We start from the raw sequence: 57,671 nt of genomic DNA, 5'->3' as shown, positions 1-57,671 counted from the left end.
CAGACTTTAGTAAATATTAAGAATTATAAGGCTCTTTTCTTTATTAAACAGAAAAGACGTATTTTTATACTTCAGATAATCAATAATTTTAAACCAATAAAAAGATGAAGATTGTAGGTCTCAATTTGGATATCATCTGGAAAAATAAAGCTGAAAATTTTAAAATAATAGAACGTGAGCTTCAAAATTTTGAAGCAGATTTGTTTTTGCTACCTGAGATGTTTTCCACAGGCTTCTGTATGGATGCTTCTGAAGTTTCTGACAGAAGTGAAGAATCTCTTGAGTTTTTAAAAAAGATCTCGAAAGAAAAGAATGCAGCATTTTGTGGAAGTGCTCCGGTAGAGGAAAGGGGTAATTTTTATAACAGAATGTACTTTGTACAACCAAGTGGCGAAGTTACATTTTATGATAAGAGACATTTGTTTTCCTTTTCAGGAGAAGATAAAGTATATACCCCGGGTAATAATAGGGTCATCGTAGAGTATAAGGGGGTAAGATTTTTACTTCAGGTTTGTTATGATCTTAGATTCCCTGTATTTGCAAGAAATAATGATGATTATGATGCCATTTTATACGTAGCGAATTGGCCTGAAAAGAGAGTGGAAGCTTGGGAGCATCTTTTAAAAGCAAGAGCCATTGAAAATCTTTCTTTTGTGTTTGGACTTAATAGAATAGGAACAGATGGAAATAATCTATTCTATAAAGAAAGTTCTCATTGTTTCTTTGCTGATGGAAAAGAAATTTCAAATAAAAATGGAAATATTGTTTCAGCAGAACTGGATATGAATGAACTGAAGGATTTCAGAACTCATTTCCAGTTTTTAAATGACCGCGATCATTTTTCAATGGACATATAAAAAATAAGGCTGAGTTTACATGAACTCAGCCTTATTTTTAGTCTTAAATATATTGTTGCAGAAGCTGCGTTAATGTATTCACATCATGCACTCCGCTTTCTTTCCAAAGAAGTTCTCCATTTTTGAAAACAGCTAAAGTAGGTACTCCTCTTACTCCGTATTGTGCTGCGATAGCGGGGTATTGGTCTACATCTACTTTGATGATTCTGGCCCCTTCGCCTATATTTTCTTTTACCGTGTTTAAAACCGAAGACTGAACTTTACAAGGCTGGCACCACGTGGCAAAAAAGTCAATAAGTACCGGTCTTTCGGAATTGATGATTTCCTGAAATTTTTGTGACATAGTTTGAGTTTATTAGTTTACTTTTTATCTGCTTCGTCCTGGAGGCCTTTTACATTTTTCCAACTCGTTCCATCATAGGCTTCCACTCCGTTTTTCTTTAAAATTTCCATGGCTTGATCTGCCTGCAATCCTTTATTACAGAAAACAACCACTTTTTTCCCCTTCAGGGTTTCAAGTTTGTTATGAATATCTGCTAATGGAATGTTAATCGCATTTTTAGCCGTTCCGGCAGCGTATTGTTCAGGAATTCTTACATCCACTAATGTTACATCTGAACTCGTTACCACTTCCTTAATGTTAGACTTGGGAGCTTCTGTGGAATGGGTTGTTTTACAGCTGCTTAACGCTAGAAGAGAAGTTAATGCTATGCCAAAAAAACTAACTTTCATGATGTTATGATGTTTTGGATTGACATACAAAGTCCGTTGTCGGAATTTTTTCTGTTTTTTTAATACCATTAAATCCTCCTTCTATTTCAGTGAAGTTTCTGATTCCGTGTGAATTAAGGATGCTTGCAGCAATCATACTTCTGTATCCTCCAGCGCAGTGTAGGAAGAAATGTTCAGAGTCATCAAGATTACGGGCCCAATCACTGATAGAGTCCAAAGGTCGGTTGTATGCATTGTCAATATGTTCTGCAGAATATTCTGTCAATTTTCTAACGTCAATTACTTTTGCCTCTGCTGTGAACTGATCTGCAAACTGATCTGGAGTGATTCTTTTCACCTCATCAATTTCTTTCCCTGCATTCTTCCAGGCTTCAAAACCTCCATTCAGGTAACCCACCACATTGTCAAAACCTACTCGGCTTAATCTGATGATAACTTCTTCTTCTGTTCCCTCATCTGCTATCAATAGTAAAGGATGCTTTACATCTATGATTAAAGTTCCTACCCAAGGAGCAAAGTCGCCTTTTAATCCGATATTCACAGAATTAGGAACAAAACCTTTATGGAAATCTGCGGCTCCTCTTGTATCAAGAATCAAAGCTCCGGTTTCTTCTGCCATTGCTTCAAAATCTTCAGGGGAAACAGGCTGCAATCCCTTATCCATCACTACATCCAGACTTTCATAACCACCTTTGTTCATGGCTACGTTCATTCCAAAATATTTTGGAGGTGCAGTAAGCCCGTCAAGTACTTCTCTGATGAAAGAAGCCTTATCCGGTTGGTTGAGTGCATAGTTTGTTCTTTTTTGATTTCCCAGAATATCTACTGTTTCTTTCTGCATATTTTTTCCACATGCAGAACCTGCTCCGTGAGCCGGGTAAACAGTGATACTGTCATCTAAAGGTATAATTTTGTTTTGAAGACTGTCATACAGAATTCCTGCAAGATCTTCCTGAGTAAGGTTAGTAGCCTTCTGGGCAAGATCCGGTCTTCCTACGTCTCCTAAAAACAGAGTATCCCCTGTAAAGATGGCTGTTTCCTTCCCATTTTCATCAATTAAAAGATAAGTAGTACTCTCCATCGTATGTCCGGGAGTATGAAGTACCTTTATTTTTATTTTTCCAATCTCAAAAACCTGATTGTCTTCAGCAATAATGGCTTCAAATTCAGGAGCTGCCGTAGGCCCGTATACAATCGGAGCATCGGTTTTTTCACTTAAATCCAAGTGTCCTGACACAAAATCAGCATGGAAGTGGGTTTCAAAAATATATTTTAAAGTGACATTGTCTTTTTCCAGACGATCCAGATACGGTTTTACCTCCCTTAAAGGATCAATAATGGCAGCTTCATTTTCTGATACAATATAATAGGCTCCCTGAGCCAGACAGCCCGTATATATTTGTTCAATTTTCATTGGGTATTTTTTTAATAGTTAAAGATACAAAGTATTAGATGAATTCTAAATCAAATGTTAAATTCAATTGATAGTTTCTTTCAATACTTATGTTAAACAAATGTTTAATGTACTGTATTTTTCAGCAAAAAGGATGCCTTACATAAGGTTAATTAACAAATGCTGTTTTTTATCATGTTCTTTCTGTAAACGAAGCAAATAAAACGTTTATTTACTCTAGTCTATAAAATATTTTATAAAACATTTCATTGGTGTTTTCCGAAATATCTTTGTCTATTTTAAATTGTATATAATCATCTTTTCTGGCAGCGCCCCCTTCATAGTTGATGATTCCATCATATTTGTAATAAATATGATCTTTGATTCTTCCATTATCAACAATTCTGGCCATTTCACTAAAGTATTTTTTAGTATCATCATGCATAGTCCAGTCCTTCTCGTGAGCTTTGTAGAATTCTACCATTTTTTCAATGGCATACATTTCGGATTCAATTTTCATATCATTGAAGCCTGTTAAAAGCTCTTTCTTTTCTAAATTTTTACCCAGCCATTCTATTTTAGCATGGGCGGCTGCAAGTACTGCATGAGTCATCATAGAATCTCTTTTAACAACAGAAGAGAGAACGATATCGGGCTTCTTATCAATAGGAAGATGCTTTTTAGAAGCAATATCTAAAATTCCAAAGTAGTTTTCTATTTTATCTTTTAATTCTGCTAATTGATCTTTAGTCATATGATCACTTGACATAAGGGTTCTGAAACTCCAGCCTCCGCATTCATAAATAGAAAGAAGTGAGCTTTTATCTATATATTTTACTCCTTTAAAAAAGTCAAGAGTTTCCATTGGCCGATCAAATACTGAATAAATATAATTGACTTTTATACTATCATTGGATATGCTTCCAAATGAAGGTTTTATATCCATACCTTTATTGGAGATTTGATGAAAAATATAATCATACGAAGAAAATGAATCTCTGATCATTTGATTATCAACTGCTTCTTTGGGATGAATATACAACGTGAAGGTTGTCTTGTTTTTTTTGTCTAGCTTTTGCCCATATCTTACAGCTATATTCTTGTCTTGTAGGTCATAGGAATATATAGATTCTCTTTGAAAGCCGGACCATAACATAGGAAAAACAACAGAAGTAGAAGGGTGGGTAAAGTCTTCTTTTGTTAACAAAGCTGTAGGTTTCTTCCGTTTTTGGGCAAACCCCATTGCGAATAGAACAGAAAATAGGATGAATAAACTTTTTTTTAATAGAGTCATAGGTAAGTATGGCATTATTTTTAGGGGCTAAGGTAAAACATTTATTAAAGCAAAAAACAAAAACAAGGTGGTTTAATAGAGCTTTAATGACTGGATATTTTACAAAAACCATTATATTTATAAGTTTAAAAAAAGCAATCAAATGGCAGACAAAGCACAATTTATTGAAGAATTAAATGCTAGATACACTCCAAAAGGAGAACATATTATATTAGGAAAAGGAATGCTGGACGGAGAAGTGGTTCAGGAAGTGAACGTAACCATTCCTTTAAAAACGATTAACCGTCATGGTCTTATTGCCGGAGCAACGGGAACAGGAAAGACCAAGACTTTACAGGTATTTGCAGAGCAGCTTTCCCATCAGGGAATTCCATCACTTGTGCTGGATATCAAAGGTGACTTTTCCGGAATTGCAGAAGCAGGTCAGATGAATTCAATCATTGAAGAAAGATATGCAAAAACTCAACTTCCTTATACACCACAAGGATTTCCGGTAGAATTGATGAGTATTTCCGGAGGAAAAGGCATAAAACTAAGAGCTACCGTAACAGAATTCGGTCCTGTTTTATTAAGTAAAATTCTTGAGCTTAATGATACTCAGCAAAGTATCATGTCTATTGTCTTTAAATATTGTGATGATAAGGGACTTCCTTTGATTGATCTTAAAGATTTGAAAAAAGTTCTTCAGTATGTAACGGATAATGCTCAGGGCAAAGCTGAACTTGCTGCCAATTATGGATCAATAGCACCAGCTTCGTTGGGAGCTATTTTAAGATCTATTGTTGCTTTAGAACAACAGGGTGCAGGAGATTTCTTTGGAGAACTGAGTTTTGATGTGCAGGATTTACTGGAAACCAGAGATGGGAAAGGAGTTGTTAATATCTTAAGAGTATCAGACATTCAGAATAAGCCACAGCTTTTTTCTACTTTCATGCTTTCTCTTTTTGCCGAAATCTATATGACTTTCCCTGAAGAAGGAGATAGCGGAAAACCGAAATTGGTGCTGTTTATAGATGAAGCACACTTACTTTTTGATGAAGCTTCAAAAACGCTTCTTTCGCAGATTGAAACGATGGTGAAACTTATTCGTTCAAAAGGAGTGGGAATTTATTTTATTACCCAGATTCCTGGTGATGTGCCGGAAAGCGTTTTATCTCAATTAGGATTAAAAATACAACATGCCCTGAGAGGGTTTACAGCAAAAGATAAAAAGGAAATTTCCAAAGCTGTTGAAAATTATCCAACTACAGAATTCTATAACGCTTCCAATCTGATTCAGAATTTAGGAATCGGTGAAGCATTTGTAACTGCTTTGGATGAGAAAGGGATTCCAACACCGTTGGTTCATACTTATCTTATTTCTCCTGAGTCAAGAATGGATGTTCTGAGTGAGGCTGAAATTACAGAATTAACATCCAGTTCAGCCATGGTAGCTAAATATGAACAGGCAATGGATAGAGAGTCTGCTTATGAAATGTTAACCAACAGAATGGAGCAGGCAGCTCAGAACCCAACAGCTAATCAAAGAACAAAACCGGTAAAAGAAGAGCCGGGAATGTTTGAACAGGTGTTGCAAAGCCAGGCAGGAAGAACTTTTACCAACACACTGATGAGAGAAGGCGCAAAAGCTATTCTCGGTATGTTTGGTCTTGGAGGCAGAAGAAGATAATCTGAGCGTAATAAATAGTAACCTGCTATATTTTACTATATTTTTTGTTATTTTAGCAGGTTATCTTTACTGATGGGAAAAGAATATCGAATAAAAGAGTTAGAGTTTTTAATAATAAACACAGCAGTTAACGGGAAAATCAATGTATTCAATTATAGACATAGAAAGTAATGGTGCAGGTTATAGAAATGAATGCATTATAGATATTGCCATCTACAGATATGATGGTCAGAAAATTACAGATCAATTTATATCCCTTGTCAATCCGGAAGGAGATATTACTCCTTTTGTACAGAAACTGACCAGTATCACACCAAAGATGGTGAAAACTGCTCCTAAGTTTCATGAAATAGCCAAAAGAGTTATTGAAATTACCCAAAATACAACATTGGTAGGGCATAATATTGATTTCGATTACAGAATGCTTCGCCAATCGTTTAAAAGGCTGGGTTATGATTTTAACATCAATACTTTAGATACAATTCCTTTAGCTAAAAAATTGATTCCTGATGAAGTAAGTTATTCGTTGGGTAAATTGGTGAAATCACTGGGGATTCCTCTGACTAATCACCACAGAGCCGACGGAGACGCCAGAGCAACGCTGGAGCTGTTTAAACTTTTAGTATCAAAAGATACTGAGAACGAGATTATCCAGAAACAACACGAAGAAACCAATGCAAAAACCTATATCAATAAGATCAAGCAACTTACACAGGATCTTCCGAACGATAAAGGATTTGTATATTTTCAGGATGAGGCTGGAAGGATTATCTTCTCAGATTACGCTCAGGATATCAATAAGTTTTCAAAAAAAGTATTCAACTCCAAGTCAAAAAAATGGGAGCACGTTCAAAAAGGTACTGAACAGATTAATTTTGAGCTTACCGGAACAGATATTATTGCTAAACTGACCCTGAATTCCAAAAATAGTAAGAAAAAAGAAGTACTGCCATTCGGGCTTTATTTCAGAAACAATAAGTATGTTGTTGAAAAAAACAAACTGAATAAAACTGAAAAACCGATCCTGAAATTCAGATCATTTACTCAAGGGACAAAAGCGGTTCAGTTTATCGGTGCTCAGGAAGAATACAATGATGTAGCGGTATTGAAACAGAAAATAGAGTTCAGAAAAAGAAATGAACTTTGGCTGGGTACCGGAAGAAAATTAGGAGAGAAATTATTTTTAATTATTGAAAACGGAAAGGTAATGTCCTTTGGTTTTTATGAACTGTTTACACAGATACAGACCCTAAGTAAACTTGCCAAATTAAAAATAGATCTTCCGCTGTCTTCAACAGATTTGAACAATGAACTGCAGTTGGCACTTCTGCGTGGTGATTTTGAGACGTTGCCTCTGCCTAAATAATTAAAAATTTAGACCTTAAATTTTGATTAGAAAGAAGATACTTTTCAAATCAATTTTCTCAGAATAAAAAATAAATAGTATTTTTGCAAAAAATAAATAGAAGCAATGCAAATTTTTAAACAAATAAAAACTGGAAAAAAGGGAGCTATTAAGTTCTCTAAGGTTTGGAATATTTGAAAGACTTGTCTTGCATAAAAAATAATCAATGTGGCAGGCTCTTTTTCTAAGAATCTGCCTTTTTTTATGTTAAAATGAAATTATGAATTCACAAGAATTATTAAAGATTGCCAATGAGTTTGGCACACCAGTGTACGTTTACGATGCTGAATCCATCAAAGTTCAATACGAAAAACTTACATCTTCTTTTTCAAAACATACTAAGTTCTTCTATGCAGCGAAGGCGTTGACAAACATCAATATCCTTAAGTATGTCAAGAAGCTGGGTGCATCTTTGGATTGTGTATCTATTAACGAAGTCAAATTAGGATTAAAGGCAGGATTTCCAAAAGAAAAAATATTATTTACTCCCAACTGTGTTGACCTAGCTGAAATAGAGGAAGCAATGGCATTCGGAGTTCATATTAACATTGATAACATTTCTATTCTTGAGCAATTCGGGAACAAATACGGAAATTCTTATCCTATTTTTGTTAGAATCAACCCACACATCTTTGCCGGCGGAAACTATAAAATTTCAACAGGTCACATCGACAGCAAGTTTGGAATTTCTATTCACCAGCTTCGTCATATTGAAAGAGTGATGAAGAGTACCAATCTTAATGTTGAAGGGCTTCACATGCACACAGGAAGTGAGATTAAAGATCCTGAGGTTTTCCTTCAGGCTTTGGATATCATGCTTGAACTTTCTGAGCATTTCCCTAACTTGAAATATCTGGATATGGGAAGTGGTTTCAAAATTCCTTATCAGGATAGTGAAGAAGAAACTGATGTTAAAACATTAGGGAGAAAAGTTGAAAAAGTTTTAGGTGAGTTTGCAAAAACAACAGGTAGAAAATTCGAATTATGGTTTGAACCAGGAAAATTCTTAGTAGGAAAAAGCGGATATCTATTAGTAAAAGCTAACGTAATCAAACAAACTACAGCTACAGTTTTTGTTGGGGTAAATTCAGGATTTAACCACCTGATCCGTCCAATGTTCTACGATTCTTACCACGCCATTGAAAACCTATCCAACCCAAAAGGAGCAGAAAGAATTTATACCGTTGTAGGAAACATTTGTGAGACGGATACTTTTGCATGGGACAGAAAATTACACGAAGTAAGAGAAGGTGATATCCTTGCATTCCACAATGCAGGAGCTTACGGTTTCGAAATGAGTTCAAACTTCAACTCAAGATTAAAGCCTGCTGAGGTTTTATTCCTTGATGGAAAAGCTCATCTGATCCGTAAAAGAGATGAATTTGAAGACTTATTAAGAAACCAGATTGAAGTGGTTATCTAATCAATAGAAAATAATATATGAACGGCTGTCCCTTGGGATGGCCGTTTTTATTTTTAATACAGTTTATAACTTTTAAACTTAAAAATAAGATATAGTTTTTTTATACAAAGATTGTAATGTTTTGTACTGATCTGTTTTTGGATCATAAAGTAATTCCCCTTTGATAAGTGAAACGGTTTTGCTTTCTATTTTAAATCAACCATTTTTAAATAACCTAGCGAACTCAGCGTTAAAATCTGGAACATGATGAAAAATTTACGAGTTTTTTAATACTGTATCTCCTTCAGTTCTGCTATTAATTAGCTAAATTTGATAGGCTTAGAATATATATTCTAAGTGTGATAAAGAAAAACAACCACCAAATCTATAAATTATGGCTAAAAATATAGCAGAGCAAATTGTTGAAATGCTCGAAAATGCTAATGTGAAAAGAATTTATGCAGTAACAGGAGACAGCCTCAATCACCTAAATGTTGCGGTGAAGAAAAGCAGTATTCAATGGATACATGTGCGGCATGAAGAAGTAGGAGCTTATGCCGCCGCTGCAGAAGCCGAGCTTGATGGTTTTGCGGTATGTGCAGGAAGCTGTGGCCCGGGGCACGTTCATTTGATTAATGGAGTATACGAAGCGCACAAATCCCATGTTCCAATGTTGGTGATTGCTTCTACAATTCCCAGCGACGAAATGGGAATGGATTACTTTCAGGAGACCAATACCATAAAGTTATTTGATGATTGCAGTTATTATAATCAAATGATTACACGTCCTGAGCAGGTACAGAGAACCATTCAAACAGCTATTCAGCATGCTATTTCCAAAAAAGGAGTAGCAGTGATAGGTCTTCCGGGGGATGTTTCAGAACTTGATGCACAGGAAGGAACAACTTCCACCCAGATTTTTAAAACCAATCCTGTAATAAGACCATCAGATGATGAATTGAATAGTCTTGCCATACTTATCAATGAGAGTAAAAAAGTAACCCTTTACTGTGGGATAGGAGCTGCTGAAGCCAGTGCTGAGGTTATAAAGTTATCTCATTTATTAAAAGCTCCTGTGGGCTATTCATTCCGGGGAAAAATGGCCATTCAGCCTAATAACTCTAATGAGATCGGGCTTACTGGTTTACTAGGTTTTCCTTCTGCCTATCATGCGATGCACGAAGCCGATCTTGTCATCCTTCTGGGGACCGATTTTCCTTATCAGAAATTTATGCCTGTAAAAAATAAAATTGTTCAGGTTGATGAAAGCCCCGAAAGGCTGGGAAGAAGGGCAAAGCTTGAGTTAGGTCTTACAGGAGACGTTAAACATACCATTATGGCCTTACTTCCCTTGCTGAAAGAAAAAACAGATGTTGACTTTCTCAATGAGCAGCTGGCCTTTTATGATAAAGTAAAAGAAAATCAACTGGAATATGTGAAGGATTCAGGAAAAGAAGATGCTATTCAGCCGGAGTATGTTGCCCATACGTTGGATCGGCTAGCTAAAAAAGATGCAATTTTTACAGTAGATACCGGAATGTGCTGCGTTTGGGGAGCAAGATTTATTACAGGAACCGGAGAACGAAAGATGTTGGGATCCTTTAACCACGGATCAATGGCCAACGCCATGCCTATGGCTATTGGGGCTTCTTTATCACATCCGGATAAGCAGATCATTGCAATGTGTGGGGATGGTGGCTTATCCATGCTGTTAGGAGATATGGCAACCATTTTCCAGTATAAGCTTCCTGTAAAGCTGATTGTGTTCAATAACAGAACTCTGGGAATGGTAAAACTGGAAATGGAAGTTGGCGGAATGCCGGATAACGAAACAGATATGATTAACCCGGATTTTGCATTAGTTGCCCAGGCAATGGGATATCCCGGGAAAAATGTACATCAACCTGAAGAGGTAGAAAATGCCATTAAAGAATGTCTGGAGTATAACGGACCTTATCTTCTCAATATCTTTACCAATCCTAATGCATTGGCTCTTCCTCCAAAAATTGAACTGGATCAGGTGCTGGGAATGACCAAATCTATGGCTCAGTTGATGCTGGGTGGAAAAATGGATGAGGTGCTTGAAACCGTTAAAAGTAATTATAAACACATCAAAGGCCTTTTATAGAAGTTGTTTTCGGTGTTTCAATACCTAAATGAGAAACCTATTTTAGAAAACTTCATACATTGTGTGAAGTTTTTCTTTTTGGTAAGGCTTCTAAATATTTACCTTTGTTTATTAATTTAATGAACAGATCAAGCTATGAGAACGATACTTTTATTTTTTGCCTTATTTTTTGCAAACTTTTCTTTTGCACAGGAGCTTGAAGATAGAGATGATTCCTTTATTGTAGAAAATAATAAAAATCTTTTTAAAATAGATATTAAAGAACCTTTTCTACAAGTCGCTGTAAAATGTAACGATTTTAAACCTGCAGCTTTTGAAGGAGGAGCTTCAGCATACAAAGATATTTTAAGCAAATACATGTATACTTACCTGAATGCAGATTTTTATACACTGAGCGGAGACTTTACATTTACTTTAATAATGGATGAATCAGGAAAGGTGATAGATGCTGTAGGAGCTCCAAAAGTATTACACAGTGAAGCTTTTTTTGATGATATGCAGTATGTAGTGAGAAGAATCAAAAGAAATTGGAAACCTGCAACCTGCAATGGACAACCAGTAAAATCTGAGATGAAAGTAAAAATGAATTTCTCTTCATTATCAATAGATATGTAAAGCCGGCATACTGATTAACTATATAATAACCATGAAAAAATACATTGTAATTCTGTTCCTGTTCTTTGGGTTTATAGGATATTCTCAACAGTCACAATCTCCAAAAGAAGATGTTCCGACTTCACAAAATGCAGAATTCCCGGGTGGTGATGATGCTTTTACTAAAGAATTCTTACAAATGATACATTCATACATTGATTTGAGAAAATATGCAGTAAACGGAAAATTTGTTTTTGTCTTTGATGTGAATACAAATGGTAAAGTAGAAAACCTTGATGTATTGCCCAAAGTGAAGAATAGCGAGATGTTTATTGATGACATGAAGTTTGCAATTAAAAAAGTAAAGAAGAAATGGAAACCCGCAATGAAGGATGGACAGCCTGTAGTTTCTAAGAAGATCATCAAAATCAACTTTACATCAGATCATTTTGATCACGGAGATTAATACTTATCTGATAGGAGGAAATGATGCCTCTTCACGAGTTTAACAGATCATAATAATCCTCCTGCCATTCTGTCACAATATTTTGTATCTTTGCAGACTCATCTGTTCGTAGTTTAAAATTCACGGAAAGAATACCTGTGTTTTAACCCCGAACCTTAAATTGATTATCGTGCAGGAAAAATATATAGACGAAACAAAACAGGGCGAAGCATTTGCTATTGCCGAAAGACCCGAGAATTCTAAAAAACTGTTTTTAGAAAGCTATGGTTGTCAGATGAACTTCTCAGATTCTGAAATTGTTGCTTCTATCCTTAATGAACAAGGATATAATACAACAATGAAGGTTGAAGAAGCTGATTTGATCCTGTTAAACACTTGTTCTATCCGTGAGAAAGCAGAGCAGACGGTAAGAATGCGTCTTTCCCAGTTCAAAAATCTTAAGAAAGAAAAACCGAACATGACGGTAGGTGTTTTGGGGTGCATGGCCGAAAGATTGAAAACCAAATTCTTAGAAGAAGAACAATTGGTGGATCTTGTCGTAGGACCAGACGCCTATAGAGATTTACCCAATTTATTAAAGGAAACAGACGATGGTAGAGATGCCATCAACGTAATTCTTTCCAAAGAAGAAACCTATGCAGATATCAATCCGGTTCGTTTAGGAGGAAACGGAGTTACAGCTTTTGTTACTATAACGAGAGGGTGTGATAATATGTGTACATTCTGCGTAGTGCCATTTACCAGAGGAAGAGAAAGAAGCCGTGATCCACATTCTATTATCGATGAATGCAAAGACCTTGCGAATAGCGGTTATAAAGAAATTACTCTTTTAGGACAGAACGTAGACTCTTACCTATGGTATGGTGGTGGTCCTAAAAAAGACTTTGCCAAAGCATCTGAAATGCAGAAAGCAACAGCCGTTAATTTTGCTCAGTTATTAGATTTGGTTGCCAAAGCAGTTCCGGAAATGAGGATCAGATTCTCTACATCAAACCCTCAGGATATGAGCCTTGATGTATTCCGAATGATGGCGAAGCACGATAACATCTGTAAATACGTACACCTTCCTGTTCAGAGTGGAAGCAACAACATGCTTGAAGCAATGAACAGACAGCATACCCGTGAAGAATATCTTGAACTGATTAGAAAAGCGAAAGAAATTGTTCCGGAAGTAGCGTTTTCTCAAGATATGATCGTTGGATTCTGTAATGAAACAGAAGAAGATCACCAGGATACACTAAGCCTGATGAAAGAAGTGGAATATGATTACGGTTATATGTTCGCTTATTCAGAAAGACCGGGAACTCCTGCTCACAAAAAAATGGAAGATAACATTCCGGCTGAGGTGAAGCAGAGACGTCTTGCTGAGGTGATTGCGCTTCAGGGAGAGCTTTCCAGAATGAGAATGGAGTCTTATGTAGGAAGAGTTCATCAGATCTTGATTGAAGGAACTTCCAAAAAGAATGAAAACCAATGGAAAGGAAGAAACTCTCAGAATGCAGTTTGTGTCTTCGATAAACTTGAAGGGCAGCAAATAGGTGACATTGTGGATGTTTTTGTATATGATAATACCCAAGGCACACTTTTAGGGAAAATCACAGAATAAATTTAAGTTTTGAAGACGGTTTATCTTTTTACTCTATTTTCCTTTGTCCTGTTTTCGTGTCAGACAGAGAGAAATATGAGTAAATATCCGGATACCGTAGGTGATATAGCTTTTGATGAAAAACTGGATGAAGCAGGCTTTAAGAAATGCGGCGCAGGAAAAGACAGGCCTTTCAGTTTTCAATATTATCACGGACCAAAGATGTTCGATTATAAAGGAGAAAAAATTGCTGTCGTCCAAAAACTTAAAAAAGAAAATATATATTCAGAAAAGAAGGTCAATGGTTATATTACCGTTAGATTTTTAGTAAATTGTGAAGGAAAAGCAGGACTGTTCAGGCTAAAGCACATGGATTCGGATTTGAAGGATATTGCTTTAGATGAAGAATTGGAAGACAAGCTGTTGAAATTCACAAAATCATTAAATGGCTGGATGCCGAAAGAGATAGAAGGTTTAAAAGTAGATTACTATCAGTATTTAACCTATAAAATTGAAGATGGAAAAGTTTCAGAGGTATTACCTTAGCTTTTTGTTACTAATAGTGTACACCAATACTATTGCACAGGTCAACTGTAATGCAATAGAGGGTGAGGACTGCAAAAAAGCCTGTGAACTTTACAATAAAGCTTCGGATTTACAAGGCTCCCGGGAATCACAGGAAGGCTTTGATGAAGCGATAGAACTTTGCCCGGATTTCTCCAATGTTTATATGGAGAAAGCAGTACCTTATCTCAAAAACGGAGATTTTGTAACCTGGAAAATCCTGATTGATAAAGCGGTTGCCTTAGATCCTAAAATGCATCTTGGGTACAGAGGCTGGTGCAAATTTCAGTTTTTAGGAGACTATAAGGGAGCTATTCAGGACTTAGAAGAGTTCCGTAAATATTATCCTGAAGATCTTGGAAGATCTTTAAACGGAGATTATCATTTGGATGTAGTGAAAGCTATGTCCTACAGTGCTTTAGGGCAGAAGGAAAAAGCAGCTGGAATTATTGAACATCTGCTGGCCACAAGAGGATATGTAAAAGGCATGTTCGATCATTATCAGCTTGGCGTTACTTATTTTGAGCTGGGTAAATATGATAAAGCCCTTGAGAATTTTGAAAAACAAAGCAAAGAATACAACTTTGCCGAGAATATATACTTTAAAAGTAAAGTTTCTAAAATTAGAAACAAAGATTATTTGGATTTGAAAATGTTAGCCTTAAAAACGTACGATGAAGGAAAGACAATGAAAGATGTCTATACTCATCATTTTAACAAAGTCTACAGACAGCAGATGGAAGAGCTGTAGAATAGTAACATTCAATCAATAATCAAAAATTTACTTATGAGCAACGAGTTACAAAACATAAAAAACCGCTTCGGAATTATCGGGAACTTTCCGGCACTCAACAGGGCTCTGGAAAAATCGATACAGGTTGCCCCTACAGACATTTCCGTCCTTGTTATCGGAGAAAGTGGAGTAGGGAAAGAATTTATTCCGAAGATCATCCATTCAGAATCCAGAAGAAAACATCAGCCTTATATCGTAGTCAATTGTGGAGCTATTCCTGAAGGAACCATAGACTCAGAATTATTTGGGCACGAAAAAGGAGCTTTTACAGGAGCTACCGCCACCAGAAAAGGATATTTTGAAGTAGCAGATGGCGGAACAATCTTCCTGGATGAGGTAGGAGAGCTTCCTTTACAGACACAGGTTCGTCTTTTAAGAGTACTGGAGAGTGGTGAATTTATGAAAGTAGGATCTTCACAGGTACAAAAAACCAATGTAAGAATTGTAGCAGCTACTAACGTTAACATGATGAAGGCCATTCATGATGGAAGATTCCGTGAAGATCTGTATTACCGTTTAAATACCGTTCAGATTGATATGCCTCCTTTAAGAGAAAGAAAAGGAGATATCCATTTGCTGTTCAGGAAATTTGCAATAGATTTCGCAGAAAAATACAGAATGCCTGAGCTGGAATTGGAGCAAAGTGCTGTTCATTATATAGAAAATTATGCTTTCCCAGGTAACATCCGCCAATTAAGGAATCTTGTTGAGCAGATGACTGTTGTGGAAAGAAACAGAAATATCACTGCAGAAAAGCTTGCAGAATATATTCCGATGGAAACCCACCTTCCAATGGTGGTAAATAATCAGAATACCCCAAAACCAAATGATTTCGGAAGCGAAAGAGAAATCATGTATAAGATTCTCTTCGATATGAGAAACGATATTAATGATTTAAAATCCTTAACTTCGGAATTAATAAAGAACAGAGGAACAGCAGATCTAAGCAATCATGAGAAAAATCTGATTAACAGAATTTATACTCCTGAAACTCAACCACAGCTAAACTCAAACTCTTTACTGTATTTTGAGAATAATGATGCGCCGGCAGTACAGACACCTACCATTATTTCAAGCCCGGATGACAGCTACGAAGATATTGAAGATATTGAAGTAGAAGAAAACAGACCGGAGTCACTTTCTCTTCAGAATAACGAAAAGGATTTGATTATCAAAGCACTGGAAAAGCATAAAGGAAGAAGGAACAGAGCTGCAGATGAACTTGGAATTTCACAGAGAACTTTATATAGAAAAATAAAACAGTATAATCTGGAAGATTAGTAAAGCACAATAAGTATGAATGTAAATTTAAAACCTAAGCCGATTAATTTTAAATTCGGGGAGTATATTAACAGAGGTTTCGAATTCTTAAAAAAAGATTTCGGAAATATTTTTGCTGCATTTTTAGTGTGCATTATCATGTCAATCATCCCTTTTTGTGGAATGCTGGCAATGGGGAACATGTATAAATATCTTCAAAAATTGAATAGAAATCAACCTGCAAGTCCCGGAGATATTTTCGACTTTAAAGACTTTATGCCTTATTTTATTTTACAGCTCATTATTTTTGGAGCCGTGTTAATTATTTACATTCCGCTGATTATTGTATTGGCATTAACGGGAGCATTATCTGGTAGTGATGATCCTAATCCAATGGCAGCGTTTTTTATGTTTCCCTATATACTTGCAGTAATGATAGCGATCTATTACTTTGCATTAAAAGCTTTCTACATTACTCCTTTAATCAGCCTTAAAGGAATTAAGGATTTAAAAACTGCCTGGAATATTTCAAAGGTAATGACCAAAGGAAATCTTATATCAATTCTTCTTTTCTCATTTGTAATAGGCCTTTTAGCTCAGATTGGTGTTCTTGCTTGTGGGATCGGAATTTTTCTTACCATTCCCTTTGTGTATACTGCTAATTATTTTGCTTACGAAGATGCTATTCAACAAATTGAATTTGATGAAATCACTGAAATTGGATCTAAAAATGAATTTTAAAATTAATAATATCAGTCCGAAACAGCCATTGCGAATGATGGTACTCTTTGCTTTGCTGGGAGTATTAAACTCATGCTATAGCTTTACAGGATCATCTCTTACAGACGAAAAAACAGTTCAGATCAATGAGTTCCCGAACAATGCATCTCTTGTAAACCCAACATTGTCCCAACAGTTTTCAACAGATATTCAGAACAGGTTTGTACAGAGAACCACTCTGAAAGGAACAAAAACAAATCCTGATATTCTGATAGAAGGAGAAATTTCAGATTATGCCATTACGCCTACTACCATCAGCTCCAATACGCAGACAAACCCTGCCGGGGGAGTGGTACAACAGGCTCAGAATAAACTTACAATTACTGTAAAAGTACATTATGAAAATAAAGTACACCCGGACTCAAGTTTTGACAGAACGTATTCGGATGAAGCTGCTTTTAACAGTAACTTATCACAGAATGAGATCGAAAATTCTCAGGTGAAGATTGTGACAGAAAGAATTATTAATAAGATTTTTAACGACATTGTAGCGAATTGGTAAGATGAATCCCAGAGTTTTAGAATTAATAAAAAATCCGAAAAATATTCAGTCAGAAGACCTTGGCCTTTTGAAAGAAGAGATTCATGCATTTCCCTATATTCAAAATATCAGGGCACTTCATCTGTATGGAGTACACTTGTATGAAAAGGAAAACTATCAGAAAGAACTTTCCATAACAGCGGCTTATACCACTGATAAAAAAATTCTTTATCAACTAATAAACGGGAAAATTCAGCAGGAAGTAAAAGCGGTAGTAACAGAAGATAAACCATCTGCAATTACTGCTGATAAGCCTGTCAAATACAATTATAATGTTAAAGGTTTCCCGATAAAAAGAGAAGAATCTGCTCCAGCTCCTGAAAAAGAAGAGGCAGAAGAAAAGGAAACATGCATATTACAAACAGCACAGGAAGTTAAACATCTCTATGTAAATGGAGAACGCAATAGAATTCTGTTTGAAGGCGAAGAGAACTTCCTGAATGAAGAAAATACTGAAACGATAGATCTTGAATCTACATTAGAGTCAGGAACACTTGTAACCCAAAAATCAGAACCGGAAACACCAGCGAAAGTTCAAGAAGAAGCAGAAGAAACTATTATTAATGAAGATCAGATTGCTTCAGAAGCGGTAGAAGAAAAAGTTGAAGAAGAGGAAACCCTAAGTTTTGAAGAGACCGAAGCTTTATTACCGGAAACAGAAGTGGAAGAAAATACAGTGGAAGTTCCAATAGAAGGTGTTGAAGCTATTTCTGATGAAGAAGTTCCTGTTTCAGAAATTAAGGAAGAGACAGACCTGAATTGTGCGGAAACAGAATCTTTATTACCAGGAGCAGTTGTTGAAGAAAGCATTGTTGATGTTCCAACAGAAGATGCTGAAGCTATTGCTGACGAAGAAGTTCCTGTTGCTGAAGTTGAAGAAGAAATCATAAAAAAACCGGATGCAGAATTAAGTTTCCATGGAACGGAAGCCTTCTTGCCTGATGTTAAAATTCAGGCCAATAACGACAAGATTATTGAAACAGTTGAAGCTCCTGTACTCAATGTAAATAAGCATGAGGATGAAATACGACGACTGATCGAGGAGGTTGAGAAGAAAATGAAGGAGACTAAATCTGTTCCGCAAGAAGAACAGATAGAGCCGGAAGTAGCTGAAGACCATGAGATAAGCTTTGCAGAGACTCAGAGTTTCCATTTCTGGTCAACCGATCAGGAAAGCTCAGAAGAACCGGAGGAGGTAAAAGAAGAGGAGGTACAGGCAGAGGTGGCTGAGCATATAGAGCCGGAAGTAGAAGTTACAAAAGAAGTAGTTGTAGAAGAAACCGTTCCTGAAGTTCAGGCAGCATGGAAGCCTATGAGCCTTGAATCTAATGTGCCAGATTCTTTAATTAATAAACCGACAGAAACCGTTGCTCCTGTAGTAAATATTCCTGAAGCAGTGGAAATGCCTTCTACCGAGTCAAAAGCTGAAAATATAGAGGTTGTTGAAGAGTCTGAAACAATAACGGAACTTCCTGTTGAAGAGATTTCTGTAGAAAAAGTAGAAGAACAACCTGAAACTACTGAAGAAATAGAGGAAACTCCTGAAGCTGCTTCTCAGAAGGATGGAGAAGTTCCGGTAATGAATGTTTCATTTTTTGGTACAGATATTTCGAGTTTGAAAGTTGGAGAATCAAAGGAAACCAAAGAAGAGCTTATAAAAGAAGAACCAATGAAGGAAGCGGCAGTAGAAAGTAGTCCCCAGTCTCCAATCAACAGCAACGTTCCAGGATTTATCAATACATGGCAGAGCTGGCTGAAAATCGGTAGAACAGACGAGGTTGAAAAAGAGAAAGAGGAGGTCAAAGAAAAAGCGATTGAAGCCTTTATTGAAAACAATCCTAGGATCAGTCAGTTGAGAGATGAAAGCACCTATGTTGTCAAAGAAAAGAATGATGATATTTCCCACCTGATGACTGAAACACTGGCCAATCTTTATTTTGAACAGAAACTATATGCTAAAGCAATTAAAGCATTTGGAATACTGATTAAAAAACATCCGGAAAAGAAAGAATATTTCGAAACCAGAATTAAAGAAATCAAAGATTTTAGAAGTAAAAACTAAAATATAATATAAAAGGTACAGCTCTATGAGACTGTACCTTTTGTTTTTTATTCAGTTGAAGGTGTTTTTTTACCCCTTAGCTTCCTCCATGCTTTTCGTCCGTATACAACTACCACAATCAATAAGATAACTGCCAGAATAGCTGCAATAATAGGAGCCACCATTGCAAGTACAGTCATAATGCCGGCTCCTGCCGTCTCAGTAGTTCCCACTACAGAGTTCCCCAATCCTCCCGTGGTCGCAGTAGAAGCTGCCCGTATTCCTGCAAAACCGGAACTTATGGTAGCAGCCGTTCCTCCCCCGGCAATTAAAGCCAGTGCCCATTGTGGAAAGGTTCCTAATTCAGCGAACTGGCTGGCAAATAAGATAGAACCCGCTACAGTCGCCATAGGAACAGAAACGGTATCCAATAAATGATCTACGAATGGAATATAGTATGCTAAAATTTCAACAATCGTTGCGATTCCTGTAGTGATGAGTGCAGGCAAGCCCGCCAGCCAATCAAAACTTTCACTCATTGGAATCCAATGAAAATAGGAAGCAAGACTTACGGCGAACAGAGGAAGAAAAACCCTGAAGCCGGTAGCAGCAGATAGCCCAATGCCAATAAAGGCACTGATGACATACGAAAAATAGGGAACTTGATCCAACATATTAATTTTCAGATTTATTGTTTCCTATAAAATTACAAAAAGTATGCGAGATTTGAAGAGTGTGAATTTTGGGAGAGATTCGGGATACGAGTTGTATACTTTCGGTTTGTCGGCAAGTATACACTTGATACACAAAATCTATGAAATATAGACTTAGATAAGCTTATATGCGTAATCATCTGTGTGGAAGAAAAAAGAAAAAAATCTGTAAGAGGAAGCCATCAGCAGGGTTAAATATTATCCTAACTGTTAGGCTTCTCTATTAAAACTTATTTTTTCTGAGCCTCACAAAGCTTGATAAACTGTGCTTCCACATCCTGAAACTTCGGTGGCATCTCTGAAGAAACCCAAAATAGCATGGCCATTGTCTTTTCTCCAAAAGCTTCTTTAAATAAGCCTTTATTTAATCGATAGCATTCTCTTAGCAATCTTTTGATACGGTTTCTGTGAACTGCTTTTTTGAAATATCTTTTAGAAACAGAAACTCCAAACTTTCCACTTTCAATTGGGGTGGTGGGTTTATCTTTCAGAATAATGATTCTCAGATTTCCAGAAGTCCGCCATTTACCTTTTTCAAAAAGTAAACTGATCTCTGTGTTTTTTTTGAGCTTTTCCGCTTTCGGATATTTGGTATTCTGCATTAATCTTGTTTCACTAGAGAGTTGATAACTTCAGCAGCAGCATACAAACCGAAAATTGCAGGCATATAGCTTATTGTTCCGTAAAAAGACCTTTTATAATTGGTTCCGTCAGTCATTTTCAAACTTTCTTCATCCTGAATATCATTAGCAAAAACACAACGAACCCCTTTGTCAATTTTTACTTTTTTCAGCCTTTTTCTTACTTGTCTTGCAAGGTGGCAATGTTCGGTTTTGCTAATGTCTCTAACCAATACTTTGCTTGGGTCGGTTTTTCCGCCGGCTCCCATCGAACTTACAATTTTTATCCTTCTTCTTTTGGCTGCTATAATCAAACAAAGTTTTGGCGTAACGCTGTCGATACAGTCTAAAACATAATCAAATTTTGCAGAATCCAAAACTTCATCCATTCTTTCAGGATTTAGAAACTCATTGATTTTAGTTAAATTAAGATCAGGATTAATATCTAAAAGTCTTTCTGCAACAACTTCTACTTTATGTTTTCCAACAGTAGAACGTAAAGCGGGTAACTGTCTGTTTACATTGGTGATATCCACTGTGTCACCATCTACGATCGTCATATTTCCTACTCCAGCTCTCGCCAGAAATTCAGCAGCAAAAGAACCTACACCGCCTAAACCAACAACCAAAACAATGGCTTTATTCAATTTTTCCAAACCTTCTTCTTTTACCAAAAGTTCCGTTCTTTCCAACCAGTTTTTATCCATTTCTTATCGTGTGTAAATTTTCTAAAATTTGTTCGTTGAGGTCTTCCAAAGAAATTCTTTTTATTTCTGAAACTTTCAGATACAATTCCTCGATCTTAAAATCTTCATTGTCAGTTTCTAAAAAGAGTTTGTCTAAGGGAGTGTTTTTTAAAATATCCTGCAAAGATAAATTATACAAAACAGCTTTTCCAAAACTCAGATAAAAATTATTGGCCAGAAGATCTTCTGCAATTTTCTGTTTTTTATTAAAACCATGAATAATCATAGGTTGTTCCGCCTTTTTTTTAAGAGAAATTACCTCGTAAAATTTTCTGACGCAGTGAACGATAACAGGCTTTTTTACTTCATTGGAAATGTTGATCTGTCTTAAAAAAACTTCCTCCTGAATTTTTTGGTCAATAGAAACTAGAGAATCCAAACCACATTCTCCTATGGCAAAACAGTTCTGAAACATCATACTTTTCATCCAGTTCAACTGACGATCTAGATCATTAATGTCAATATCATTGGGGTGTATTCCTATTGAATAAGGGAAATCAGGCGGAATTTGTTCAATGTTCAAATTGTAAATTCCGTCTCGGATGTATTTTTTATGATGATGAAAATTAAAAAATTCCATATTCAAAAATACTACTATTTGGAATTAATATAAAATTATTAAACGATCGTTTATAAATGTGTTAAAAATTTCTTAACTTTACTCAAAGTACACTTTATGAAAAAAAAATTTACTGAAAAACAGATTCACATACTGGATATTGCAGAAGAGTTAATTGCAAAGAAAGGGTACGAAGGAACTTCTGTGAGAGATATTTGCTCTAAAGCTAATATCAACGTCGCTATGATCTCCTATTACTTCGGTTCTAAGGAGAAAATGATGTCTTATCTTTATCAATATAGAGTATTAAAGACCAGGGAAAATTTTTCAGAATTTGCTGATACCATCAAAGAAGGAAAGCCAGAAATGCAGATGCGAGAAATGATAAAATATATTGTTTCCCAGCTGTTCAAATACAATTATTTCCATGGGTTTGTTACCCAGGAACTCCGTCATACAGAGAATTTAAAGGATGAGTTGCTGGATTTTTACCAGCTGTTTGTGAAAAAACTGGATGAAGTCATCAAAAAAGGAGTGGCTTCAGGAGTATTTACCTTTACTCCAAAGCCGGAAGATATTCTTACGATGATTATCGGTTCTACTTTATTTGTGATCCGGAATAAAAATTTTTATGAACTTTACGTACCAAGTAAAAACGAAGAAGCTTATGCTAAAGAGGCTGAAAAGAAAGTGAGAATGAATCTTTTATTAAGCGTTTTTGCAATTTTAGGATATGCTGCAGACTAAAATTACGTTAAATATTCATAAAAAAAAATCTATTGACAAAAAAGTTATATTTTTGCAAATTAGTAAATCGGCTGTATAATCCGAAAACTGTTGAATTTTTTATATGAAAAAATATATTTTAGGTCTTTTTGCTGTAGCAGTGATGGCATCATGTGTTAGCCAGCAAGAAAGAGCAATGAAGAGTGCTGATAAAGATTTTATCTTAAAAGCTGCCAATGAAAACTTCGCTAAGAAAAAGTGGAAAAACGCATTGGCTCTTTATGACAGACTAGCGAACCTTGTAGCGGGAACGGATGACTTTCCTAACGTAGGTTTCAATACAGCTTATGCCAATTACTACGATAAAAGTTATAAACTGGCGGGGCATCAGTTTAAAAACTTTGCGGTAAACTTTCCAAAAGATCCAAGAGCAGAAGAAGCAGCTTATATGTCTGCATTATGTTACTATGAAGGATCTATGGATTATAACCTTGATCAGTCGAGTACAGAATTAGCGGTTAATGAGCTTCAGGACTTCCTGAACAATTATCCGAATTCAGAAAGATCAAAAAATATTAGTCAACTTATTGACGAGCTTTCTTATAAGCTGGAGTTTAAAGCTTATGAAAACGGAAGACAGTACTTTAAAATGGGTGAGTACAAAGCTGCTAACGTAGCATTAGAAAATGTATTGGAAGATTTCCCAAGTACAAAACTTCGTCCGAAAATTTATGATTATATCATGAAATCTCGTTATGAATTAGCTATAAAGTCTGTTTATAGTCTTAAAGACGAACGTATTGAAAGTGCTTTAACCTATGTGAAAATGGTTGAAAAGGAGCTTCCTAATACAGAATACTCTAAAACTGCATCTGATCTAAGAGCAAAGCTGGAAAAAGAAAAAGAACATTTTGTAGTTGTTAAAAAAGAAACAGAAGCAAAAATTGCAGCTTTAACAGCTAAACAAAAGAAAGAAGCTGAAAAGCTTGCCAGCCAGGATAAAAAAGAACAGCAGATTAAAGATCAAATCAGTAACGAAAAGCAGGCAAAGCAGATGCAGAGGGATAGTGCGGCACTTCAGACCCCTCCGCCAGCAGCGACTTTCAAAATTAAAAGATAATTCGTAAATTTGCCATCTTAAAATAAAAATAAATTTCTCAAAATGAGTGTAAAAGATACAAAAGCAGAAGTAAATACTATTACTTACGACAAAGATAAGATTGAAGATAAAGTAGGTTCAATCTACGAAGCTATTGTTATCATGGGAAAGAGAGCAGAGCAAATTAATGCGGAGATCCGTACGGAGCTTCACAACAAATTAGATGAATTTGCTGTTCACAATTCTACATTGGAAGAGGTTTTCGAAAACAGAGAACAAATTGAAATCTCTAAACATTACGAAAAACTTCCAAAGCCAACTTCAATTGCTATTGAAGAATGGTTAAACGATGATGTGTATTTTAGAAAAACAGAAGAAAGAAAGTAATCATCTGTGTTTTTTATAAACAAAGGTCATAAAGGAACTAAGTTCTTTTATGACCTTTGCTGTTTTAAACCCTGATTGTGGGAAAAAATAAGTATTTTAGTATTTCAAAAAAAATTAAAGCTAAATGAGTGTTTCCGGTAAAAAGATCCTTATTGCTGTTTCTGGCGGAATTGCAGCCTATAAAGTTCACTTTCTGATAAGAGACTTTGTAAAGCAAGGAGCCGAAGTACAGGTAATTATGACCCCCGATGCAGAACATTTTGTAACCAAATTAAGTTTGGCTACGCTATCGAAGAAACCAGTTTATTCTGATTTTTATGGTGATAACGGAACCTGGAACAGCCACGTGGAACTTGCTTTATGGGCAGACGTGATGATTGTGGCTCCGTGTACTGCCAATACCTTGTCTAAAATGATCCACGGAATGTGTGATAATCTCGTGATCGCAACCTATATGTCTGCAAAATGTCCGGTATTTATTGCTCCGGCAATGGATTTGGATATGTATGCACATCCTTCTACAAAGAAAAATTTAGAGCTTGCAGAAAGTTATGAACATATTATCATCCCTGCTGAAAGCGGAGAACTTGCAAGTGGTCTGATAGGACAGGGAAGAATGTCAGAACCGGCAACAATTTTTAATACTGTTGAAAATTATTTTTCAGATCATATTGTTGAAAAAAGTCTTGAAGGGAAAACTGTATTAATTACGGCAGGACCTACCTATGAAGCGATTGACCCGGTAAGATTCATAGGAAATCATTCCTCAGGAAAAATGGGGTTCTCTTTGGCTGAAGAAGCTTCAAAAAGAGGGGCCAAGGTGATTCTGATCTCAGGACCCAGTTCCCAAACCCTTACTGATAAAAATGTAGAGCTGTATAAAGTAACTTCTGCAAAAGAAATGCTGGCTAAAGTATTTGAGTTTTATGATACAATAGATATTGGAATTGCAAGTGCTGCCGTAGCAGATTATGCACCAAAGGATGTGGCTAAGGAAAAGATCAAGAAGAATGATGAAAACCTAACCATTGAACTGGTGAAAAATCCTGATATTCTTAAAACGATGGGAGAAAAGAAAACCCATCAGTTTCTGGTAGGATTTGCTTTGGAAACTCAGAATGAAGAGGAAAATGCAAAAGGAAAACTGGAAAAGAAAAACCTTGATATGATTGTGTTGAACTCTTTACGAGATGAAGGTGCTGGGTTTAAAAATGATACCAACAAGATCAAAATATTCACTAAAACAGAGAAAAGAGAATTTGATCTGAAGTCGAAAGGAGATGTGGCAAAAGATATTCTCAATTTTGTTGAATCTCAGCTTTTAAAATAATTTTAATAAATTTCCGTTCTCAATTTTTAATAGACAATGAAAAAAATTATAAGTTTATTTTTTCTGTTATTTATCTTTAATCTTGGTTTTTCCCAAGAGTTGCTGGCAACCGTTCAGGTAAACTCCCAGCAGATAGGGGGAAGTAACCAGCAGGCTTTTAAAGCTTTGGAGAAAAGTCTTAGAGACTTTATCAACAATACCAGCTGGACGGGGAAGAAATTACAGAATTTTGAAAAGATCAAATGTGGTTTTTCCATTGTTATTGCAGAAAGAGATGTCAACAAATTTAAAGGAACCATTGTGATTCAGGCGGTACGCCCTGTCTATAATACCACGTATGAGTCTCCTTTACTCAACCTTCAGGATCAGAGATTCAGTTTTGAATATATTGAGAACGAAAACCTTATTTTCAACGAGAGACAATTTTCCGGGAAGAACCTTACCGATGTAATCAGTTTCTATATTTATCTTATTTTAGGCTATGATGCTGATAGCTTCCAATCTATGGGAGGAACCCAGTGGTTCACAAAAGCACAGCAGATTGCTCAAAATTCTCAAAACAGGAACTATGACGGTTGGAATATGATTAACGAACCGAGAAGCCGTACCATATTGATTAACGAAATTATGAATCCAAACTGGAGCCAGTTGAGATCTACCATGTATACCTATCACAGATCCGGTATGGATAATCTTTTTAATCAGGATCAGACAGCAGGAAAAAAAGTGATTTTTGATGCTCTGATGCAGCTTAAAATGTATGAGAACTCCTTCCAGCAAGGCTTTTTCTTCAATCTTTTCATGGATACTAAAAGTGATGAGATCTTCAATGTTTTCAATTCCGGGAATAATGGCGGACTTATCCTTAACGATCTGAAGCAGACGATGATTATTCTTTCTCCAAAAAATATTGATAACAAGTGGAATAAATGGAAGAATTAAGGCATGAAGAAGGACAAATTAAAGAAATAGTTGACAGAACACTTGATTTTTGGGTTGAGAATGAACTCAATCAGCTTCCCTGCGATATTGAAAAAGAAATGCTTGCCCCGGATCAGCCAGATGATGAATGGAAATTCTGGCTTCCTGTTACAAGTACAGTTACAGACGCTCAGCTTAAGGAGTTTGAAAAAGAAACTGGGTTTGTTTTCCCTGAAGATTTTAAAATATTTCTGAAACATAAACACTTTTATGAACTTCAGATCTCGGAAGTTTCCTTTTGTTCACTTCCTGTTAGTTCGTGGAGAGCTTCTCTTCGTGAAATGATGTTCGAGACTTACCCAAGAGAACTCCTTTTTAATAAAGGATATGTTCCTTTTGCTGTATACAGTGACTGGGGACTCTTGTGTTTTGATACCCACAACAATAATGCGGTGGTTCTTTGGGACCATGAATATGAAGATTCTTTTGAATATCAATACCCAAACTTTTATGAACTGCTAACAGAAATTTCAAAAGCATAAGACTGCCTATTTAATCGTTATCTGCCATTTCTGTTTTCATTAAAAAAACCTATTTTTACAATCAATATTAATATCTGATAAAAACACGGATTATTCATGCTTTCAAGAATTTACATTAAGAATTTTGCCCTGATTGATACGCTTGAAGTATCATTGAATAACGGTCTTCAGGTAATTACCGGAGAAACCGGAGCAGGAAAATCCATTATTTTGGGTGCATTGCGTCTTATCCTTGGAGAAAGAGCAGATGTAAAATCCATTTCAAAAGCAGAAGAAAAGAGCGTTGTAGAAACAGAGTTTGCATTGAACAATCAATTCAAGAAATTCTTTATTGAAAACGATTTGGATTATGAGTTGCAGACCATTATCAGAAGAGAAATATTACCATCCGGAAAATCAAGAGCATTTATCAATGATGTTCCTGTAACCTTGGATATACTGAAAGAGCTTTCTTCTCAGTTAATTGATATTCACTCTCAATTTGAGACTTCCAACCTTTTTACGTCAGAATATCAGTTTAAAATTATTGACGGACTTTCTGAAAATAAAAAAATCATTGAAGACTATCAGCAGGATTTTTCTGCATTTCAGAATCTTAAAACCTTGTTGAAAAAGCTGAAAACACAACTTTCAGAAGCCAATAAAGAAAGTGATTATAAAGATTTTTTACTCAACGAGCTTGAAGAATTAAAACTGGATGATGTAAATTATGAAGATATTCAAAATCAATTATCCGTTCAGGAAAATGCGGGAATGATTTCTGAAAATGTAGGCCAGATCCTGTCTAGGTTCCATCAGGAAGAAATTGGAATTCTTTCATTCTTTAACGAAGCAAAAGCTAAACTTTCCAGAATTGCAGGTATTTCAACCAGTTTTGCAGAGCTGGATCAAAGGCTTGAAATTTCATTTGTAGAGTTAAAAGACATTATCTCTGAGCTTGAACACGAAGCTGAAAAACTGGAGATCAATCCGGAAAACCTTCTTGTTCTCACCGAATTGAATAACAAGATTAATGCTTTATTCCTTAAACATAATGTTTCAGAGCTTAATGCATTGATTGAGATCAGAAACGAGCTGGCCGGAGATCAGAAAGGGGCTTCAGAATTGGAAGTGCAAATCCTTGAAACAGAAGAAAATATTGCTGAAAAAGAAAAATCACTTCAAATTCTGGCGGAAAAGCTTTCCAAAAACAGAAAAAAGAGTGTTCCTGTTTTCATTAAAAAGGCAGAAGGACTTCTTAAAAAACTGGGTCTTGAAAAAGCCAGAGTAGATATAGAATTGCAGGATGCTGAAGAGTTTAATCAATTCGGAAAAGAAAATATCCAACTTTTATTCCAGGCCAATTCAGGATTTCCTTTAAAACCTATTCAAACGGCTATTTCCGGTGGGGAAAGATCAAGAGTAATGCTGGCTGTGAAAAAGATCATTGCTGAAAGTGATGAATTGCCAACATTGATTTTAGACGAAATTGATACCGGAGTTTCAGGAAAAGTAGCCGAAGAGATCGGAAACCTTATGCGTGAAATGGCTGAAGATATGCAGCTGATCGTTATTTCCCACCTTGCACAGGTTGCCGCCAAAGGAAATGACAATTATAAAGTGGTAAAGCAGGATGTTGCCGGTAAAACCCAATCTACCATCATTCCATTAAGTGATGAAGAAAAGCTGAATGAAATTGCCCAGTTGCTTTCAGGAAGTAAGATTACTGAGGCAGCCCTTGCTCAGGCGAAAGAGTTAATAGGATAGTATTAATAAAATATAGAAAACACCCCGGGAAATTCCGGGGTGTTTGGGTATTTAATCTAACCCGAGTTCGGGATAATAAAATTAAGGATAATAGGCTGGAAGCTGGAAGAGAGAGGCTGTAAGTTACTATCGGAACTACAATTTCTGACGTTGCCGTAAAACTTGATGAAGCAGCCTTTAAAGGAATAATAAATTACAGGGTTGTAAGTGGTTTTTTTAACCTCAATTCCCTTCCCTCCCCTCCCCAGGCTTCCTTACTTACTAAAAACAGAAATGTCTCATCCCAAACTCAGGTTAATCTATGTTTCTAAAAATTATTTCAGGCTTCCCACCATATCTTCAGGCTTTACCCATTCATCAAACTGTTCCGCAGTTAAAAGCCCCAGATTAATGGCTTCTTCTTTTAACGTTGTCCCGTTTTTATGAGCTGTTTTAGCAATTTTTGCGGCATTTTCATATCCGATATGGGTATTCAAAGCGGTTACCAACATTAAAGATTTATCTACAAGTTCTTTAATTCTCTCGTGGTTTGGTTCAATTCCCACAGCGCAATGGTCGTTGAATGAAATACAAGCATCAGCAATAAGTTGTGCAGACTGAAGGAAGTTATACGCCATTACCGGTTTGAAAACATTCAACTCGTAATTTCCTTGAGTTCCTGCAAATGAAATAGTAGTGTCATTTCCCAAAACCTGAGCGCAAACCATTGTCAGAGCCTCATTTTGAGTAGGATTTACTTTTCCAGGCATGATGGATGATCCCGGTTCATTTTCAGGGATGTGGATTTCTCCGATTCCGGAACGGGGTCCGGAGGCCAGTAATCTGATGTCCTGAGCAATTTTGTATAGAGAAACAGCAAGTTGTTTTAATGCTCCATGGCTTTCAACAATAGCATCATGTGCTGCTAATGCTTCAAATTTATTTTCTGCAGTGATGAACGGATGGTTAGTGAATTTTGCGATATATTCAGCAACTTTTATATCATAGCCATTTGGGGTGTTTAAGCCTGTTCCTACTGCGGTACCACCTAAAGCCAATTCAGAAAGGTGAGGCAAGGTATTTCTTAAAGCTCTTAATCCGAACTCCAGTTGAGCAACATAGCCGGAAAATTCCTGCCCCAGTGTAAGCGGAGTAGCATCCATCAGGTGGGTTCTTCCGATTTTTACAACATCTTTGAAGGCTTTGGCTTTTTCAGCGAGAGTATTCTTCAGTTTTTCAACAGCAGGAATAGTAACTTCCACTACTTTTTTATAGGCTGCAATATGCATTGCTGTTGGATAAGTATCATTGGATGACTGAGATTTATTCACATCATCATTCGGATGAATTTCAGATTTTTCACCTAAAGTTCCACCATTATTAACATGGGCACGGTTAGAAACCACTTCATTAACATTCATGTTGGATTGCGTTCCGGAACCGGTCTGCCAGATTACTAAAGGAAACTGATCATTCAGTTTTCCCTCAAGAATTTCATCACACACGCTGGCGATCATATCTCTTTTTTCACCAGAAAGTACTCCTAAGTCTGCATTAGTATAGGCCGCTGCCTTTTTTAAGTAAGCAAAAGCTTCAATGATCTCGTGAGGCATAGATCCTTCAGGACCAATTTTGAAATTATTTCTTGAACGTTCTGTCTGTGCTCCCCAAAGTTTATCTGCAGGTACCTGCACTTCTCCCATGGTGTCTTTTTCTATTCTGTAATTCATTGTGGTTGAAATTTTATAGTCTTTTTAATTTTTGAAGTTGCTTTTTTACCTTTTGCAGCTTCATTATTTGGTTAGTATAAAGGTACTTATAAACTCATAAACCCGCAATTTATAATCATTATAAATATCAATTTTAATGACTGATTTTACTCATATTTTTTTAACGGAAGCCGTATTTTTGTACAAACAAAAAATTGAATGGACTTTAGATATCAGGATCCGTATCCAATTCAGAAAGATGATACGGTGTATAAAAAGCTTACATCAGATTATGTAAAGGTTGAAAAACTGGGTGACAGAGAAATTTTAACTGTTGACCCAAAGGGATTGGAATTATTGGCTGAAGAAGCTATGGCGGACGTTTCTTTCATGTTACGTTCTTCACACCTTGAAAGCCTTAAAAGAATCATTGATGATCCTGAAGCTACAGACAATGACAGATTCGTTGCCTATAACTTGTTACAAAATGCTGCTGTAGCGGTTGAAGGAGCTCTTCCTTCTTGCCAGGATACAGGAACAGCAATCGTAATGGGTAAAAAAGGAGAAAACGTATACACAGGAGTGGATGATGGTGAATTCTTAAGCCGTGGAATCTACAATACTTACCAAAAAAGAAACTTAAGATATTCTCAAGTCGTTCCTTTAACGATGTTTGAAGAGAAAAATTCAGGATCAAACCTTCCGGCACAGATAGATATCTATGCTAAAAAAGGAGATTATTATGAGTTTTTATTCTTAACAAAAGGAGGTGGCTCTGCTAACAAAACCTTCCTTTACCAAAAAACAAAATCTTTATTGAACGAGAAGTCTCTTGAAGAATTTGTTAAAGAAAAAATTTCTGATCTTGGAACAGCGGCTTGCCCACCATATCACCTAGCATTAGTAATTGGAGGAACTTCTGCTGAAGCTAATCTTGCAGCTGTGAAAAAGGCTTCTGCAAAATATTTTGATAATCTTCCAACAGAAGGAAATGAGGCCGGTCAGGCTTTCAGAGACCTTGAATGGGAAGCTAAAGTTCAGAAAATCTGCCAGGAAAGCGCTATCGGAGCACAGTTTGGTGGAAAATACCTTACTCACGATGTAAGAGTAATCAGACTTCCTAGACACGCAGCTTCTTGTCCGGTAGGAATGGGAGTTTCTTGTTCAGCAGACAGAAATATCAAAGGAAAAATTACAAAAGACGGTATCTTCCTTGAGCAGTTGGAACAAAATCCGAAAAGATTCTTACCTGACACGCCACCGCATCTTGAAGAAGCTGTTGAAGTTAATCTGAATAAGCCAATGCCTGAAATCCTTGCTGAGCTTTCAAAATATCCAATCAAAACAAGGCTTAAGCTTAACGGGACATTGATCGTAGCAAGAGATATTGCTCACGCTAAGATCAAAGAAATCATCGATAGTGGGAAACCAATACCGGAATATTTCAAAAACCACCCAATTTACTATGCAGGACCTGCAAAAACACCGGAAGGAATGGCTTCAGGAAGTTTCGGACCTACAACAGCCGGAAGAATGGACGTTTATGTAGACGAATTCCAAAGCCATGGTGGAAGTATGATTATGCTGGCAAAAGGAAACAGAAGTAAAGATGTTACCAATGCTTGTAACAAATACGGAGGTTTCTACCTTGGATCCATCGGTGGACCTGCGGCTATTCTTGCCAAAGATAATATTGTATCAGTAGATGTAGTAGACTTCCCTGAATTAGGAATGGAAGCGGTAAGAAAAATTGAAGTAAAAGATTTCCCTGCATTCATTATTACTGATGATAAAGGAAACGATTTCTTCGCAGATCTTGCTCATTAATCAGATAAGAAAGACCTTGAGAGTGGAGATATGGGAACATTGTATAAGTCTCAAATCTCCTGTCTCATCGCCTTAAAATCTATATAGAATTAAAATAAATTTAAAAATAGAGCCTGTATCTTTTGTGTAAAAAGGAAAAAAGCTTTATTTTTGCCTAAAATCTTTAAGAGAATGATAACTATTTTATCAGCATTTTGGCCGTTCTACCAGTTCCTTTGGACTGTATTTTTCATTACTATGTTTTTAGTAGGATTCTGGTGTATTTTTATGTTCTTCGGATTAGTAATCCCAATGTGGCTAACTGAAGGTTTGAAAGAGTACTTCGGAAAAGTGAAGCCTTTCGATCCTGAAGATATCAGAAGAAAGCTTATTACTGAGCAGGAAGGTGTAGAAACAATCTACAGCCAGCCTAAAGGGAACGGACCTTTCCTTCACGATCACGGACATCATCATTAATTGATTGTCATTGCTTTTTCACCTGAATTCTGAAAAAGTAATATCAAAGCAAAACAACATATATAAAACCGCTTAATTTTTTTAGGCGGTTTTTCTATTTATTATTCCTCAGATGCTCCGGGGATATACCGAACTTCTTTTTAAAAGCCCGGGTGAAATTCTGGAGATATTCATAACCGCATTCAATAGCAATTTCTTTTATCATCAAATCTTTGTCGGTAATCAATTTTCTGGCTTTCAGCATTCTCAATTCAGAGATGTAGTGATTAATTGTAGTATGATATTCTGCTTTGAACTCTTTCCTGATGAGGTTTTGATTTACCCCTATCAATTTTCCGATTTCCTCTGCTTTAATAGTCCGGTGATAATTTTCATCAATGAATTTTTTAATGGTTTCAGGAGTTTTTGATGCTGTTTCAAAATTATTTTTTTCATTAAACTGTTCAAAAATGAGAATTAGCAACTTGATAATCTTGGCTTCAATAAACAGTTTCTGCATCACTCCTTTTTTAGAATAGCTTAAAATCTCTTTTAATATAATATGCATTTCAACCGTCATATTAGGAGGAGTAGTGCTTTGAAGGAAAATAAAGTTATTATGGATCATATTTTCCAGAATTTCCGCTCCTTCTCTGCTAGACTCAGAATTAATGAGGTTTGAAATGTATTCGTAATTAAGCTGAATGTGGAGATATTTCAGACTTTCTTCATTATTTGTCCATAATTCTGCTTTGTTTTTTTGTGGTGAATAGTGAAGAATATATTGATTTTTTTTAAATACAAATTCCGTTTCACAATCATGAGTCTTCAGATGAATATCAGGACTTAATAAGAACAGAAGATTAAAACTAGAAGAGGATTCCAGAAGATATGATCTTGAAGCACCTTCAAATGCTGATGAATCCTGTAATATAATTTTAATATTCTCCGATCTGAAAACGATCTCATTTTCCTGTTGATTCCCCATACAACACATTTTTATAGCCATGCTCCCCCTTAAAATACTCTTATAGGATAACTAAAAGTTGGGAAATGATAATCCGCATTTAATTTCATAAGGTACTTTTGTGCAAAATTAAATTAAATTTAGAATAAATAAAAATAATATTTATGGTTGGAGATTTATCTTTTGCAGTACGAAACCTGGGAATAGGAATTTTGCTGATGGCTGGAAGTACATTGAGTGCACAACAAGGCTGCAATAATACTGATCCGGGAAATAATGTTGGTGATTTGGGATGTGTAACCTTTACCTACCGTGGGCAACCGGTTACTTATACTACCGTAAGAACTGCGGATGGAAATATCTGGTTTCAGCAAAATCTTGGAAGTGAAAGAGTTGCTGAGTCTTTGGACGACGAACAGTCTTATGGAGATATGTTTCAATGGGGAAGATGGGATGATGGACATCAGATGAGAAACTCTTCCGTAATATCTTCTCCTGCTGATAATACTCCCGAAGGACTGCAGGGATCAGGTTCTTTTATCACAGGTTCACCAGCATGGTGGGCTTCTAACGGAGCAGATGATAAATGGACAGGTACAGGGCTGGCAGATGTTACAGAAACAGTGGGAGTTGATCCCTGCAAAGCAGCTGGTTCGGGATGGAAACTTCCTTCCCAAACAGATTGGGGAAATATTGCTCAGGCGGAGAATATTATTTCTCCCGTAAAGGCTTATGGTGGGAATTTAAAGCTGCCAATGGGAGGGTATCGCAGCAGTTCAGATGGCGGATTTACTTTTGTTGGAAAGAGAGGTTATTTCTGGAGTTCTACTGCTACAGGAATCGGGGGCAAATATTTGTACATAGGAGCAACAGTAGCCAATGTCTCAGCAGGAGCTCCACGAGGACAAGGCGCATCGGTAAGATGTATAAAAACTCAGGAACAATTAGGTACTACAGATATTTATCTGAAACGAAATAGAGTTGATGTATACCCGAATCCTGTTAAAGGAATTCTTACACTCAAAAGTGATTCAATGATTGAAAGAGTGAAGATGTTTAATGCCGTTGGACAAAGTGTAGAGGCTCTATTTACAGATAATAAGATCAATATGAATAACCTTCCTTCAGGCTTATATATGATTGAGTTAAAATTAAAGAACGGAGAATATGTGGTAAAGAAAATTATGAAAAATTAATTTTTTTAACATTTGAATAAATATATCTGTTAGATTTCCGTTACATACGATATAGTTCATTACAATTACTTTTATTGAAAGGCTCATGAAATTTTTCATGGGTCTTTTTTTATGATTTGACAGGCTATCTATGGTTAAATAAAATAAAATCATTCCTGTGAAGAAAAATTAATATTATATTCGATAAAAATAAAGACATGAAAAAAATCTATACTGTTGTTTTACTATTCATTACAATGGTTGTTTGGGGGCAGATCAACTATACGATTTCTCCCAATCCGTTTAATGAAACAGATGCCATTACCCTAACGGTTCCCGGAGATCAGATTGACGAATCGGCCTGGGGAGTAACCAATAATGCAATTTATATCTGGTCCTGGTCCTTTGATACCAATTATCAGAACACCCAGGATTGTCCTACCAACGGAAGCTGGAATAGCTCCAGTGATCTGAACAAGCTTGATTATAACGCCACAACGGATACTTATTCTCTTACATTCACACCAACTGCTTTTTTCGGAAGAACCGGAATCGGAAGGTTTGGATTTTTATTAAAGGATAAAACAGGATCACATCAGAGTTCGCCGGATATTTTCGTGAATGTAGGTGTCCTGAACTTAAGTTTGACAAATCCTGCTGCAAATAGTCTTACCGTAGTTCCAGTTGGAAATTCGATTAATATTACAGCAACAACAAATGTAAATACTACCTTTCAACTTAAAGCCGATGGAGTTGTGGTGAACTCTACTTCTACACCATCTCAGTCTTATTCCTATAATTATACGGTTTCACAGGATGCCAGTATGGAGCTTATTGCTACAGAGGGAAGTGGTTCCAAAACAGCAAATTTCATTCTACAGGTTCCCCGAAATGTAATTTCTGATGTCATTCCGAATTGGATTAAACAAGGAATAAATTATGACCCGACAGATCCCACTAAGATCGGGCTCGCTTTGTATGCTCCTCATAAAAACTTTGTTCACGTCATCGGAAGTTTCAATAACTGGACCGTGAATGATACTTATCTGATGAAAAAAGATACTAACAATCCGGATCTTTATTGGATTGAACTGAACGGATTGACTCCACAGCAACTCTATACCTTCCAGTACAGAACTAATGATTTGAAAAAAGTGGCTGATCCTTATTCTCCTCAAATTTTATCGTCTTATGATGATCCATGGATTTCCTCTTCTACCTATCCGAATCTTCCGGCATTTCCGGCAGGACAGGGTTTTGAGGTTTCAACATTCAAAACGGGACAAACTCCTTACAACTGGCAGGTAACCAATTTTCAAAGACCTGCAAAAGAAGATCTTGTGGTGTATGAGCTCTTGCTAAGAGACTTTACACAGGAAAAAAACTGGCAGTCTTTGATTAATAAAATTTCTTATTTAAAAAACTTAAAAATCAATGCCATTGAATTGCTTCCTGTCATGGAATTTGATGGAAATCTTTCCTGGGGATACAATACTTCTTTCCACTATGCTTTAGACAAGGCGTATGGAACTCCGGAAAAATTTAAAGAATTTGTTGATCTTTGCCACCAGAATGGGATTGCTGTCATTCTGGATGTAGCTTTTAATCATGCAACAGGGCGTTCTCCTTTGGTAAGACTTTGGAATATAGACCCCGATGGGGACGGTTATGGTGATGTAGCTCCAAATAACCCATATTTCAATCAGGTTCCAAAGCATTCATACAATGTATTTAATGATTTTAACCATGCCAGTCCTTCAACTCAATATTACGTTGAAAGATGTCTTCAGCAATGGCTGAAAGAATATCATATTGATGGTTTCCGTTGGGACTTGACGAAAGGCTTCACCCAAAACTGCTCTGAAAATGATGAAAACTGCACCAATGCTTATCAGCAGGACAGAGTGGATACTATGAAGCAGTATGCAGATAAGCAATGGGCACTTGATCCTAATTCTTACATGATATTTGAACACTTGGGAACAGATCAGGAAGAACTGCAATGGGCGAATTACAGAGTAGCAGAAGGAAAAGGAGTGATGCTTTGGAATAAACAGACAGAACCTTATAATCAGAATACGATGGGTTACAAGGAAAACAGCAATTATGACCGAATGAATCATAATCTTCATGGTTTTGCAGGAATGCGAGCAGTAGGATATGGTGAAAGCCATGATGAAGAAAGGCTGATGTTTAAAAACCTGGCTTACGGAGCAGTTAATGGAAGTTATAGTGTAAAGAATCTGAATACGGCTTTAGAAAGAATGAAAACATTCGGTGCTACATTCTTTACCATTCCCGGCCCGAAAATGATCTGGCAGTTTGGGGAGCTAGGCTATGAATTCAGTATCAACAGATGTGCAGATGGAAGTATCAACAACGGCTGCCGAACAGATGAAAAACCTGTAGCCTTTACATTAGGATATGATAACGATGCCAACAGGAAGGCTGTTTATGATACCTGGGCGAAGATTATTAATATCAGAAATACCAATCCTGTATTCAAATCAAAAACCTATAGCATAGAATCAAACAATCTGGCCAATGATCCTGATGGATTAATTACACGAATTTATGTATATGACAACACAATTAACGGAATGAAAAACGTGGTAGTTCTTGCTAATTATTCCGCTTCTGCACAAAATGTGGTTCCTTATTTCCCTTACGTGGGTCAGTGGAAAAATCTGATGGATGATACTGTATCGAATATTAGTTCTACAATAGCTCCAATTACTTTACAGCCTGGAGAATTCAGAATTTTTGGAAACTATGCCGGAGCTTTATCTGTTTCAGATATAAATGCAGGAAACAAATTATCTCTTCAGATAGCAGACAATCCGATCAAAAATGGTTCTGCAAAATTGATATTTAATAAAGCTAAAAACGGAGAAATTATCATCTTCGATATGAGTGGTAAAAAGCTGGATTCATTCAAATTGGATAAAGAAAATGGAAGCCACGAACTGAAGGTTAATTATCCACCAGGAACTTATCTGGTTCACCTGAAATCAGAAAATGGGATGGCTATTCAAAAGATGAAGGTAAAATAAATACAAAGGCAAATTGGCAAATCAGCAGGTTTGCCTTTTTTTCTTCAGAGGAATGAGTCACTTTTTGCATATTTGAAAAATAAGTCTACCTTTGCACTAGATTTATCAAGAAAGGTGGAGGGATTTGGCCCAATGAAACCTTAGCAACCAACACAATTCCAGAAGTGTAAAGGTGCTAATTCCAACCCGATGGGGGAGATAAGTGAAGTCAATATTTCTTATATGAATTCCATTTCTTGAAGTCTTGTGTATCTGCAGAGTGATCTGCGGAAGAATATTATTAATTGGCAAGAACAAAGATGAAAAAATTAAGTACAGCTGTATTGCTGCTTGGGACAATTTTAGTTGCTGCTCAGGAGCAGGAGGAAAAAGGAAAACAAATCGAAGGCATCATTATCGTCGGAAACCGTAACGTCAAAAGAACAAAGCTGGAAACACCTGTTCCTGTAGATGTTATCAATATCGATAAAGTTCAAAGATCCTCTCCGCAAATGACAGCTCAGGACCTTTTGAACTATGTTATTCCTTCATTTAATTCTGTGAGACAATCTGCTTCTGACGGAACAGAGCATATTGATCCTGTAACGCTAAGAGGAATGGGACCAGATCAGGTTTTAGTATTGCTTAACGGGAAAAGAAGACATACCACTTCACTGGTAAATTATCAGAATACGGTAGGAAACGGATCTGTAGGAACAGATTTAAGTACAATTCCTGTCATTGCCATAGAAAAAATCGAAGTGTTAAGAGACGGTGCTGCCGCACAATACGGTTCTGATGCCATTGCAGGAGTCATTAATATTATTTTAAAAAAGAATGCAGGCGCTTCCGCAAGTTTAACCTATGGATTAAGTGGAAGAAATGATGGCGATACTTATCAGGCAGGCGTAAACTATGGTACTTCTTTGGGTAAAAATGAGGGGTTCATCAATCTTTCATTACAGTTAAGCCACAGAGGAAAAACAACGAGAACTCAAAATCATAATTTAGATATTTTCGGGAATAATTTCGCTTATGAATTTGCTGGTGATGCTGAAGCTATACAAGCCGCCAGGGATGCGGATGACGCGAAGATTAAAGAAAGAGGATTAACGAGAGATGATTTCAATTTCCAGATCGGAGATGCACAGATAAGACAAGGACAATTGTTTTTCAATTCAGAATATCCTTTGAATGATAATTTTAAATTCTATTCTTTTGGGGGATTCAGTATTAAAGAAGGAAAAGGATATGGTTTCAGAAGACTTCCTAATGAAGATTTTAATATTGTTAAAGAAATCTACCCTAACGGTTTTCAGGCCGTTCTGAATTCCCAGATTTATGATATTTCTTATGCCGTAGGGGCAAAATATAATATAAACGATTGGCTGATTGATCTTAGTAATACCTTTGGTAGCAATACCTTCAATTATAACGTAAGAAATACCAATAATGCTTCTCTGGGGATCAAATCACCAACCCGTTTTTATGCAGGAGCCCATAGCTTCCTTCAAAATACTGTAAATCTTGATGTTTCAAAAAAGATAAAGAACTTCAATATTGCATTCGGAGGCGAATTCAGATTTGAACAATACCAGATTAAAGCAGGAGATGAGGCTTCTTACACTCAATATGACGAGAATGGAAATGTCGCAACAAAAGATTCTAAAGTGATAGGAGCAGGAGGTTCACAATCTTTTATAGGTTTTTCACCCGATAATGCCTTGAAAAAAGACAGGCATTCTACAGCTGTGTATGCAGATCTCTCCTATGATTTGGATAAAAAGCTGAATATTGATGCCGCTGTCAGATTTGAAAATTACTCGGATTTTGGAAGTACCCTGAACGGAAAACTTGCCGTGAGATATGAGTTTGTAAAAAATTACGCTATAAGAGCAGCAGTTGGAACAGGATTCAGAGCACCATCCCTTCAGCAGCAGTATTTTAACAACTCTTTTGCCGATATTTCAACTTCCGGTTCCGGAATTGTAAGGAAAGGAATCTTTAATAACGATAGCCAGGCTGCTCAAGTTCTGGGATTTGATAAATTAAAGCAGGAAACATCCGTTAATGGAAGTGCAGGATTTACCTTACAGCCTGTTAAAGGTCTCTTTATTACTGTAGATGGATATATTATTAAAGTCAAGGATAGAATTGTCATTACCAGCAATATCTCAGATCCAAGATTATCTGATCCTAAAGTAGTAGGAGAAGGAAATGCAGTGGAAAGCGGCAGATTCTTAGCCAATGCCATTGATACGGAAACAAAAGGAGTAGATGTAGTCGTTTCCTATGACTGGAAGCTGGCTGGCGGAAACTTAAATGTCAACCTTGCCGGAAATTATACTGAAACCAAGATTACCGATTTCCATTTTCCTGAGAACCTGGGAACTCCCCAGAATGAATTCTTTGGACCGGATCAGATCAATATTATTGAAACCCTGTCTCCTAAAACAAAAGCATCATTGGGGCTTACTTATGGAATAGGAAAATTCAATTTTCTCGTGAGAAATACCTATTTTGGTAAAGTAATTAGAGATGGTTTTCCTTTCGGAGAAGTTCAGGAGTTTTCTCCAAAGGTGGTTACTGATATAAGTGTAGGATATGATATCACAAAAAATATCAACTTTACAATAGGAGCCAACAACGTATTTGATGTTTTCCCGGATCTTCAGAGCTATAAAAATTCATATTATGGAGTATTTAAATATGCGCCGGTTCAGATGGGAACATTGGGAAGCTATTTCTTCGGAAGGGTTAATTTTAATTTTTAATGAGTAAATGAGTACTGCTTCACATCAGATCGGCTGGAAAACAGCTGCCGCCATCGTAGTTTCCAATATGATAGGAACTGGGATTTTTACAACTTTGGGATTTCAGTTATCCGATATTACCAATACCTACAGTATTTTCCTGCTATGGGTAATCGGAGGAATTCTGGCACTGTTCGGTGCTTTCTGCTACGCGGAATTAGGATCCCACTTTAAAGGGAATGGTGGTGATTTTATCTATCTTAAAGAAACCTATCATCCTTTATTCGGATATCTGATAAGCTGGATTTCTCTGATTATCGGGTTTTCTTCACCTGTGGCACTGGCAGCACTGGCTATGTCAAAATATCTTTCCGTATTTGATTACTCATTTGGAAATAGCTTTGCGATTGCAGCTATATTTTTGGTGGCTATTACCTTATCATTCAGTTTAAAGACTTCAAGCCGGTTTCATAATTTTTTCACGTTTATCAAAATAGCTTTTATTATTGTATTGGTGATTCTTGGGGTGGGATTATCGGGATCACCACAAATTGGAAACAGTCTGAATTTCAATGACAGCTGGCAGCATGAAATTATGCTTCCTGCCTTTGCTACGTCATTAGTTTTTGTTACCTATTCCTATACCGGATGGAATTCAGCATCTTATATTGCAGGGGAAATAAAGGATGTTCAAAAAAATCTTCCTAAATCATTGATTATAGGAACTGTTTTTGTGACCATAAGCTATATTCTTGTGAATTACATTATGCTGAAACATGCTTCAGTAAATCAATTAGCTGGAAAGGAAGATGTAATGGGAGAAGCAGCAGTAAATATGCTGGGGCTTTCCTTCGGAAAAATTGTGAATATTTTTATCGCATTACAGTTGATTGCAACCATCAGTGGTTATTTATGGGTAGGATCAAGGCTTACACAGGCTTTTGCAAAAGAAACCCGTATCTGGAAACCTCTTTCAGTGGGAAATAAAAAAGGAATTCCGGTAAGAGCTATCTTTGCTCATGCCATCATCGCTACGATCATTATTTTAACAGGAAGTTTCAAGGAAATCTTTGTTTATACCGCATTTATTCTTCAGTTATTCGCAAGCTTAGCAATTTCAACCGTATATTTTCTTAAAAAGGAGGATCGAAAAATATTTAAATCCAATGCCTTTTATATTTTCCCGACAGTTTTCTTACTCTTCAGTATTTATATCCTGTACTTTACCTTTATTCATAATCCTAAAGAAAGTTTAATAGGACTGGGAATTATTGCGGTAGGACTCATTTTATATTGGATAGACAGAAGTCTTTCCAAAGAAGTTTAAAAAGAATATTGAAAACATAAAAAAGCGGATAGGGCAATTTGTAAATGTGTCTTTTTACCTTTTTGTTCCCTTGAACCCTAATGCTCAAAAATTTATACTTTAATTTTGAATTAATAATTCTTATCTTTGCACCCACAAAAATTCGACAATGTCTAAATCATTAATTCCAAAATTAGAAGCTATAAAACAAAGATATAATGAGGTTGCAGACCTTATTATACAGCCTGATGTCATTTCAGACCAAAAAAGATATTCTTCTTTGAACAAAGAATATAGTGATTTGGGAAAAATTGTAAGAGTTTACGATCAGTACAAAGGTGCTTTAGACAGCATCGAAGAATCTGACGAAATTATTGCTGATGGCTCAGACAGAGATCTTGTAGATCTTGCAAAAGAAGAAAAATTAGAAGCTCAATCTAAACTTCCTGGCTTAGAAGAAGAGCTTAAAGTTCTTCTGATTCCTAAAGATCCTGCTGATGACAAAAACGTTATTGTTGAATTACGTGCCGGAACCGGAGGGGATGAAGCAGCAATCTTCGTGGAAGATGTGTACAGAATGTATACCATGTATTTCAAAACCAAAGGATGGAGACATGAAGTAACCGATTCCAATGAAGCTGCAAAAGGATACAAGGAATTGATCATGAAGGTGGAAGGAGAAGGCGTATATGGCATCATGAAATTCGAATCCGGAGTTCACCGTGTACAACGTGTTCCTGAAACAGAATCTCAGGGAAGAGTTCATACATCTGCCATTACAATAGCGGTTTTACCGGAAGCTGAAGAAGTAGACTTCGAACTGAACCCGGCTGATATTGAAATGCAGACTTCCCGTTCAGGAGGTGCCGGAGGTCAGAACGTAAACAAGGTTGAAACTAAAGTACAGTTGACTCACAAACCTTCAGGGATGGTAGTCGTTTGTCAACAGGCCCGTTCTCAGCTGGCAAACCGTGAATTGGCAATGGAAATGCTAAGAACTAAGCTATACGATATCGAGTTACAGAAAGTACAGGGAGATATTGCAGCACAGCGTAAATCTATGGTTTCTACAGGTGACCGTTCTGCAAAAATCAAAACATATAACTACCCACAGGGAAGAGTAACAGATCACAGAATCAATAAATCGATGTATAATCTGGATGCTTACATGAATGGTGATATTTCTGAAATGATTGATGCCGTAATTATGGCAGAGAATGCAGAAAAAATGAAGGGAGAAGAAGAAAACTACTAAAAGTTTCAAAAAATAAAATAAAGCCTCTGATTTTTTCAGGGGCTTTTCTTTTAAACAGAACAATGAATTCAAAATATTAACTATGAAAAATTACAAAATGATCTTTTTGCTGTTACTGACAATGATGGGACAGCAATTTATGGCACAAACAGAAGTAAAGAAGCCCAATGAAGTCTTTGATCTGTTCTTCCGGACTTTAGTGAATAACGATGAAGCATCTTTAAATAAGCTTAATGATTATTTAAGACCTACAGTAGAAGGACAGGATGCTTACCAGATCAATTTCAAAGAATCTTCGCAGGAAATGATCAACAGCAGTGTAGAGAACTTCCTTTCTGCTTTTCCTAAAGCCACGGCTTCAGCATGTAAAAAAGAAGCGGAAGACTATTTCATTGCAATGATCGGAAACTTTAAAAAAGCAAAAGTAACCGTTAATGACGTAAAAATTATTCCTAATGAATACCTTGAAGGAGAAAAAATTGCAGAAATAAGCTATACCGTAAGTTTTCAGCTGCCTTCAAAATTGACACATGGTCCCGAAGGTGACACGAAGAAAGTAAAGGCTGAAGAGTTAAAAAAATATTTAATTCAGGTCGTTGAAGATTTTAAAAATGCAGATAAAACAGTAACCACAGACCAGAGCTTTAGCCTGTATGAACTGAAAGAAGGAGGCAAAATATACTATTGGAACGGGAGCCCGGATCAGATTGTTACCAATCTTACCGAGTTCTATTTTGACAGCTTTTAATTGGCGGAGAACTGATTAATAGCTTATTGAATAAGTAGAAGTCCCGAAATCCGGGGCTTTTTTTATTTCACATACTTTATGTATTTTTGAGAAAACCGTTCAGTATGAATTTTAAACCTATGTTATTAACTGCTGGAGTTCTGTTTTCAGCATCTTTTTATTCTCAAACAATGAATTATCCAAAAGCATTAAAGGGGGTCCAAACCGATACCTATTTTGGAACTGCAGTTTCTGATCCGTACAGAGATCTGGAAAATGATTCTGATGCTACCAAAAAGTGGGTAGATGAAGAAGTAGCATACAGCCAGAATTATCTTTCAAAAATTCCATTCAGGGATAAAATTAAAAACCAGTTGAAGGATATCTGGAATTATGAAAAAATTTCAGCACCTTTCAAAGAAGGAGAATATACATATTATTCTAAAAATGATGGCTTGCAGGCACAGTCTGTTTTATACAGAACAAACAATAAGACTAAGGCTACAGAAGTATTTTTAGATCCTAATAAATTTTCAGAAAAAGGAACTACTTCATTATCTAATCTTTCTTTCAACAAAAAAGGAACACTTGCCGCATATTCTATTTCTGAAGGCGGAAGTGACTGGAATAAGATCATCATCATTGATGCTGTTACCAAAAAGCAGATTGATGAAACCTTAGTAGATGTAAAGTTCAGCGGGATTTCATGGCAGGGAGACGAAGGTTTCTATTATTCAAGCTACGACAAACCGAAAGAAGGAACTGTGCTTTCCGGAATGACCGACAAGCATAAGGTATATTTTCACAAACTGGGAACAAAGCAGTCTGAAGATAAGTTGATCTTCGGTGGAGAAAAAACACCAAGAAGATATCTGGGAGCTAGTGTTTCAGATGATCAGAGATATTTAATCATCTCAGCAGCCAATGCAACCAACGGGAATGAACTATTTATCAAAGACTTGAAAAAAGGAGGTGACTTTGTACAGATTAATAAAGGATTTGATATCAATGCACATATTGTAGATACTCAGGGAGATGATCTTTTCATTTCTACAGATAAAGATGCTCCTAATATGCGTCTTGTAAAAACAACAATCAGCAACCCGGCTCCGGAAACATGGAAAGATGTCATTCCACAAACGGAAAATGTGTTGGGAATCTCTACTGGAGGCGGATATTTCTTTGCAACTTATATGGTGGATGCTATAGATCAGGTAAAACAATACGATAAAACCGGAAAACTGATCAGAGAAATTACCCTTCCGGGCAAAGGAAATATTTCAGGTTTTGGTGGAAAAGAAAAAGAGAAAGAACTGTATTATTCTTTCAGCAATTATATTACACCGGGAACTACTTATAAATTTAATGTAGATTCAGGGAAATCTGAAGTATACCAAAAGCCAAAAGTGAAATTCAATCCGGATGATTACGTCTCTGAACAGGTATTCTATACATCCAAAGACGGAACAAAAGTTCCTATGATGATTAACTACAAGAAAGGAACTAAGCTTGATGGTAAAAATCCAACCATTCTATATTCTTACGGAGGTTTCAATATCAGCTTACAGCCGTCTTTCTCAGTAGTAAATGCAATCTGGATGGAAAATGGTGGTATCTATGCCGTTCCAAACATCCGTGGAGGAGGTGAATATGGAAAAAAATGGCATGATGCAGGAACAAAGATGCAGAAAAGAAACGTTTTTGAAGACTTTATCGCTGCAGGAGAATATTTACAGAGCAAAGGCTATACTTCAAAAGAATATATGGCACTTTCCGGAAGGTCAAACGGAGGCTTATTGGTAGGAGCAACAATGACTTTACGTCCAGACTTAGCAAGAGTAGCATTCCCGGGGGTTGGAGTATTGGATATGTTAAGATATAACAAGTTTACAGCTGGTGCAGGATGGGCTTACGATTACGGAACCGCAGAAGACAACAAAGAAATGTTTGAATATCTGAAATCATATTCTCCGGTACACAACGTAAAAGCGAAAACATGTTATCCGTCTACAATGATCATCACCAGTGACCATGATGACAGAGTAGTTCCGGCTCACTCTTTCAAGTTTGGAGCAGAGCTTCAGGAAAAGCAGGCTTGTAAGAACCCTATTTTGTTAAGAATTGAGAAAAATGCAGGACACGGTGCCGGAAGATCAACAGATCAGGTAATCGGCGAAAATGCAGATCTGATATCATTTGCTTTGTATGAGATGGGAATAAGTAAATAGTTTATAAAAAGCAAAATATTTAAAAAACGGCTAATTTTATTAAAAGTTAGTCGTTTTTTTATACTTAGTTATGTTTATAATTCTTATTTTTATCGCGGATATTTAAAGTTTATTAATCTTAGATTAATCAAGTAATTATGAAAAAAAGAATTTTACTAGTTTGTGCATTGGCAGCAGGACTGTCTAGCTTTAATGCACAGAGGTGGACGCCAGCCTCACAAAAAACGTCTGAAGTAAGAAAAGAAGTAGAAGTTCAGTATTCTTATAGATTGGATTTACAGTCTCTTAGAAATACTTTAAAAGATGCTGTAGAAACAGGAAAAGGCGCTCAGGCTGTTGTCATTTCTTTACCTACAGCAGAGGGAAAGATTGAAAAATTTGCTGTATACAGTGATCCTGTAATGGAGAAGTCTATGGCAGATAGATACCAGTTGGGTTCTTATGTAGGAATTGGCGTAGATGATCCTTCTAAATATTTAAGATTCAGTACTTCTCCAACAGAGCTGCAATCTATGATTATTAAAGATGGGGTATTTCAATTTATAGAGCCAATTACTACTGATAAGCAAACATACGGTGTTTTTTATAAAACAAAAAGAACAGAAGGAATACATGGCTTTGAATGTGGTACAGATGAAAAAGGGTTTGAGATCAAAACATTAGAGGCTCATGGGAAGAAGAATCTTTCTAACATAAATGCAGTAAATACAAATAGACCTGCAATTACAAAATTCAGAACCTATAGGTTAGCTTTAGCAGTTACGGGTGAATACACGAAAAAGTTTGACCCTAATGGAGGGACAACCAATACGGTAGCACAAATGAATGCTACAATGAACCGTGTAAATGGTATTTTCCAGAAAGACTTTGGAATTAAGCTAGTTATTCAGGATCTTCCTAATATTATATTTACAGATCCTAATATGGACTTCTATATTCCGCCAGCGGTTCAAGGTGATCCTTCATTAAATCTTCAGCTTCAGAGAATGCTTACTCAGAATGTCGGAAATGATAATTATGATATAGGGCACGTATTTAATGCAGCAGGAGGTAATGGAAATGCGGGAGGAATAGGAATAATATGTCTTAACCCTGCAAATAATAACTCTTTAGCAAAAGGAGCTGCATTTACTCAAATGGCAATTCCAACAGGTGATGCTTTCGATATTGATTATGTAGCTCATGAAATGGGGCACCAATTAGGAGGAAACCATACATTCTCTCATGCTTCAGAGGGATCTGGAGTTAATATTGAGCCAGGTGGAGGTACTACAATCATGGCCTATGCAGGAATTACGCAAGATAATGTACAGATGGTATCTAACCCTTACTTCCATTATGCTTCTATTAATCAGATTTTAAATAACTTGGATAGTAAGCCGACATGTGGAACTGCAGAAACCATTACTGATAATACGGCACCTGTTATTTCCCCTCTTACAGCATATACTATTCCTAAAGGAACAGCTTATTCCCTAGATGCAACAGCAACTGATGCACAAGGCGATGCTATTAACTATACATGGGAGCAATATGATACGGCAAGTAGCAAAAGCTCTATTTCAGGAGACAGTGGTTGGGGCTTCATTACAGAAGGTTCTATTGCAAGATCTTTTACTGGTACTGCCAGCGGAAAAAGATACTTCCCAAGTTTACCACTTGTAATGGCTGGTAAGCTTACTAATAAGGCAACTTGGGAGACCGTTTCTTATGTTCCTAGAGTGCTTCATTATGCTGTAACAGCAAGGGATGCAAACGCAGTAAGACCAATGCTTTCTTCTTTAGAAACAACAGTAACAGTAGGTAATGATGGACCATTTAAGTTTAGTGGTATCACAGGCTCTACATCGCTTTATAATAATGCCGCCAACACTATTTTATGGGATGTTGCTAATACTAATATGGCTCCGTATAATACTTCAAATGTTAAAATTGAATATACGACAGATCTTGTAAACGGGGCAGCATGGACAGAACTTGTCGCCTCTACTCCTAATACAGGAAGTTATACCGGGCAAATGCCAGCTGATTTAACAGGAAATATAAAACTTAGAATCTCTGCTATAGGAAATGTATTTTTTGCAGTATCTCCAACTGTAAAAGTTGAGACAGCACCTACTTCCTCTACTGCAGCACCTACAGGTATTTTTGCATTAGATACAGAAATTTTAAAAACTTCAGCTAGATTATCTTGGAATAACTTCCCGGGAGCAACATATTTAATAAATTATAGAAAGGTCGGAGAGACAAACTGGCAAAATACTACTAGTACTACAAGTTCAGTAACATTAGCAAACCTTGAGGATGAGACTAATTATGAAGCTCAGGTGGCAGCAGTTGTAAACAGTGTTCCAGGAGCATATTCTTCTAACTATACTTTTAAAACAAAAGGTTTAAGAACAGGTTATGACTATTGTTTAATGACTACTGGAGGAAATAACATGAATGGATATTACTATAGTGGAATAATTGGATTTAAATTAGCGAACTTAAACTTTTCACAAACGAGTATAGCTGCGTTATCAAGAACTTATTTAGATTATAGTGAAGATATAACTAAGATAGTTAATTTAACTAAAGGGACACAATATACAGCTACGTTCAGAACTTTAGGTAATGCTGCTGGATATCCAGACTGGCTTCAAGTATGGATTGATTACAACAGAAACGGTATTTTTGAGGATTCAGAGAAAATAGTATCTGATGGTATCGTACCGGTTTATGATGATGTATCTGAATTTGATTATCATGATGGGGCAGTAACATTTACAGTGCCGACTACTGCATATTCAGGAGATAAAACACTTAGAATGAGGGTGGCTAGCACTTTCTTCAATCCTTCATCAAGTCCATGTGGGTTCCCATCTGTTGCTTCTGGCCCTAACAGTATTGTTTCAGCGGGAGGATTCAGAGACTTCTCAGTTAAAATTTCAGAAACATTAGGAACAGACGAAGTAAGAGGCACAAAATCATCGGAAATATCTATCTATCCTAACCCTGCAGATACTTTCGTAGAGGTTAAAAATCTTAAAGGTAAGGCAGATTACAAAATCTACTCTGCTGACGGAAGATTAGTTCAGGAAGGTCAGATTGACGGACAAAGAATTAATGTTGCTTCATTAATTAAAGGTATGTATGTAGTAACTATCAAAGACGATAAAAATACTTACAATACTAAGCTTATTAAAAAATAATAAGATAAGATAATTTGCATATAGGCCGGGCGTTTGTCCGGCCTTTTTCTTTAGATAAACTTCAGAAAAACTGAATGTTAACAGAAGTTTCATGTTTCGTTCAAAAAAATTAACTTTACGGAGACAAAAATTATTGGAATGCGAAAAACAATTTCTGTGAAAAAGCCCGATTTTAGTGTATCTCCTCAGGAAAGAGAAATTTACAACTTTGAAAAAGATGGGCTGGAACTTAAGTCATCCTATGAAAAAAAGGATGTAAAAGATGAATCATTAACACAGACTTCTCCAGGAATTGAACCTTACCTGAGAGGACCGTATTCCACCATGTATGTTCAAAAACCATGGACGATCCGCCAGTATGCCGGTTTCTCCACCGCTGAAGAATCCAATGCCTTTTACAGAAGAAATCTTGCAGCAGGACAAAAAGGACTTTCTGTAGCCTTTGATCTTGCTACGCACAGAGGATATGATTCTGACCACGCAAGAGTGGTAGGAGACGTAGGGAAAGCAGGTGTGGCTATTGACTCGGTGGAAGATATGAAGATCTTATTTAACGAAATTCCGCTAGACCAGATCTCCGTTTCCATGACAATGAATGGTGCTGTACTTCCGATCCTGTCTTTCTATATCGTAGCAGCAGAAGAACAGGGAGTAAAGCAGGAACTGCTTTCAGGAACTATCCAGAATGATATTCTTAAAGAGTTCATGGTAAGAAATACCTATATTTATCCACCTGCACCATCCATGAAGATCATTGCAGATATTTTTGAATATACTTCTCAGAACATTCCGAAATTCAACTCTATCTCCATTTCAGGTTACCATATGCAGGAAGCAGGAGCCACTCCGGTACTGGAAATGGCTTATACCTTAGCAGACGGTCTTGAATATGTAAGAACAGGAATCAAAGCAGGAATGAACGTAGATGATTTTGCTCCACGTTTATCATTCTTCTGGGCAATCGGGATGAATCACTTCATGGAAATTGCTAAAATGCGTGCTGCAAGATATATCTGGGCAACGCTTTTAAAGCAGTTTGATCCTAAGAATCCAAAATCTTTAGCATTAAGAACCCATTCTCAAACTTCAGGATGGTCATTAACAGAACAGGAGCCTTTCAATAATATCACAAGAACTGCCATTGAAGCATTATCTTCAGCATTAGGCGGAACACAATCGTTACACACCAATGCATTGGATGAAGCCATCGCTCTTCCTACGGATTATTCAGCTAAAATTGCAAGAAATACGCAGATCATTCTTCAGCAGGAAAGCGGAATATGTGATGTAGTAGATCCGATGGGAGGAAGTAACCTTGTAGAAAGTCTTACCCAACAGATGATTGAAGAAGCGATGAGGTATATTGATGAGGTAGAGCAGGAAGGCGGAATGACCAAAGCCATTGAAGCCGGGATTCCAAAAATGAGAATTGAAGAAGCGGCTGCTAAAAAGCAGGCCAAGATCGATAGTGGGGAAGAATTCATCATTGGAGTAAACTCCTTTAAATCCTCGTTAAAACAAGATGAAATTGAGATTCTTGATATTGATAATACCGAAGTTCGAAGAAAGCAGATTGAACGACTCAATACCATCAAAGCAGAAAGAAGTGCTGAAGCCGTAACGGAAATTCTGAATGAAATCCGTGAAAGTGCAAAAACAGGAAAAGGAAACCTGCTGGCACTTTGTATTGAAGCGGCGAGAAGAAGAGTTACCCTTGGTGAAATGAGTGATGCCATGGAAGAAACCTTCGGAAGATATAAAGCCAACATTAAAACAATCTCTGGAGTATATGCTATGAATGCAGGTAAAAACGAATACTTTGAAAAAGCCCTTAATCTGACTCAAAAGTTTGAAGAGGAAGAAGGACGTCGTCCAAGAATTATGGTGGCTAAAATGGGTCAGGACGGTCACGACAGAGGTGCAAAAGTAGTAGCAACTGCATTTGCTGATATGGGATTTGATGTTGACGTAGCTCCATTATTCCAAACACCGGAAGAAGTAGCAAAACAGGCTGTAGAAAATGACATTCATATTTTGGGAGTGTCTTCATTAGCTGCAGGACACAAAACATTAGTTCCACAGGTAGTAGGAGAATTGAAAAAACTGGGAGCGGATGATATCACCATTGTAGTAGGAGGCGTTATTCCACAACAGGATTATGAATTCCTTTACGCGAATGGAGCAGATTTCATTTTCGGTCCAGGAACCAATCTTCCCAAATGTGCGGTGGAGATCCTGGAAAGATTTTTAGAAAACTAATCCCAAAAAGCTGTAATTTCCAAAAAGAAATTAAAAGCACATCTATGGGTTTAAAAAATAGACTAAAGCCTACGAAGAAAAAGCTGATTTTCTTTGTAGGCTTTCTCTTTATAGGTATTCTATTATTTGTTTCAGGCGGAGAAAAGGAACGAATTGAACACAAGTCTCCTGTTCCTGCAGATAGTGCACAGGTTAAGAAACATTTGGTAGAACTTACTCAGACTCCACGGTTCAGAAATCATAAAAATATAGATCAACTCAATGCCGTTGCAGACTATATTCATCAAACCTTCAATACTTATGGAGACAGTACGGGCTTTCAGGAGTATAAAGTGAATGGAGAAGTGTACAAAAATGTAATCTGCTCCTTTGGTATGGGAAATAGCAAAAGAATTGTAATAGGAGCCCATTATGACGTATGTGGAGATCAACAGGGAGCAGATGATAATGCCACCGGAGTTACGGCCCTTCTGGAACTGGCAAGAATGCTGCAAAATCAAAAGCTCAATTATAGAGTAGATCTTGTAGCATACACCTTAGAAGAGCCACCACATTTCAGAACTGAAAATATGGGCAGTTATATCCATGCAAAATATTTAAAAGACAACAATATTGATGTGTATGGAATGGCCAGTGTTGAAATGATTGGCTATTTTAAAGATGAAAAAGGATCTCAAGAGTTTCCCATAGGTGTGCTTTCATGGATTTATGGTAATAAAGGTGATTTTATTACGTTGGTGAAAAAATTCAGTGGAGCAGGACCATTTGTTGGAAACTTTATAGATCAATTTAAAGACACCAATCAGATAAAAACAGAAACATTTCCAGCACCGGGATTTGTACACGGTGTCGACTTTTCAGATCATTTGAACTACTGGAAATTTGATTTCCCTGCTCTTATGATTACTGATACTTCCTTCTTTAGAAATAAAAATTATCACAAAACTACAGATACTTTGGAAACGCTGGATATAAAGAGAATGACAAAAGTTATTGACGCCATTTTTCTAAGCATTATTCACCTTAAGTGAAAAAAATATTTGGATTATCAGAAAAATTAATATATTTGCACCTGAAAATCAAGTTTAACCATTTAAAAACAACGAAGCAATGTTCAGAACTAATCAGAATTCTACAGTTGGATTACCCCTTATGGTGGTAAGGCTTCGCGGTTTGGTACATTCTTAGAATAATAGTACAATACAATATCAAAACCCGAAGTCGTAGAGATTTCGGGTTTTTTATTGCGCAATATTTCAAACTCACGTTTCCCCGAAATCTTTTTAAGTGTTTTTTAAGAACAAAATAGTTGAGGTTTTGCCCTCAAAACTATACCTGTTCATCATTATTAATTCATTCAACTAGTATTTTAGTTGATTAAGGAAATAGACTAAGAGCAAATCCGATATTCCGGGTCTTGCATCTGATCTCTTGTGTCTTACATGGAAAATGACAACCTTCTGTCTTACCGGCTCAGAAGCCTGAGAAGCAGAAAAAGAACAATAAAAAAAGATGTAGAAAAACAGATAAGAAAAAAGTATAAACGTAGTAAGGAAGTCGGGCATATCATAAAAAATATTCCATTGATACCCTTGGATAAACCTTACCAATTAGGATTCGTAAGATTCTTTGTAGTAAGGGATGATGTCATGCGGAGTAGTGATGGAGAGCTCTTTGAAGGACTTTTGAAGAAAATCAATACATACATGTATTCCGGAAGCCGCCAGTTTTTAAAAAAGAAAAGAAAATTTGGCCGAAGAATATATGTAGAAAGAGAGCAGAAGCTCAACCGTGTTTCTTCATACTCCTGGAGCAGTCCGAAATTTGGGCTTACCCCAAGAGAAAGGCAATACTTTCTGAAAAAAGAAGAATATTGTCCCTTTCGGAAGTGCTATGATACTTATTACGAATTTACTGAACCGTGGAGATTTACCCTGAGGACAAGACCCCATATGATTACCCATCACAAACCTATAGATGCAGAGCTGAAAAAAGAAGAGGCAGAACTGGATGCGTATTTGGGACAGCATAAAATGGTAGGAATTATCCAGAAAAAAATTCACGGAAAATCTAATCCATGGAAAATGGAATATGAAACAGATCTTATCAAAAGCAGGAAATATGTTACCTGCACAATGTCTGCAACAGAGATTGCAGATTGCTTTCAGGACTTATAGTTCTGATGATTTTTAAAACAAAAACAATGGGAAATTTAAAACTAAAAGGAAAAGATATATTAAAACTGGGCTATCCAAACAATCAAAGCGTAAATGTAGCCCTGGAAGTAATGAAGAGAAATTTTGCAACTAAAAATATCCATTATGTGAAATCTCTTTTAAAGGAAATTCTAATTCATCCGGAGCAATTCGAAAAAGATTTGACATTCGGGCAGATTGCAGAAACCTTACTTTCATCCAAAAAAACAGAAAAAAGGATGCTGAATTCACAGCGTGCAGACTTTCAGATCTTCGGGAATAATATCTCAGAAGAAGCGAAAAACCAGTTGTACACAGCTTTGAAACTTCCGGTTTCTGTTCAGGGAGCATTGATGCCTGATGCTCATAGCGGCTACGGGCTTCCGATCGGAGGCGTTTTAGCTGTAGAAAATGCAGTGATTCCTTACGGAGTAGGAATGGATATCGGTTGCAGAATGAGCCTCAGTATTTTGGATACACCCGTTTCATATCTGAACGGAGCAAGGGATAAATATGAAAAAGCCCTTGCCGAACATACAAAATTTGGAATGTATGAGACTCATAAATCTCATATAGATCATGAAATCTTCGAGAGAGATACCTTTGATCTGATTCCTATTCTGAGAAGATTAAAAGGAAAAGCCATCAAACAGATGGGATCTTCAGGAGGCGGAAATCACTTTGTGGAATTTGGTGAAGTGGAAATCACTGAGGAAGATGAACAAATCGGGTTGCCAAAAGGAAAATATCTGGGAATCCTTTCACACAGTGGTTCACGTGGGTTAGGAGCTGAAATTGCCCAATATTATTCAAGAGTAGCAGTAGAACAATGTCCGCTGCCTAAAGAGGCGCAGCAATTTGCGTGGCTGGACTTGAGTACTCATCTTGGTTTGGAATACTGGACTGCAATGAACCTTGCGGGAGATTATGCTTCAGCCTGTCATGACGATATTCACAGAAGATTGGTAAAAGCAGTAGGCGGAAGAGTAAAAGCCAGAATTGAGAACCATCACAATTTCGCTTGGAAAGAAATTCATAACGGAAAAGAAGTGATTGTTCACAGAAAAGGAGCAACTCCAGCCAATGAAAATGAATTAGGAATGATTCCGGGATCTATGACTGCCAAAGGATTTATCGTCCGTGGAAAAGGAAATCCGGACTCCTTGAATTCAGCTTCGCACGGTGCAGGTAGAGCACACTCAAGAGGAGAATGCAGAAGCCTTTTCACTCAGAATGATATTAAAAAAGAGCTGAAGCTTAAAGATGTTACGCTGATGGGTGGAAATACAGAAGAAGCACCAATGGCTTATAAAGATATTCACGAAGTAATGAATGCACAAAGCGAATTGGTAGATATTCTGGGAACATTCCAGCCAAGAATTGTGAGAATGGACAGATAATCAATTAAATATTCAGGAGCTTAATCCCGCTTTCCGCACTCGCTATTTTTCTTTTTTGCAAAAGAAAAATGAGCTCAGACAATTGCTGCAATCGGGGCTAATAACAAGTTCAGCCATTCTGAATACAGTTTCAAAACGAAGCGAAGAATCCTATCATATAAAAAGAGATTCTTCCTTCGTCAGAAATTGCAGACCAATGACAAATACAAACCACAAAAAACAAAAAAATGGGAGCACCTCATAATATAAAAAGATATGGAGAACTCTGGCCAGAATTCAGAATCCGGTTAGGGCTTGAAATATTAGAAAAACTAAAGGATAAAGTCATTATATCCGGTGGATGGGCATGGCATTTTATGTCTGAAATAGGACATACAGAATATAAGCATGCTCATGACCACAAGGATATTGATGTCTTTGTAAAGAAAGAAAACGTAGCTGAAGTTGTGATCATTCTTCAACAGGAAGGGTTTCAGAAAGTCTGGACCCGTTACGACAATCTTCCAAGCGAAGAAAACTTTAGACGCTATGAAAAAACGGTAGAATTAGAAAACGAAAAGTATCATAGGATTACCATCGATTTTTTTGAAAGAAACGATCTTGAAACAATCGAAGCCAACGGATTTACGGTGGTGAAACCTGATCTTTTACTTTCATTCTACAGAAATATTCACTCCAGCGATAAATGCTGGGCAGTAATGGCTGCAAAACAATTATTACAAAAAGGGACAGATCCTGTTGGAAGTCCCTTATTAAGCAAAATGCCAAAATAACAATGGAAAAATTAATACAGATAACTTCCGGAAGAGGGCCTTTAGAATGCCAGTGGGTAGTATCCAAGGTATTAAAAACCTTTTTGGAAGAAGTAAACCAAAATAATATAGATTACGAGATCATTCATCGTGAAAATGGAGATGTAAATATGACCATAAAGTCAGTAACTGTACTTTTAAAAGGAAAGAACATCAAAGAATTTTTAAAAACCTGGCTGGGGAGCATCTGCTGGGAAGGGAAAAGTACATTCAGAAAACTGCATAAAAGAAGCAAGTGGTTCATCGGTATTTTTGAATTGGAAAATCTGGAAACTGCAAATTTCAATGAAAAAGATATCAGGTTTCAGACCGCCAGAAGCCAGGGAAGTGGTGGGCAGAATGTCAATAAAGTAAATACGGCTGTCCGTGCCACTCATATTCCTACCAATGAATCCGTATTTGTACAGGATACACGATCACAACTGAACAATAAAAAGTTATCCATTACCAGATTAAAAGAAAGAGTAATGGGAATTTACATTCAGCAGCTGGAAAATAGGATGAAGGAAACCTGGAACCATCATCTTCAGGTAGAACGTGGAAATCCGGTCCGCATATTCTCCGGAACTGATTTTAAAAGCAATTATCAGGATAAATCCTATAAAAAACAAAGGAATATCCTTAAGCAGAACTTAAAAAACTACAGCAATGACCTTAACTAAAAATAAATACTATTTTGAAGCACTGGATTATTTTCCTTACAATATGTCCGAATGTCTGGATGCCCTCAACTATGCCCTTTCCTATGAACCAGAAGATGCAGACAGTCTTTGCCTGATGGGAAGAGTGTATTCAGAGGTTTTAAAAGATTATGGAACAGGAAAAAAATACTTTGAGGAAGCCATGCAAAGTAATATTGCAAATGTGAACACTCCTAAATATTATATTGAATGCCTTTTGAGCAATGAAGATTATGATGAAGCAGAAAAGCTCATTGAATATGCTCTAAAAATCAAGGGAATAGATAAAGCAGAAATTCTGAATGGTAAATCTCTCTTACTGGAAAGAAAAGGAGAATATAAACAAGCCATAGAACAACTTAAAGAGGCAAAAAAATTCAGCTTTTGCAGAAGCTCACTTGACATGTTGGAGGACAGAGAGAAATTGGTTCAGAACAAAATGCCTAAAACAAGGCCAAGGAAAAAAACGGAGTAATCACATTGAATATACCCAATAAGATCTATAGTGCATATCCAACAGGGATATAAAACTCAGGTCGAGAAGCTTATTATTAGATAGTTGTAAAAGACATTTACAAACTAAAAAGTGATGGTAACTTAAAAAAGAGAGATCTTTGAAGGTCTCTCTTTTAATGGTTTTGAATATATGAAATTGTGTTTTTTAAAAATAAATGCAGTTATTCATAGGAAGCTACAGGCTTGGTGGGTATTTGTTTGGCTCGGTATACTCCAGCTAATATTATGATGATTCCCAATATTTCTTTAATAGTTAATGTTTCTGAAAACAGGAAGTATGCATAAATTGCAGCGAAGACAGGCTGGCTCAGAATAATAACAGAAGAAAG

At 36.6% G+C, this 57,671-nt stretch carries 49 protein-coding genes and 1 riboswitch (1 of these 50 running past the window's edge); of the genes, 38 read left to right on the top strand and 11 right to left on the bottom strand.

What is annotated here, in order from left to right; genetic code table 11:
* The first annotated feature begins 104 nt into the window (after positions 1-104).
* Positions 105-857: a nitrilase-related carbon-nitrogen hydrolase gene (locus tag J2772_RS17235; RefSeq protein ID WP_209918903.1), complete on the top strand. Its 753-nt coding sequence runs from the start codon at positions 105-107 to the stop codon at positions 855-857.
* 43 nt (positions 858-900) lie between these two features.
* Here J2772_RS17235 and J2772_RS17230 read toward each other — a convergent pair whose 3' ends face one another.
* From J2772_RS17230 to J2772_RS17215, 4 genes are all read right to left on the bottom strand, one after another.
* Positions 901-1,200, bottom strand: a complete 300-nt coding sequence (locus J2772_RS17230; protein ID WP_209918901.1) for a thioredoxin family protein — start codon at positions 1,198-1,200, stop codon at positions 901-903.
* A gap of 17 nt (positions 1,201-1,217) precedes the next feature.
* Positions 1,218-1,589: a rhodanese-like domain-containing protein gene (locus J2772_RS17225; RefSeq protein ID WP_209918899.1), complete on the bottom strand. Its 372-nt coding sequence runs from the start codon at positions 1,587-1,589 to the stop codon at positions 1,218-1,220.
* Between the two features lie 4 nt (positions 1,590-1,593).
* The gene (locus tag J2772_RS17220; protein ID WP_209918897.1) at positions 1,594-3,003 is read right to left on the bottom strand and encodes an MBL fold metallo-hydrolase; all 1,410 of its coding nucleotides are present in this window, start codon (positions 3,001-3,003) and stop codon (positions 1,594-1,596) included.
* 211 nt (positions 3,004-3,214) lie between these two features.
* Positions 3,215-4,276, bottom strand: a complete 1,062-nt coding sequence (locus J2772_RS17215) for a hypothetical protein (protein WP_209918896.1) — start codon at positions 4,274-4,276, stop codon at positions 3,215-3,217.
* Positions 4,277-4,418: 142 nt separating this feature from the next.
* Between J2772_RS17215 and J2772_RS17210 the strand changes: the two genes are divergently transcribed.
* From J2772_RS17210 to J2772_RS17150, 13 genes are all read left to right on the top strand, one after another.
* Complete coding sequence (locus tag J2772_RS17210; protein ID WP_209918895.1) at positions 4,419-5,945, top strand: helicase HerA-like domain-containing protein; 1,527 nt, start codon at positions 4,419-4,421, stop codon at positions 5,943-5,945.
* Between the two features lie 142 nt (positions 5,946-6,087).
* Entirely contained in the window at positions 6,088-7,311 is a 1,224-nt protein-coding gene (locus J2772_RS17205) for a PolC-type DNA polymerase III (protein ID WP_209918894.1), read from the top strand.
* A gap of 259 nt (positions 7,312-7,570) precedes the next feature.
* Positions 7,571-8,773 carry a diaminopimelate decarboxylase gene (gene lysA, locus J2772_RS17200; RefSeq protein ID WP_209918893.1) on the top strand — a complete coding sequence of 401 codons (1,203 nt, stop codon included), beginning with the start codon at positions 7,571-7,573 and terminating at the stop codon, positions 8,771-8,773.
* 373 nt (positions 8,774-9,146) lie between these two features.
* A complete protein-coding gene (locus J2772_RS17195; protein ID WP_209918892.1) occupies positions 9,147-10,880 on the top strand; it encodes a thiamine pyrophosphate-dependent enzyme in 1,734 nt (577 codons plus the stop codon).
* 135 nt (positions 10,881-11,015) lie between these two features.
* Entirely contained in the window at positions 11,016-11,495 is a 480-nt protein-coding gene (locus J2772_RS17190; RefSeq protein WP_209918891.1) for an energy transducer TonB, read from the top strand.
* A 31-nt stretch (positions 11,496-11,526) separates the two neighbouring features.
* Positions 11,527-11,940 carry an energy transducer TonB gene (locus tag J2772_RS17185; protein WP_209918890.1) on the top strand — a complete coding sequence of 138 codons (414 nt, stop codon included), beginning with the start codon at positions 11,527-11,529 and terminating at the stop codon, positions 11,938-11,940.
* Positions 11,941-12,109: 169 nt separating this feature from the next.
* Positions 12,110-13,546 carry a tRNA (N6-isopentenyl adenosine(37)-C2)-methylthiotransferase MiaB gene (miaB, locus tag J2772_RS17180; RefSeq protein ID WP_209918888.1) on the top strand — a complete coding sequence of 479 codons (1,437 nt, stop codon included), beginning with the start codon at positions 12,110-12,112 and terminating at the stop codon, positions 13,544-13,546.
* A 75-nt stretch (positions 13,547-13,621) separates the two neighbouring features.
* Positions 13,622-14,071: a hypothetical protein gene (locus J2772_RS17175; RefSeq protein ID WP_209918885.1), complete on the top strand. Its 450-nt coding sequence runs from the start codon at positions 13,622-13,624 to the stop codon at positions 14,069-14,071.
* The gene (locus tag J2772_RS17170) at positions 14,043-14,840 is read left to right on the top strand and encodes a tetratricopeptide repeat protein (protein ID WP_209918882.1); all 798 of its coding nucleotides are present in this window, start codon (positions 14,043-14,045) and stop codon (positions 14,838-14,840) included. The genes J2772_RS17175 and J2772_RS17170 overlap by 29 nt, the downstream gene beginning before the upstream one ends.
* Before the next feature lie 36 nt (positions 14,841-14,876).
* Positions 14,877-16,163: a sigma-54 interaction domain-containing protein gene (locus tag J2772_RS17165; protein WP_209918880.1), complete on the top strand. Its 1,287-nt coding sequence runs from the start codon at positions 14,877-14,879 to the stop codon at positions 16,161-16,163.
* A 15-nt stretch (positions 16,164-16,178) separates the two neighbouring features.
* Positions 16,179-16,883 carry a DUF4013 domain-containing protein gene (locus J2772_RS17160; protein ID WP_209918878.1) on the top strand — a complete coding sequence of 235 codons (705 nt, stop codon included), beginning with the start codon at positions 16,179-16,181 and terminating at the stop codon, positions 16,881-16,883.
* Positions 16,873-17,424, top strand: a complete 552-nt coding sequence (locus tag J2772_RS17155; protein WP_209918876.1) for an LptE family protein — start codon at positions 16,873-16,875, stop codon at positions 17,422-17,424. Before J2772_RS17160 ends, J2772_RS17155 begins: the two co-directional genes overlap by 11 nt.
* A gap of 1 nt (position 17,425) precedes the next feature.
* On the top strand, positions 17,426-19,525 hold the full coding sequence (locus tag J2772_RS17150) for a tetratricopeptide repeat protein (protein ID WP_209918874.1): 2,100 nt from the start codon (positions 17,426-17,428) through the stop codon (positions 19,523-19,525).
* A 47-nt stretch (positions 19,526-19,572) separates the two neighbouring features.
* On the opposite strand, the gene J2772_RS17145 is transcribed toward J2772_RS17150, so the two are convergent.
* The 4 genes from J2772_RS17145 to J2772_RS17130 form a co-directional block, all read right to left on the bottom strand.
* On the bottom strand, positions 19,573-20,178 hold the full coding sequence (locus tag J2772_RS17145) for a DUF4126 domain-containing protein (protein WP_209918871.1): 606 nt from the start codon (positions 20,176-20,178) through the stop codon (positions 19,573-19,575).
* A gap of 269 nt (positions 20,179-20,447) precedes the next feature.
* Positions 20,448-20,819 (bottom strand): ribonuclease P protein component, encoded by a 372-nt coding sequence (rnpA, locus tag J2772_RS17140; protein ID WP_209918869.1) that lies wholly within the window; start codon positions 20,817-20,819, stop codon positions 20,448-20,450.
* Entirely contained in the window at positions 20,819-21,544 is a 726-nt protein-coding gene (locus J2772_RS17135; RefSeq protein WP_209918868.1) for a ThiF family adenylyltransferase, read from the bottom strand. The genes rnpA and J2772_RS17135 overlap by 1 nt, the downstream gene beginning before the upstream one ends.
* Entirely contained in the window at positions 21,537-22,163 is a 627-nt protein-coding gene (locus J2772_RS17130; protein ID WP_209918866.1) for a TatD family hydrolase, read from the bottom strand. The genes J2772_RS17135 and J2772_RS17130 overlap by 8 nt, the downstream gene beginning before the upstream one ends.
* A gap of 96 nt (positions 22,164-22,259) precedes the next feature.
* Between J2772_RS17130 and J2772_RS17125 the strand changes: the two genes are divergently transcribed.
* The 7 genes from J2772_RS17125 to J2772_RS17095 all read left to right on the top strand — a co-directional run bounded on the left by J2772_RS17125 (position 22,260) and on the right by J2772_RS17095 (position 28,893).
* Positions 22,260-22,889 (top strand): TetR/AcrR family transcriptional regulator, encoded by a 630-nt coding sequence (locus J2772_RS17125; RefSeq protein WP_066693165.1) that lies wholly within the window; start codon positions 22,260-22,262, stop codon positions 22,887-22,889.
* Between the two features lie 103 nt (positions 22,890-22,992).
* A complete protein-coding gene (locus tag J2772_RS17120) occupies positions 22,993-23,988 on the top strand; it encodes an outer membrane protein assembly factor BamD (RefSeq protein ID WP_209918864.1) in 996 nt (331 codons plus the stop codon).
* A 42-nt stretch (positions 23,989-24,030) separates the two neighbouring features.
* On the top strand, positions 24,031-24,354 hold the full coding sequence (locus J2772_RS17115) for a DNA-directed RNA polymerase subunit omega (RefSeq protein WP_002983982.1): 324 nt from the start codon (positions 24,031-24,033) through the stop codon (positions 24,352-24,354).
* Positions 24,355-24,478: 124 nt separating this feature from the next.
* Positions 24,479-25,684 carry a bifunctional phosphopantothenoylcysteine decarboxylase/phosphopantothenate--cysteine ligase CoaBC gene (gene coaBC / locus J2772_RS17110; protein WP_209918862.1) on the top strand — a complete coding sequence of 402 codons (1,206 nt, stop codon included), beginning with the start codon at positions 24,479-24,481 and terminating at the stop codon, positions 25,682-25,684.
* Positions 25,685-25,720: 36 nt separating this feature from the next.
* A complete protein-coding gene (locus J2772_RS17105; protein ID WP_209918852.1) occupies positions 25,721-26,626 on the top strand; it encodes a DUF4835 family protein in 906 nt (301 codons plus the stop codon).
* A complete protein-coding gene (locus J2772_RS17100; protein WP_209918849.1) occupies positions 26,614-27,147 on the top strand; it encodes an SMI1/KNR4 family protein in 534 nt (177 codons plus the stop codon). Before J2772_RS17105 ends, J2772_RS17100 begins: the two co-directional genes overlap by 13 nt.
* Positions 27,148-27,243: 96 nt before the next feature.
* Positions 27,244-28,893, top strand: coding sequence for a DNA repair protein RecN (locus tag J2772_RS17095; RefSeq protein WP_209918847.1), 1,650 nt, complete (start codon positions 27,244-27,246; stop codon positions 28,891-28,893).
* A 314-nt stretch (positions 28,894-29,207) separates the two neighbouring features.
* Here J2772_RS17095 and fumC read toward each other — a convergent pair whose 3' ends face one another.
* A complete protein-coding gene (gene fumC, locus J2772_RS17090) occupies positions 29,208-30,602 on the bottom strand; it encodes a class II fumarate hydratase (protein ID WP_209918845.1) in 1,395 nt (464 codons plus the stop codon).
* 198 nt (positions 30,603-30,800) lie between these two features.
* Between fumC and J2772_RS17085 the strand changes: the two genes are divergently transcribed.
* Together J2772_RS17085 and J2772_RS17080 are read left to right on the top strand one after the other, a co-directional pair.
* Positions 30,801-32,408 (top strand): fumarate hydratase, encoded by a 1,608-nt coding sequence (locus J2772_RS17085; RefSeq protein ID WP_209918843.1) that lies wholly within the window; start codon positions 30,801-30,803, stop codon positions 32,406-32,408.
* Positions 32,409-32,579: 171 nt separating this feature from the next.
* Entirely contained in the window at positions 32,580-32,864 is a 285-nt protein-coding gene (locus J2772_RS17080) for a hypothetical protein (protein ID WP_181575077.1), read from the top strand.
* Positions 32,865-32,958: 94 nt separating this feature from the next.
* Here the strand turns inward: J2772_RS17080 and J2772_RS17075 are convergent, their stop codons facing one another.
* A complete protein-coding gene (locus J2772_RS17075) occupies positions 32,959-33,831 on the bottom strand; it encodes a helix-turn-helix transcriptional regulator (RefSeq protein WP_209918841.1) in 873 nt (290 codons plus the stop codon).
* 143 nt (positions 33,832-33,974) lie between these two features.
* Here J2772_RS17075 and J2772_RS17070 point away from each other — a divergent pair, with 143 nt between their 5' ends.
* From J2772_RS17070 to J2772_RS17000, 15 genes are all read left to right on the top strand, one after another.
* Positions 33,975-35,006: a T9SS type A sorting domain-containing protein gene (locus J2772_RS17070; RefSeq protein ID WP_209918839.1), complete on the top strand. Its 1,032-nt coding sequence runs from the start codon at positions 33,975-33,977 to the stop codon at positions 35,004-35,006.
* A 197-nt stretch (positions 35,007-35,203) separates the two neighbouring features.
* On the top strand, positions 35,204-38,038 hold the full coding sequence (locus tag J2772_RS17065) for an alpha-amylase family glycosyl hydrolase (protein WP_209918837.1): 2,835 nt from the start codon (positions 35,204-35,206) through the stop codon (positions 38,036-38,038).
* A 99-nt stretch (positions 38,039-38,137) separates the two neighbouring features.
* Positions 38,138-38,243, top strand: a riboswitch (SAM riboswitch).
* A gap of 94 nt (positions 38,244-38,337) precedes the next feature.
* Positions 38,338-40,791 carry a TonB-dependent receptor plug domain-containing protein gene (locus J2772_RS17060; RefSeq protein ID WP_209918835.1) on the top strand — a complete coding sequence of 818 codons (2,454 nt, stop codon included), beginning with the start codon at positions 38,338-38,340 and terminating at the stop codon, positions 40,789-40,791.
* Between the two features lie 7 nt (positions 40,792-40,798).
* The gene (locus J2772_RS17055) at positions 40,799-42,097 is read left to right on the top strand and encodes an APC family permease (RefSeq protein ID WP_209918826.1); all 1,299 of its coding nucleotides are present in this window, start codon (positions 40,799-40,801) and stop codon (positions 42,095-42,097) included.
* A 148-nt stretch (positions 42,098-42,245) separates the two neighbouring features.
* Complete coding sequence (prfA, locus tag J2772_RS17050) at positions 42,246-43,331, top strand: peptide chain release factor 1 (protein ID WP_068939070.1); 1,086 nt, start codon at positions 42,246-42,248, stop codon at positions 43,329-43,331.
* Positions 43,332-43,413: 82 nt separating this feature from the next.
* Positions 43,414-44,079 carry a hypothetical protein gene (locus J2772_RS17045; RefSeq protein WP_209918824.1) on the top strand — a complete coding sequence of 222 codons (666 nt, stop codon included), beginning with the start codon at positions 43,414-43,416 and terminating at the stop codon, positions 44,077-44,079.
* A 104-nt stretch (positions 44,080-44,183) separates the two neighbouring features.
* Entirely contained in the window at positions 44,184-46,286 is a 2,103-nt protein-coding gene (locus tag J2772_RS17040) for a prolyl oligopeptidase family serine peptidase (RefSeq protein ID WP_209918822.1), read from the top strand.
* A gap of 137 nt (positions 46,287-46,423) precedes the next feature.
* Positions 46,424-49,480 carry a reprolysin-like metallopeptidase gene (locus J2772_RS17035; protein WP_209918820.1) on the top strand — a complete coding sequence of 1,019 codons (3,057 nt, stop codon included), beginning with the start codon at positions 46,424-46,426 and terminating at the stop codon, positions 49,478-49,480.
* Positions 49,481-49,618: 138 nt separating this feature from the next.
* Complete coding sequence (scpA, locus tag J2772_RS17030) at positions 49,619-51,739, top strand: methylmalonyl-CoA mutase (RefSeq protein ID WP_209918818.1); 2,121 nt, start codon at positions 49,619-49,621, stop codon at positions 51,737-51,739.
* Positions 51,740-51,783: 44 nt separating this feature from the next.
* A complete protein-coding gene (locus J2772_RS17025; protein WP_209918816.1) occupies positions 51,784-52,770 on the top strand; it encodes a M28 family peptidase in 987 nt (328 codons plus the stop codon).
* Between the two features lie 411 nt (positions 52,771-53,181).
* Positions 53,182-53,916, top strand: coding sequence for a hypothetical protein (locus J2772_RS17020; protein ID WP_209918814.1), 735 nt, complete (start codon positions 53,182-53,184; stop codon positions 53,914-53,916).
* 26 nt (positions 53,917-53,942) lie between these two features.
* Positions 53,943-55,334 (top strand): RtcB family protein, encoded by a 1,392-nt coding sequence (locus J2772_RS17015; protein ID WP_209918812.1) that lies wholly within the window; start codon positions 53,943-53,945, stop codon positions 55,332-55,334.
* A gap of 227 nt (positions 55,335-55,561) precedes the next feature.
* The gene (locus J2772_RS17010; protein WP_209918810.1) at positions 55,562-56,107 is read left to right on the top strand and encodes a hypothetical protein; all 546 of its coding nucleotides are present in this window, start codon (positions 55,562-55,564) and stop codon (positions 56,105-56,107) included.
* Between the two features lie 2 nt (positions 56,108-56,109).
* Complete coding sequence (gene prfH, locus J2772_RS17005) at positions 56,110-56,808, top strand: peptide chain release factor H (RefSeq protein WP_209918808.1); 699 nt, start codon at positions 56,110-56,112, stop codon at positions 56,806-56,808.
* A complete protein-coding gene (locus J2772_RS17000) occupies positions 56,795-57,301 on the top strand; it encodes a tetratricopeptide repeat protein (protein ID WP_209918806.1) in 507 nt (168 codons plus the stop codon). The genes prfH and J2772_RS17000 overlap by 14 nt, the downstream gene beginning before the upstream one ends.
* A gap of 202 nt (positions 57,302-57,503) precedes the next feature.
* Here J2772_RS17000 and J2772_RS16995 read toward each other — a convergent pair whose 3' ends face one another.
* Positions 57,504-57,671: the 3' portion of a DMT family transporter gene (locus tag J2772_RS16995; RefSeq protein WP_209918804.1), read on the bottom strand. 708 nt of this gene lie beyond the right edge of the window; only the last 168 of its 876 coding nucleotides appear in the window; its start codon lies beyond the right edge, outside the window; its stop codon occupies positions 57,504-57,506.

This window comes from Chryseobacterium jejuense (assembly GCF_017877355.1).
Classification (GTDB): domain Bacteria; phylum Bacteroidota; class Bacteroidia; order Flavobacteriales; family Weeksellaceae; genus Chryseobacterium; species Chryseobacterium jejuense_A.
The sequence above is the reverse complement of the archived record's forward strand: the minus strand, read 5'-3'. Positions and strand labels throughout refer to the sequence as shown.

Excerpts from the sequence above, each read along its gene's own strand:
- J2772_RS17235 (WP_209918903.1), top strand. The coding sequence starts at position 105 with ATGAAGATTGTAGGTCTCAATTTGGATATCATCTGGAAAAATAAAGCT.
- J2772_RS17230 (WP_209918901.1), bottom strand. The coding sequence starts at position 1,200 with ATGTCACAAAAATTTCAGGAAATCATCAATTCCGAAAGACCGGTACTT.
- J2772_RS17225 (WP_209918899.1), bottom strand. The coding sequence starts at position 1,589 with ATGAAAGTTAGTTTTTTTGGCATAGCATTAACTTCTCTTCTAGCGTTA.
- J2772_RS17220 (WP_209918897.1), bottom strand. The coding sequence starts at position 3,003 with ATGAAAATTGAACAAATATATACGGGCTGTCTGGCTCAGGGAGCCTAT.
- J2772_RS17215 (WP_209918896.1), bottom strand. The coding sequence starts at position 4,276 with ATGACTCTATTAAAAAAAAGTTTATTCATCCTATTTTCTGTTCTATTC.
- J2772_RS17210 (WP_209918895.1), top strand. The coding sequence starts at position 4,419 with ATGGCAGACAAAGCACAATTTATTGAAGAATTAAATGCTAGATACACT.
- J2772_RS17205 (WP_209918894.1), top strand. The coding sequence starts at position 6,088 with ATGTATTCAATTATAGACATAGAAAGTAATGGTGCAGGTTATAGAAAT.
- lysA (WP_209918893.1), top strand. The coding sequence starts at position 7,571 with ATGAATTCACAAGAATTATTAAAGATTGCCAATGAGTTTGGCACACCA.
- J2772_RS17195 (WP_209918892.1), top strand. The coding sequence starts at position 9,147 with ATGGCTAAAAATATAGCAGAGCAAATTGTTGAAATGCTCGAAAATGCT.
- J2772_RS17190 (WP_209918891.1), top strand. The coding sequence starts at position 11,016 with ATGAGAACGATACTTTTATTTTTTGCCTTATTTTTTGCAAACTTTTCT.
- J2772_RS17185 (WP_209918890.1), top strand. The coding sequence starts at position 11,527 with ATGAAAAAATACATTGTAATTCTGTTCCTGTTCTTTGGGTTTATAGGA.
- J2772_RS17175 (WP_209918885.1), top strand. The coding sequence starts at position 13,622 with ATGAGTAAATATCCGGATACCGTAGGTGATATAGCTTTTGATGAAAAA.
- J2772_RS17170 (WP_209918882.1), top strand. The coding sequence starts at position 14,043 with ATGGAAAAGTTTCAGAGGTATTACCTTAGCTTTTTGTTACTAATAGTG.
- J2772_RS17165 (WP_209918880.1), top strand. The coding sequence starts at position 14,877 with ATGAGCAACGAGTTACAAAACATAAAAAACCGCTTCGGAATTATCGGG.
- J2772_RS17160 (WP_209918878.1), top strand. The coding sequence starts at position 16,179 with ATGAATGTAAATTTAAAACCTAAGCCGATTAATTTTAAATTCGGGGAG.
- J2772_RS17155 (WP_209918876.1), top strand. The coding sequence starts at position 16,873 with ATGAATTTTAAAATTAATAATATCAGTCCGAAACAGCCATTGCGAATG.
- J2772_RS17150 (WP_209918874.1), top strand. The coding sequence starts at position 17,426 with ATGAATCCCAGAGTTTTAGAATTAATAAAAAATCCGAAAAATATTCAG.
- J2772_RS17145 (WP_209918871.1), bottom strand. The coding sequence starts at position 20,178 with ATGTTGGATCAAGTTCCCTATTTTTCGTATGTCATCAGTGCCTTTATT.
- rnpA (WP_209918869.1), bottom strand. The coding sequence starts at position 20,819 with ATGCAGAATACCAAATATCCGAAAGCGGAAAAGCTCAAAAAAAACACA.
- J2772_RS17135 (WP_209918868.1), bottom strand. The coding sequence starts at position 21,544 with ATGGATAAAAACTGGTTGGAAAGAACGGAACTTTTGGTAAAAGAAGAA.
- J2772_RS17130 (WP_209918866.1), bottom strand. The coding sequence starts at position 22,163 with ATGGAATTTTTTAATTTTCATCATCATAAAAAATACATCCGAGACGGA.
- J2772_RS17125 (WP_066693165.1), top strand. The coding sequence starts at position 22,260 with ATGAAAAAAAAATTTACTGAAAAACAGATTCACATACTGGATATTGCA.
- J2772_RS17120 (WP_209918864.1), top strand. The coding sequence starts at position 22,993 with ATGAAAAAATATATTTTAGGTCTTTTTGCTGTAGCAGTGATGGCATCA.
- J2772_RS17115 (WP_002983982.1), top strand. The coding sequence starts at position 24,031 with ATGAGTGTAAAAGATACAAAAGCAGAAGTAAATACTATTACTTACGAC.
- coaBC (WP_209918862.1), top strand. The coding sequence starts at position 24,479 with ATGAGTGTTTCCGGTAAAAAGATCCTTATTGCTGTTTCTGGCGGAATT.
- J2772_RS17105 (WP_209918852.1), top strand. The coding sequence starts at position 25,721 with ATGAAAAAAATTATAAGTTTATTTTTTCTGTTATTTATCTTTAATCTT.
- J2772_RS17100 (WP_209918849.1), top strand. The coding sequence starts at position 26,614 with ATGGAAGAATTAAGGCATGAAGAAGGACAAATTAAAGAAATAGTTGAC.
- J2772_RS17095 (WP_209918847.1), top strand. The coding sequence starts at position 27,244 with ATGCTTTCAAGAATTTACATTAAGAATTTTGCCCTGATTGATACGCTT.
- fumC (WP_209918845.1), bottom strand. The coding sequence starts at position 30,602 with ATGAATTACAGAATAGAAAAAGACACCATGGGAGAAGTGCAGGTACCT.
- J2772_RS17085 (WP_209918843.1), top strand. The coding sequence starts at position 30,801 with ATGGACTTTAGATATCAGGATCCGTATCCAATTCAGAAAGATGATACG.
- J2772_RS17080 (WP_181575077.1), top strand. The coding sequence starts at position 32,580 with ATGATAACTATTTTATCAGCATTTTGGCCGTTCTACCAGTTCCTTTGG.
- J2772_RS17075 (WP_209918841.1), bottom strand. The coding sequence starts at position 33,831 with ATGGGGAATCAACAGGAAAATGAGATCGTTTTCAGATCGGAGAATATT.
- J2772_RS17070 (WP_209918839.1), top strand. The coding sequence starts at position 33,975 with ATGGTTGGAGATTTATCTTTTGCAGTACGAAACCTGGGAATAGGAATT.
- J2772_RS17065 (WP_209918837.1), top strand. The coding sequence starts at position 35,204 with ATGAAAAAAATCTATACTGTTGTTTTACTATTCATTACAATGGTTGTT.
- J2772_RS17060 (WP_209918835.1), top strand. The coding sequence starts at position 38,338 with ATGAAAAAATTAAGTACAGCTGTATTGCTGCTTGGGACAATTTTAGTT.
- J2772_RS17055 (WP_209918826.1), top strand. The coding sequence starts at position 40,799 with ATGAGTACTGCTTCACATCAGATCGGCTGGAAAACAGCTGCCGCCATC.
- prfA (WP_068939070.1), top strand. The coding sequence starts at position 42,246 with ATGTCTAAATCATTAATTCCAAAATTAGAAGCTATAAAACAAAGATAT.
- J2772_RS17045 (WP_209918824.1), top strand. The coding sequence starts at position 43,414 with ATGAAAAATTACAAAATGATCTTTTTGCTGTTACTGACAATGATGGGA.
- J2772_RS17040 (WP_209918822.1), top strand. The coding sequence starts at position 44,184 with ATGAATTTTAAACCTATGTTATTAACTGCTGGAGTTCTGTTTTCAGCA.
- J2772_RS17035 (WP_209918820.1), top strand. The coding sequence starts at position 46,424 with ATGAAAAAAAGAATTTTACTAGTTTGTGCATTGGCAGCAGGACTGTCT.
- scpA (WP_209918818.1), top strand. The coding sequence starts at position 49,619 with ATGCGAAAAACAATTTCTGTGAAAAAGCCCGATTTTAGTGTATCTCCT.
- J2772_RS17025 (WP_209918816.1), top strand. The coding sequence starts at position 51,784 with ATGGGTTTAAAAAATAGACTAAAGCCTACGAAGAAAAAGCTGATTTTC.
- J2772_RS17020 (WP_209918814.1), top strand. The coding sequence starts at position 53,182 with ATGGAAAATGACAACCTTCTGTCTTACCGGCTCAGAAGCCTGAGAAGC.
- J2772_RS17015 (WP_209918812.1), top strand. The coding sequence starts at position 53,943 with ATGGGAAATTTAAAACTAAAAGGAAAAGATATATTAAAACTGGGCTAT.
- J2772_RS17010 (WP_209918810.1), top strand. The coding sequence starts at position 55,562 with ATGGGAGCACCTCATAATATAAAAAGATATGGAGAACTCTGGCCAGAA.
- prfH (WP_209918808.1), top strand. The coding sequence starts at position 56,110 with ATGGAAAAATTAATACAGATAACTTCCGGAAGAGGGCCTTTAGAATGC.
- J2772_RS17000 (WP_209918806.1), top strand. The coding sequence starts at position 56,795 with ATGACCTTAACTAAAAATAAATACTATTTTGAAGCACTGGATTATTTT.